Source organism: Nocardiopsis sp. LOL_012, assembly GCF_048060475.1.
GTDB lineage: Bacteria > Actinomycetota > Actinomycetes > Streptosporangiales > Streptosporangiaceae > Nocardiopsis.
The window spans coordinates 55,822-113,492 of the sequence record NZ_JBHMIV010000014.1; the positions used below are offsets into that span (position 1 = coordinate 55,822).

Consider the following 57,671-nt stretch of genomic DNA (forward strand, 5'->3'; position numbering starts at 1 on the left):
GGCACCGGTCCCACCGCACCCTGGCACGTCGCCGAACTCCCCGCGCCCCTGGCCGCACCGGTCACCGCGGATCCGAGGCTGCCCGCCCCCGCGCCGCCGCTGCCGCACGGCCCGCTGCCCGGCGGCGGACGGCACGTGCCCGTGCCCGCCGAGGGACTGGACCGGGCCGCCGCCGACGCCCTCGCCGACGAGGCGGACGCGGTTGGGGCCGACGCCCTCGTCGTCACGCCCTGGCGCGGCGTCGTGGTTCCCGGGGAGGCCCGATGACCGGCCCGACGCGGCCGACCCGGCGCTACGACTACGTCGACGACGGGCCCGCCATCTACACCGACTCCTTCGCCACCATTCGGCGCGAGGCCCGCCTCGCCCACCTGCCCGCCGACGCCGAGCGCCTCGCCGTGCGCATGATCCACGGCACCGGACAGGTGGACCTCGCCGACGACCTGGACATCCACCCCGGCCTGGTGTCCGCCGCGCGCGCCGCCCTCCGCTCCGGTGCGCCCATCCTGTGCGACGCCACGATGGTGGCCTCCGGTGTGACCGCCGCCCGTCTGCCACGGGACAACGAGGTGCTGTGCCTGCTCGGCGACCCGCGGGTGCCCGGCCTCGCCCGGGAGTGGGGCACCACACGCAGCGCCGCCGCGGTCTCCCTGTGGGAGCCGCTGCTGCACGGCGCGGTGGTCGCCGTCGGCAACGCGCCCACCGCCCTCTTCCACCTGTTGGAGATGCTGGCGGACGGCGCGCCGCGCCCGGCCGCGATCGTGGGCTGCCCGGTCGGCTTCATCGGCGCCGCCGAGTCCAAACGGGCGCTCGCCGAGTTCGCCGACCGCCACGGCGCCGACATCCCCTACGTGACCGCCCACGGACGCCGGGGCGGCTCCGCCATGGCCGCCTCGGCCCTGAACGCACTCGCCAAGGAGGAGGAGTGACCGGCCGCTTCCACGGTGTCGGGGTCGGCCCCGGAGACCCCGAGCTCATCACCCTCAAGGCCGCCCGGCTCATCTCCGGAGCCGACGTCGTCGCCTACCACGCGGGTGTCGGCAAGGAGTCCAACGCCCGCCGTGCCGCCGCCGACCTCATCCCGCGTGCGGCGGTGGAGGAGCGGCTCACCTACCCGGTGACCACCGGCACCACCGACCACCCCGGCGGCTACGAGGGCGCCCTCGCCGACTTCTACACCGAGTCCGCCGCGCGGCTGGCCGCCCACCTGGACGCCGGGCGCGACGTCGTCCTGCTCTCGGAGGGCGACCCCCTGTTCTACGGGTCGTACATGTACATGCACGACCGGCTCTCACAGCGCTACGAGACCCGGATCGTGCCCGGTGTCCCGGCGTTCGCCGCCGCCACGGCCGTCGCCGAGTCGCCGCTGGCCCGGCAGACCGACGTGCTCACCGTGCTGCCCGGCACCCTGCCCGAGGCGGAACTGGCCCGCCGCCTGGCCGACACCGACGCCGCCGTCATCATGAAGCTGGGCCGCACCTTCCCCGCCGTGCGCCGCGCCTTGGCCGCCGCAGGGCGGCTGGAGCACGCGGTGTACGTGGAGCGCGCCTCCATGAGCGGGGAGCGGCGGCTCCCGGTCGCCGGGGTCGACCCGGCCACGGTGCCCTACTTCTCCCTGATCCTGGTCACCGGTGACAGCCGCAACGGCACCCGCTCCCGCGAGGCCACCCAGGCCACGCCGCCGCCGGAACCGGCCGGTCCGGCCGCCGAACTGCTGGTGGTCGGCCTGGGGCCGGGGCCTGAGGGCTGGCTCACCCCCGAGGCGTCCGCCGCGCTCGACGAGGTGGACCACGTGGTGGGCTACGGCCGCTACGTCGAACGTGTGCCCCAGCGCCCCGGTCTCACCCGGCACGCCTCCGGCAACACCGTCGAACTCCAGCGCGCCCGCCTCGCCCTCGACCTGGCCAAGAACGGTGAGCGCGTCGCCGTGGTCTCCGGCGGGGACGCCGGGGTGTTCGGCATGGCCACCGCCGTGTTCGAGGCGGCCGAGGACCCCGCCTACCGGGACGTGCCGGTCCGGGTGCTGCCCGGCGTCAGCGCCGTGCAGGCCGTGGCCGCGCGCGCGGGCGCCCCCGTCGGCGGCGACTTCGCGGTGGTGAGCCTGTCGGACCGGCTCAAACCGTGGGAGGTGGTGGAGCGGCGGCTGCGCGCCGTCGCCGAGGCCGACCTCGCCCTGGCCGTCTACAACCCGGCCTCCCGCTCCCGCACTGAGCAGATCCGCGCGGCCCGCAGGATCCTGCTGGAGCACCGCGACCCCGGCACCGTGGTCGTGGTGGGCCGTTCCATCGGCCGCGACGGCGAGTCCCTGGAGGTGACCACGCTGGAGAAGCTCGACCCGGCCGCGATCGACATGCGCTGCCTGCTCATCGTCGGCGCGTCCGGCACCCGCGTCTCCGCGACGGGCCGCGTCTGGACACCGAGGTGGGTGCAGCCGTGACCGTGCACTTCGTGGGGGCGGGCCCCGGCGCCGCCGACCTGCTCACCGTCCGCGCCACGCGGATGCTCGCCGAGGCGGACACCGTGCTCTACCCCGGCACCTACCTGGACTCGCGGGTGCTCACCCACTGCGCGCCCGGCGCCGAACTGGTGGACACCCAGGGCCTGGACCTGGACCGCATCACCGCCCACCTGGTGGAGGCGCACGGCGCGGGCCGGGACACCGTCCGGCTCACCTCGGGCGACCCGTCGCTGTACTCGGCGCTGGCCGAGCAGACCCGGCGCCTGGACGCGGCGGGCGTGCCGTGGGACGTCACTCCGGGGGTGCCCGCCTACGCGGCCGCGTCGGCGCTGGCGGGCCGGGAGCTGACCGTGCCGCTGGTGGCCCAGTCGGTGGTGCTGACCCGTACCCGCGCCCGCTCGACCGCCATGCCCGACACCGAGTCGCTGGCCGCGTTCGCCGCCACCCGGGCCACCCTGGTGCTGCACCTGGCCATCCGGCGGGTGCGCGAACTCATGGCGGAGATCGAGCCGGAGTACGGCGCCGACTGCCCGGTGGTGGTGGTGTACCGGGCCAGCCAGCCGGGCGAGGCGGTGCTGCGCGGCACCGTGGCCACGATCGCCGACGCGGTCGAGGAGGCCGGGCTGCGCCAAGCGGCGGTGATCCTCGTGGGCCGGGCGCTCGACCCCGAGGGGGGAGGGGAGTCCTACCTGTACGACCCCTCCCGCCCGAGGTAGCCGGGACCATCGCGTGATCTTGCTACCAGTGCAGGGTCAGGGCCGTTTTCCTGTTCTGGTGGCAAGATCACGCTGGTTTGGTGAGGGACCACTGGGTGACGGTGCGCGCCGGTGTCCACCCGGTGAAGCCCCCGAGGGGGGCGGCGGTCTCCACGGCGATGCGGGTCAGCTCCCCGCCGTGGGACCGGTGGGCGTCGGCGAGCAGGCGCTCGGTCTCCACCGTCACCCCGTGCACCGCGATCCGGCCACCCCGGCGCAGCGCCCCCAGACAGGCGTCCAGCACGCCCGGCCGGGTCGCCCCGCCGCCCACGAACACCGCGTCGGGCGCGCGCAGCCCGGCCAGCACCGCTGGGGCGCGGCCGGTGACCACGGTCAGGCCGGGCACGCCGAGGCGGCCCGCGTTGCGCACGATCCGCTCGGCCCGCTCGGCGTCGGCCTCCACGGCGGTGGCGGTGCAGGCCGGGTGGGTGCGCATCCACTCGATCCCCACCGAACCCGCGCCCGCCCCCACGTCCCACAGGTGCTGCCCGGGCGCGGGCGCCAGCCGGGCCAGGGCCGAGGCGCGCAGGTCCCGCCGGGTGAGCTGCCCGTCGCTCTCGAAGGCGTCGTCGGGCAGTCCCGGCACCAGGCCGTGGCCGGGCGGGCCGAGGAGTTCCAGGGCCAGGACGTTCAGTGCGGGCACCGTCCCGGGCGGGTCCGACAGCCAGCGGTCGGCGGTGGCCGCCAGCCGTGACTCCGCGTCCGAGCCCAGGTCGCCCAGCACGGTCATGAGGGTGGTCCCGTAGCCCGCCCCGGCCAGCAGGGCGGCGGCCGCCGCCGGGGTGCGGGCGTCGGAGGAGAGCACCAGGACGCGGTGCCCGGGGTCTAGGTGGCGCAGCAGCCGCCGGGGGTCGCGGCCGACCAGGGTCACCACGGTGCATCGTTCGGCGGGCCAGCCCATCCGGGCGCGGGCCAGGGCGACCGAGGACACCGCGGGTTCGATCCGCACGGCGTCCGGCCCCAGCAGGTCGATCAGGGTGGCGCCGATCCCGGACACCAGCGGGTCGCCGGAGGCGAGCGCCACCACGGGGGCGTCGTCGAGGGAGGCGAGCAGGTCCGGCAGCCGCTCGCGCAGGGGGGAGGGCCACACCTCGCGGCGCTGCCCGGGGCGGTCCGGCAGCAGCGCCAAGTGCCGGCGCCCGCCCAGCACCGTCTTCGCGGCCATGACGGCCTCGCGCAGCCGCCCCGGCAGGCCCGGCCAGCCGTCCGCGCCGATGCCGATGACGGTGATCCCGGTTCCGGGAGAAGGGGGCGTCTTGTCCGACATGCCCCTGACGTTATCGTTGCCACAGGCGCGAGGTGCCCCGACAGCCCGGCCATCGGAAACGGTGGGAAGGGCGGGAGGGGAGAATCTGGGAAGACCGGTGAGATTCCGGCACAGGCCCGCTGCGGTGAACCGGGCCCCTTTGAACAGGGGATCCGGCAAGTCCGAAGACCGGCCTCGCGTCCGTCCTTGAACGATGGCGCAACGAGCGGGAGCCTCCACATGCCATTGCGGTCTTCGCACTACCCCTTCTCCGCGATCGTCGGCTGCGACGACGAACCCCTCGACGACCTCGGCCTCTCCCTCGTCCTCACCAGCGTCTCCCCGGAGATCGGCGGCGTGCTGGTGCGCGGAGAGAAGGGCACGGCCAAGTCCACGGCGGTGCGGGGCCTGTCCTCGCTCCTGCCACCCGTGGACGTCTACCGGGGCGACCGGTTCTCCGTGGACCCCGCGGACCCCGGCCAGCGCTCCCCGGACGGCCCCTTCGAACCCGGGACCCCCGTGGAGAGCCGCCCGGTGCGCCTGGTCGAACTGCCCGTGGGCGCCACCGAGGACCGGGTACTGGGCTCCCTGCACCTGGAGCAGGCGCTCACCCACGGCAGGGTCGCCTACGAACCCGGGCTGCTGGCCAGGGCCCACCGCGGCATCCTCTACGTGGACGAGGTCAACCTGCTCCACGACCACCTCGTCGACCTCCTCCTGGACGCCGCCGCCACCGGCCGGGCGACCGTGGAGCGCGACGGCTTCTCCGTGGAGCACGCCGCCCGGTTCCTGCTCATCGGCACGATGAACCCCGAGGAGGGCGAGCTGCGCCCGCAGCTGCTCGACCGGTTCGGGCTCGCCGTGGACGTGGCCGCCCCCGCCGACCCCGCCGTCCGGGTGGAGGTGGTGCGCCGCCGCATGGCCTACGACGCCGACCCCGCCGCCTTCACCGAGCGCTACCGCACGGCGGAGGGGTCCCTCTCCGCGCGCGTGGCCGCCGCCCGCGGCCGGCTCGCCCGGGTGCGGCTGTCGGAGGCCGCGCTGCTGAAGGTCTCCGAGGTGTGCGCGGCCTTCGAGGTGGACGGGCTGCGGGCCGACATCGTCACCGCGCGCACGGCGATGGCGCACGCGGCCTGGGCGGGGCGCGACTCGGTCACCCGGGCCGACATCCGCCGGGCCGCGCTGCTCTCCCTGCCGCACCGGCGCCGACGCAACCCCTTCGACGCCCCCGGCCTCGACGAGGACCTCCTCGACCGGGTGCTGGGCGACGAGGAGCTGCCGCCCGACCCGCCGGAACCGGACGGCACGGACGGCGGCGACCACTCGGGGACCGACGGTCCCACCGGCACCGACGAGACGGGCCCCCGTGATCCCGACGCCGCACCCGGCTCCTCGGGCACGGACGCGCCCGGGGACCCGGAGCCGCCCGTGTCCGAGGAGGCCCCCGAACCCGAGCCCCGGGGCGACCGCTCCGGCGACGACGCCCCGGCACCCGGCCCGGCGGTCGGCGCGCCCGTCGCCAGGGCCGCCGCCCCCTACCGGACCCGGCTGCTGACCGTGCGGGGCTCCGGAGAGGGGGCCGATGGCAGGCGCAGCCGCGCCGTGGGCGTGCGCGGACGCAGGATCGGTGCCGCCCCGCTCGGCCGGGGCCCCGGAGACACCCTGCACATGGTCGAGACCGTGCGGGCCGCCGCGTCCCGGCCCCGCAGTGGCGGCCGCCTGCGCTTCGAACCCGCCGACCTGCGCGTGGCGGTCCGCGAGGGCCAGGAGAGCAACCTCGTCCTGTTCTGCGTGGACGCCTCCGGCTCCATGGCGGCGCGCAAGCGCATGGGCGAGGTGAAGACCGCCATCCTCTCCCTGCTCCTGGACGCCTACCGGCGACGCGACAAGGTCGGCCTGGTCACCTTCCGGGGCGAGGCTGCCGAACTCGCGCTGCCGCCCACCCGGTCGGTGGACATCGCCGCCGCCCGCCTGGACGACCTGCCAGCCGGGGGGCGCACACCGATCGCGGAGGGCCTGCTGGAGGCGGCCCGGGTCCTGCGCCGCGAGCGGCTGCGCGACCCGAGGCTGCGCCCGCTCCTGGTGGTGGTCACCGACGGCCGCGCCACCGGGGGGAAGGGGGCCGTCGGCCGTGCGCTGAAGGCCGCCGACCACGTCGCCGGACTGGGCGTCACCACGGTCGTGGTCGACGGCGAGTCCGGACCGCTGCGCCTGGGACTGGCCGCACGCCTGGCCGCCCACCTAGGCGCTGAGCACATGCCCGTCCGCGACGTCAGCGCCGCCGCGCTGGGCGGCGCCGTACGAGAGAGGGCCGCCTGATGCCCCAGGGACGACCGAACGTGATCCCCGACGACGGGCTCACGACCCGCCAGCGCCGCCACCAGCCGCTGCTGGCCGTGCACACCGGAGACGGCAAGGGCAAGTCGACCGCCGCGTTCGGCCTCGCGCTGCGCGGCTGGAACCAGGGCTGGCGGATCGGGGTGTTCCAGTTCGTCAAGTCGGCGAAGTGGCGCATTGGCGAGCAGACTGTCCTGGAGCGCCTGGGCCGCCTGCACGAGGAGACCGGCGAGGGCGGTCCCGTGGAGTGGCACAAGATGGGTTCGGGCTGGTCGTGGATCCGCAAGGAGGGCAGCGCCGAGGACCACGCCGCCGCTGCCGCCGAGGGCTGGGCGGAGATCAAGCGCCGCTTGGCCGACCAGACGCACGACCTGCTCATCCTCGACGAGTTCACCTACCCCCTGGACTGGGGGTGGATCGACGTCGAGGACGTGGTGTCCGCGCTCGCCGGGCGCCCCGGCCGCCAGCACGTGGTGATCACCGGCCGCCGCGCACACCCGCGCCTGGTGGAGGCCGCCGACCTGGTCACGGAGATGGCCAAGGTCAAGCACCCCATGGACGCAGGACGGAAGGGGCAGCGGGGGATCGAGTGGTGACACCCCTGCCCCGGCTGATGGTCGCCGCACCCATGACCGGGCAGGGCAAGACCACCGTCGCCACCGGGATCATGGCGGCGCTGCGCGATGCCGGGTACGTGGTGAGCGGCCACAAGGTGGGGCCCGACTACATCGACCCCGGCTACCACGCGCTGGCCACCGGGCGGCCCGGCCGCAACCTGGACCCGCACCTGGTGGGGGAGGGCCGGGTGGCGCCGCTGCTGCTGCACGGGGCGCGCGGCGCCGACGTCGCGGTCGTGGAGGGGGTGATGGGCCTGCACGACGGGCGGATCGGCACCGGCGGGTTCGCCTCGTCGGCGCACGTGGCCGCGCTGACCCGCACCCCGGTGGTGCTGGTGGTGGACGTGTCCCGCATGTCGCGGTCGGTGGGCGCGCTGGTGGCGGGTATGGCCGCCTACGACCCGGGGGCCCGGGTGGCGGGCGTGATCCTCAACAAGGCGGGCTCGGAGCGCAACACCGCCGAGATCGTCCGCTCCATACGCCTGCCCGTCCTCGGCGTGGTGGGCCGCGACGAGGGGATCTCCCGTCCGTCCCGGCACCTGGGGCTGGTCCCGGCGGCCGAGCGCTCCGAATCCGTGGAGGTGGTCCGGCGGCTCGGCGAGCGCGTCGCCGAGCAGGTGGACCTGGGCGCGCTGCTCGACCTGGCCCGCTCCGCGCCCGATCTGGACGCCCGGCCCTGGGACCCGGTTCGGGAACTGGGGGCGGCCCCGGGACGGGACCGGCCGGTGGTGGCCGTGGCGGGCGGCCGGGCCTTCACCTTCCGCTACCCCGAGACCGAGGAGCTGCTCACCGCCGCCGGGTGCGAGGTGGCCGGCTTCGACCCGCTCACCGACACGGAACTGCCCGCCGGGACCCGGGGCGTCTACCTGGGCGGCGGCTTCCCGGAGGTGTACGCCGGCCGCCTGTCCGCCAACCGGGGCCTGCTGAACGAACTGGGGGAGGCCGTGGCCGAGGGGGTGCCCACGGTCGCCGAGTGCGCCGGGCTGCTCTACCTGGCGCGCTCCCTCGACGGCGCCCCCATGGCCGGGGCCGTTCCCGCCGACGCCCGGATGACCGAGCGCCTCACGCTGCGCTACCCCGAGGCGGTCGCGCCCCGCGACACCCTGCTCACCCGGGCGGGGGAGCAGGCGACCGGCCACGAGTTCCACCGCACCCGCCTCACCCCCGGCTCCACCGTGGGCGGCCAGGCGTGGGACATCGACGGCGGGCCGGAGGGGTTCGCCTCACCGACCCTGCACGCCTCCTACCTGCACGTCCACTGGGCCGGGCACCCCCGGTTCGCCGGCCGGTTCGCCGACGCGGCCCGGGCGAGCGCGGCCCGTCCCGCCACGGCTCCGCTCCGCGCCGCGAGCCGCCCGCCCGGCACCCTCGCGGACCCCCCGGAGCCGGTCGCCGAACCGTTGCGCCACCACGGCGACACCGAGGCGCGCGGCGGCCTGCTGGACTTCGCCGTCAACGTCTACGCCGGGCCGCGCCCCGCCTGGCTGGATCGGGTTCTGCACGAGAGCCTGGCGGGCATCGACGCCTACCCCGACCCCGCCCCGGCCTGCGACGCGGTCGCCCGCCGCCACGGCCGCGAAAGCGCCGAGGCGCTGCCGACGGCGGGCGCCGCGGAGGCGTTCACCCTGCTCGCGCGGCTGCGGCCCTGGCGCCGGCCGGTCGTGGTGCATCCCCAGTTCACCGAGCCGCACGCCGCACTGGAACAGGCCGGGCACACCGTCACCCCCGTGTTCTGCGCCGCCGGGGACGGGTTCGCGTTCGACCCCGGGGCCGTGCCCGAGGACGCCGACCTGGTGGTGGTCGGCAACCCGACCAACCCCACCGGCGTCCTGCACCCGGCCGAGGCGCTGCGGCGGCTGTGCCGCCCGGGGCGGGTGGTGGCCGTCGACGAGGCGTTCATGGACGCCGTGCCGGGCGAGCCGGAGTCGCTGGCCGGTGAGCGCGCCGAGGGGCTGGTGGTGCTGCGCAGCCTCACCAAGCACTGGTCGATCCCGGGCATCCGCGCCGGGTACGCCGTCGGAGACGCGGCGGTGATCGCCGGGATGGCACGCGCGCAGACGCCGTGGTCGGTGTCGACCCCGGCTCTGGCCGCCACCGTCGCCTGCACGGACGGGCGGGCGGAGGCCGAGGCACTAGAGCGCGCGCGGACCCTGGAGGGCTGGCGCGCCTTCCTCGAATCCGGGCTGCGCGCGGCGGGGCTGCCCTTCACGCCCTCGCGGGCGCCGTTCGTCCTCGTGCGTGCGGGCGAGGGCGCCCACGCCCGCCTGCGCGCCCGGGGCGTCGCGGCGCGGCGGGCCGACACCTTCCCCGGGCTGGACGCCTCCTGGGTGCGCGTGGCCGTGCGCCCCCCGGAGACCGTCCGCCTCCTGCTCGATGCCCTGACCCGGGAGGGACGGCCGTGCGCCGACCGCGTCTGAACGCCCGCGGTGCCCGCGCCGCGGGCCTCCTGCTGGGGTACGGGACCGACCGGCTGCTGGGCGACCCCCGCCGGTTTCACCCGGTGGCCGGGTTCGGCGCCGTAGCGGCGGCGGTGGAACGGCGCCTGTACGCCGACGCGCATGGGCGCGGCGCCGCCCACACCGCCCTCCTGGTGGGCGCCGCCGCCGGGTTGGGCGCCGCCCTGGAGCGGGTGGGCGCCCGCCACCCGGCCGCGCGGGTGGCGGTCACCGCCCTGGCGACCTGGACCGTGCTCGGCGGGCGATCGCTGGAGCGGGAGGCCGAGGCGGTGCACACCCTGCTCGCCGCCGGCGACCTGCCCGCCGCGCGCGGGCGGCTGCGCTCCCTGGTGGGGCGCGACACGAGTGCGCTGGACTCTGCGCAGGTGGCGCGGGCCGTCGTGGAGTCGGTGGCCGAGAACACCTCCGACGCGGTGGTCGCTCCGCTGGTCTGGGGGGCGCTCGCCGGAGCACCCGGGCTGCTGGCCTACCGTGCCGCCAACACCCTCGACGCCATGGTCGGGCACCGCAGTGCCCGCTACGCCCGTTTCGGTTGGGCGTCCGCGCGCATGGACGACGTGCTCAACGTGCCGGGTGCGCGCCTGGCGGGCGCGTGGGCGGCGTTGGCCGCACCGGGGCGGGCGCGCGCCGCCCTGCGGGCGTGGCGCCGCGACGCCGGTGCCCACCCCAGCCCCAACGCCGGGGTGGTGGAGGCGGCCTTCGCGGGCGCCCTGGGCCTCCGCCTGGGCGGTACCAACCGGTACGGCGCGCGGATCGAGCACCGCCCGGTCATGGGTGAGGGGCGCCAGGCCGCGCCCGCCGACATCGGGCGCGTCACCGCGCTGGCCCGCCGGGTGGGGCTGGGCGCCGCGCTCACGGCGGCGGCCGTCGCCGCCCTGGCCGATCGCCGCCGGGCCTGACGGGTGCGGCGCGGCCCCGGCGCCCTTCTCCGGCGCTGATCAGACCTGGGTGCCGGGTTGCCCACTAGCTCTAGTGGGCAACCCAACGGGCAACCTTCGGCTGAGCACCGGTTTCGCCCCCCTGGCCCGCTGTTCGCGGTGGGCCACGGGGGTTTCTCACGGAAGAACTTGCTTCTATTCGTGAGGTGGGCCTAGAGTGCATCACGGATAAACAATCTTCTATCCGTGAGGTATGTGCTCATGTCCGCGACCGGCACCACCACCGCGCAGTTCCCCGTCCGCGTCTTCGGCGGGCCGACCGCCCTCTTCGACTACGGCGGCCTGCGCTTCCTGACCGACCCGACCTTCGACTCCCCCGGCGACCAGAACGCCGCCGCCGGGCCGACCCTGACCAAGACCGCCCCCGCCGCGGGCGCCCCCGCCGACCTCGGCCGAGTCGACGCCGTGCTGCTCTCCCACGACGAGCACCCCGACAACCTCGACACCTCCGGCCGCGCACTGCTCGCCGACGTCCCCCTCACCCTGACCACGACCGGCGGTGGCAAGCGCCTCGGCGGCACGGCCCGGGGCCTGGCCGACTGGGAGAGCACCGAACTGGACCGCCCCGGGGGAGGGACCGTCACCGTGACCGCCGTCCCCGCCATCCACGGCCCCGGCCCCCGCGAGGAGGTCGAACCGTTCACCGGCCAGGTCGTCGGCTTCGTCCTGACCGGCGAGGGCCTGCCCACCGTCTACGTCAGTGGTGACAACGCCAGTGTCGACGCGGTCGAGCGGATCGCCGAACGCTTCGCCCCCGTGGACACCGCCCTGCTGTTCGCCGGCGCACCGCGCTTCCCCGAGATCTTCGGCGGCAGCACCCTCGTCCTCGACAGCGCCCAGGCGGCCGAGGCGGCACGTGTCCTCGGCGCCCGGCGCGTGGTCCCCGTCCACTACGAGGGCTGGGCCCACTTCACCGAGGGCCGGGACGACCTGGTCGCGGCCTTCACCGCCGCGGGCCTGGCCGACCTCCTCGACTGGGGACAGCGCGGCTGAACCGGATTTGGCCGCGCCGAGGCCCAGCGCCCCGGCGCGGCCCCGGTTCACCGGCGCAGGGCGCGCACCCAGTCGAAGGCCGACGCCACGTCGTGGACGGTGGGAACCCCGGCCGGGCCCGGCGGGCGGCGCACCACAACCACCGGCACGCCCAGCAGCCGTGCCGCCGCCATCTTCGGCCAGGTGTAGGTACCGCCCGCGTCCTTGGTCACCAGTACGTCCGTGCCGTGCCCGGCCATCAGCTCCCGCTCACCGCCCAGCCCGTAGGGGCCCCGGCTCGCCACCAGTCGCCAGGCGGCGGGCAGGTCCAGGTCGGGCACGTCCACCACCCGGGCCAGCACCGCCAGCGGCCCCAGCGCCGGGACGAACCGGGCCAGCTCCTGGCGGCCCACCGTGAGGAAGGGCCGCTCCCCGAGTTCGGCGGCCCGCGCGGCGGCCTCCCCGTGGTCGTCGACGTAGTACCAGGCCGGATCGGGCTCCCACCCGGGCCGCTCCAACCGCAGCAGCGGAAGATCGGTGCAGGCCGCCGCGGCGTTGGCGCTCATGCCCAGCGCGAAGGGGTGGGTGGCGTCCACCACCGCGTCGTAGTCCGCGAGCGCCGCGCGCAGCCCCGGCACCCCTCCGAACCCGCCGACGCGCACCCGGCCCACCGGCAGGCGCGGCCGGGTCACCCGTCCGGCCAGCGACGTGGTCACGTCCACGCCCGCCTCCACCAGGAGACCGGCGAGCTCGCGGGCCTCGGACGTACCGCCCAACAGCAGGAGTCTCACGCGGCACCGCTTCCACCGGGGGCCAGCACCGGCAGCCCCTCCGGCGCGCCCTCGCGCGCCAGGTCGAGCAGCGCGCCGGTGTCCACATGCTCCTCCAACAGGTCGGCGAGCAGGTCGATACGCCGCTCCCGGGCGTTGGCGAAGCACACCCCGGAGGGCTCCAGGCCGAGCGCCTCGGCCAGGAAGGCGGAGCGGAAGGCGTCGCCCTCCAGACAGCCGTGCCACAGGGTGCCGAACACCTTGCCCGCACGCGCCCCGCCCGGGAACGCCTCCGCGCCGCCGCCCACCGCGACCCGGCCGTGGTGGATCTCGTAGCCGTGCACGGGCACGCCCCACGCCTTTCCGGACGGCAGGCCCAGGGTCTTCTCCCCGGTGAAATCGGTGCGCACGTCGAGCAGCCCCAGGCCCTCCGCCGACGCGCCCGGTGCGGCCTCCACCCCCTCGGGGTCGGCGACGGCCCGGCCGAGCATCTGGAACCCGCCGCAGACGCCGAGCAGCGGACGCCCGCGCCGCACGTGTTCGGTGACGGCCCGGTCAAGCCCGCGCGCACGCAGCCACGCCAGGTCGGCGAGGGTGGCCCGGGTGCCGGGCAGCACCACCAGGTCCGCGTCGGCCAGGTCGCGCGGGCCGGAGGCGAACACCACGTCCAGGCCGGGCTCCAGCCCCAGGGCGTCCACGTCGGTGAAGTTGCTGATCCGGGGCAGCCGCACCACCGCCACCTTGCGGGCGGCGGTTCCCGGCGAACGGCGGCCCTCCAGGTCCAGGGCGTCCTCGGAGTCCAGCCACAGCCTCCGGTCCCACGGCAGGGTGCCGTACACCCGCCGCCCGGTCATCCGCTCCAGGTCGGCCAGGCCGGGCCGCAGCAGCGCGGGATCCCCCCGGAACTTGTTGACCACGAACCCCGCCATCAGCGCCTGGTCCGCCGCCTCCAGCAGCCCCACCGTGCCGTACATCGCGGCGAACACCCCGCCCCGGTCGATGTCGCCGACCACCACCGCCGGCAGGTCCGCGTGCCGGGCCAGCCCCATGTTCACGTAGTCCCCCGAGCGCAGGTTGATCTCGGCGGGGCTGCCCGCGCCCTCGGCGACGACCACGTCGTAGCGCGCGGCCAGGTCGTCGAAGGCGGCGTGCGCGGCCCGCGCCAGGTGGCGGCGGCCCGCCTCCCAGTCGCAGGAGGACACCTCGCCCGCCGGGTGGCCGAGCAGGACGGCGTGGCTGCGCCGGTCGCCGCCCGGTTTGAGCAGCACCGGGTTCATGGCGGGCTCCGGCACGGCTCGGGCGGCCACCGCCTGCACCCACTGGGCGCGCCCGATCTCCGCCGGGCGGCCGTCCGGGCCGTGGCAGACCATCGAGTTGTTGGACATGTTCTGCGCCTTGTAGGGCGCCACCCGCACCCCGCGCCGCACGAAGGCCCGGCACAGCCCGGTGGCCACGGCGCTCTTGCCCGCGTCGGAGGTGGTCCCGGCCACCAGCAGCCCGGCACGCCTCACCCCGGCGGCACTCATTCCGGCCTCCTCAACAGGGCGATGTCCATGACCCACCCGGCCCGCTCCCTCGCCCTGGACCGTGCCGCACCGATCGCGGGCAGCACGTCGCCGACCCGCCCGGCGACCAGCTCCTCGCTGTCGGTGCCCAGGTTGGCACCCCACCACACCGACCACCCCTCCAGCCCCTCGAACACCGGCTGCTCCCCGCCGAGCATGACGACGATCCCGTCCAGCCCGGCGGCCACCGCCCCGCCCAGTCCGCGCGCCGGGACGACGTGCACCGGGCGGCCCACCCCGTGCAGCACGATCCGGTGCCGCGCGGCCAGCAGTTGCGGGGCACCGACCCCCGGCAGCACGTCGAACTCCACCGGGACCGCCCCCCGTTCGGCGATCCGGCGCACGATCCGCAGGGTGGAGTCGTACAGCGACGGGTCGCCCCACACCAGGAACGCCGCCGTCCCGCCGCGCTCGCCGAGCACCCGCTCGTAGGCGGCCACGCGCGCCTCGTGCCACGCGGCGACCGCGGCCCGGTAGTCCGCCGGGTCGCGGTCGCGTTCGGGGTCGGGCACGGCCACCAGGGGCACACCGTAGGCGTCGCAGACCTGTCGGCGCACGGCCAGCAGGGCGTCGCCGTCACGCTTGCGGGCCGCCACCGCGTAGTCGCAGCCCCGCAGTGCGTCGGCGACCTCGCCCGTGACGTGCTGAGGCCCCATCCCGATACCGAGGATCCGTACCCTCACTCCGCCCGGTCCTCCAAGTCGCCCTCCACCTCCAGGTAGACCTCGGTCAGCGCCTCCAGCGTCGCCGGGGCCGGCTCGGCCCACAGCCCGCGCCGCGCCGCCTCGTGCAGCCGCTCCACGATCCCGTGCAGCGCCCACGGGTTCGAGCGGCGCAGGAACTCCTGCGTCGCCTCGTCCAGCACGTACTCCGCCGCGAGCCTCTCGTACATCCAGTCGTGCACGACCCCGGCCGTGGCGTCGAACCCGAACAGGTAGTCCACCGTCGCCGCCAGCTCGAAGGCGCCCTTGTAGCCGTGGCGGCGCATCGCGGAGATCCAGCGCGGGTTCACCACCCGGGCCCGGAACACGCGCGCCGTCTCCTCGCCCAGGGTGCGGGTGCGCACCGCGTCGGGCGAGGTGGAGTCGCCCACGTAGGCCTTGGGGTCGGAGCCGGTCAGGGCGCGCACCGTGGCCACCATGCCACCGTGGTACTGGAAGTAGTCGTCGGAGTCGGCGATGTCGTGCTCGGCGCTGTCGATGTTCTTCGCCGCGACCTTGATCCGGCGGTAGTTGGTGCGCATGTCGTCGGCGGCCGGGGCGCCGTCCAGACCGCGCCCGTAGGCGAACCCGCCCCAGGCCGTGTACACCTCCGCCAGGTCGCGGTCGTCGCGCCAGGTGCCCGACTCCACCACCTGAAGGATGCCCGCGCCGTAGGAGCCGGGCGCGGACCCGAAGATGCGGGTGGTGGCGCGCCTCCGGTCGCCGTGCTCGGCCAGGTCGGCGCGGGCGTGGGCGCGCACGAAGTTCTGTTCGTCCGGCTCCTCCAGGTCGGCGACCAGGGTCACGGCGTCGTCCAGCAGGGCCACCACGTGCGGGAACGCGTCGCGGAAGAAGCCGGAGATGCGCACGGTGACGTCCACGCGCGGACGTCCCAGCTCCTCCAGCGGCACCACGTCCAGGCGGGAGACCCGCCGCGAGGCCTCGTCCCACTCCGGGCGCACGCCCAGCAGCGCCAGGACCTCGGCGATGTCGTCGCCGGAGGTGCGCATCGCGGAAGTGCCCCACACCGACAGCCCCACCGACTCCGGATAGGTGCCGGTCTCCTCCAGGTGGCGGCGCAGCAGCGATTCGGCCATCGCCTGCCCGGTCTGCCAGGCCAGCCGGGAGGGCACGGCGCGCGGGTCGACGGTGTAGAAGTTGCGGCCCGTGGGCAGCACGTTGACCAGGCCGCGCAGCGGTGACCCGGACGGGCCCGCCGGGACGTACCCGCCCGCCAGGGCGTGGACGGTGTGGTCGAGTTCGTCGGTGGTACGCGCCAGGCGCGGCACCACCTGGGCGGCCGCGAACTCCAGGACGCGGCGTACCTCGGGTTCGTCGTGCAGGCCGGCCGCGGCGGCCGGGTCCCAGCCGGCGGCCTCCATCCGCTCGACGAGGTCGCGGGCGCGCGCCTCCACCTCGTCGACCTCGGCGGTGGGCGCGCCCTCCTTCAGTCCGAGGGCGGACCGCAGTCCGGGCAGCGCCGCCCGCTCGCCGCTCCAGACCTGCGCGGCCCGCAGCACGGCCAGCACGAGGTTCACCCGCGTCCCGCCCGCCGGCGCCTCGCCGAGCACGTGCAGGCCGTCGCGGATCTGCACGTCCTTGATCTCGCACAGCCAGCCGTCGACGTGCAGCAGGAAGTCGTCGAACTCCTCGTCACCGGGCCGCTCCTCCAGGCCCAGGTCGCGGTGCATCTCCGCCGCGCGCATCAGCGACCAGATCTCGCCGCGGATCGCGGGCAGCTTCGCCGGGTCCATGGCCGCGATGTTGGCGTACTCGTCCAGCAACTGCTCCAGCCGTGTGATGTCGCCGTAGGTCTCCGCGCGCGCCATCGGCGGGATGAGGTGGTCGACGACCGTGGCGTGGGCGCGGCGCTTGGCCTGCGCCCCCTCGCCCGGGTCGTTGACCAGGAACGGGTACACCAGCGGCAGGTCCCCGAGCACCGCGTCCGTGGCGCACCCGGCCGACAGCGCGGCGTTCTTGCCCGGCAGCCACTCCAGGGAGCCGTGCTTGCCCAGGTGGACGATGGCATGCGCGCCGAACCCGTGCTCCAGCCACCGGTAGGCGGCCAGGTAGTGGTGGCTCGGCGGCAGGTCCGGGTCGTGGTAGATCGCCACCGGGTTCTCCCCGAACCCGCGCGGCGGCTGGACCAGGACGACGACGTTCCCGGCGCGCATCGCCGCCAGGACCAGCTCACCGGAGCCGTTGACGTACAGGCGGCCGGGCGCGGGACCCCAGTGCTCGGCCATCGCCTCCTTCAGCGGCGCGGGCAGGTGCCCGGTCCAGGCGGCGTACTCCTCAGGCGTGATCCGCACCTGGGCGTCGGTCATCTGCCCGGAGGTCAGCCAGTCCTCGTCCTGGCCGCCCGCCGCGATCAGGGCGTGCACCAGGGCGTCCCCGGCCTCGGTGTCGTCGGCCAGGTCCAGGCCGGGCAGGGCACCGGGTTCGCCCAGGTCGTAGCCCTCGGCGCGCAGGCGGCACAGCAGTCGCACCAGCGACCGCGGGGTGTCCAGGCCGACCGCGTTGCCGATCCGCGAGTGCTTGGTGGGGTAGGCCGACAGCACCACCGCGATCCGCTTCTCGGCGGGCGGCACGTGCCGCAGCCGGGCGTGGGCGGCCGCCGTTCCGGCCAGGCGGGCGCAGCGCTCGGCGTCGGCACGGTAGCGGGGCAGCCCGTCGCTGTCGAACTCCTTGAAGGAGAACGGCACCGTGATGATCCGCCCGTCGAACTCCGGGATGGCGATCTGGCTCGCCGAGTCCAGCGGGGTGACCCCGTCGTCGGAGGCCTCCCAGTCGGTGCGCGAACTGGTCAGGCACAGCCCCTGGAGTACCGGCACGTCCAGCGCGGCGATCCGCTCCACGTCCCACGCCTCGTCGTGGCCGCCCGCCCCCGCCGACGCGGGCACACTGCCGCCCGCCGCCAGCACGGTGACCACCAGGGCGTCGAACTCCGCCAGCGCCTCGAACAGGTCGTCGGGAGCCGAGCGCAGCGACCCCGCGAACACGGGCACGCCCACGGCCGCCCCGGTGGCGTCGACCGCGTCGGCCAGCGCGTGCGCGAACGCGGTGTTGCCGCTTGCCTCGTGCGCCCGGTAGTAGAGGATGCCCACCCGGGGCAGCCCCGGGGCGTCGGGCAGGTCGCGTTCGCCGCGGCCCCACGCCGGGACGGGCTCGGGCGGCTCGAACCCCTCCCCGGTCAGCAGCACGGTGTCCGACAGGAAGGCGTGCAGGCGCCCCAGGTTGGCCGGCCCGCCCTCCGCGAGGTAGCGGTGGGCGTCGGCCGCCAGCCCGATGGGGACGGTGGAGTGCTCCATCAGTTCGGCGCTGGGCTGCTGCTCGCCGCCGAGGACGACCAGCGGTGTGCCGCGCCCCCGGACGTCGGCCAGGCCCGGCCACAGGTCGTGCGGGGAGCCCAGCAGCCGCACCACCACCACGTCGGCGCCCCCGACGGTGTCGGTGAGCACGGCCTCGGAGGCGCGTGAGGGGTTGGCCCACGTGTAGTCGGCTCCGCTGGCCCGTGCGGAGAGCAGGTCGGTGTCGGAGGTGGACAGCAGGGCGATCCGCGTCAAGGTCGGATTCCTTCCTCGGTGCTGACGGTGGTCGTGGTCGTGCCGTGTGCGTTCGCGTGTACCGCCCCCTGTCCGCCGCTTCCGTCGCCGCGCCGCAGGAACCGGATCACCGGATACCCCGGCCCGGAGCCGACCTCGGCCCGGACCCCGTAGACGTCCGCGATGAGCGACGGGGTCAGGACCTGGGCGGGCGGGCCCTCCGCGACGGCGCGGCCGCCGCGCAGGACGAGCAGGCGGTCGCAGTACATCGCGGCCAGGTTGAGGTCGTGCAGGGCGATCACGGTGGTGACGGGCAGGCCCGTGATCAGCTCCATCAGGTCGATCTGGTGCTGGATGTCGAGGTGGTTGGTGGGCTCGTCGAGCAGCAGCTCGTTCGGCTCCTGGGCGAGGGCGCGTGCGATCTGGGCACGCTGGCGCTCGCCGCCGGACAGGGTGTGCCAGGACTGGTCCGCCCGGCCGGTGAGCCCGGCCCGCTCCAGGGCCGCGTCCACGGCCCGGCGGTCCGCACCGGAGGCCGCCGACCAGGGGCGGCGGTGCGGGATGCGCCCCAGGGACACCACGTCCCGCACGGTCAGCTCGGTCTGGGCCTGGGAGCTCTGCTGGACGGCGGCGATACGGCGCGCGGCGGCGCGGCGGCCGTACCGGTGCAGCGGACGGCCGTCCAGGGTGACCGTCCCCGCGGTGGGTTCGAGGACGCCGCCGAGGATCCTGAGCAGGGTGGACTTGCCCGAACCGTTGGGCCCCAGCAGGCCGACGGTCTCGCCGGGCCGCGGGGCGAGTGTGACGCCGTCCAGGACCAGCCGCCGTCCGGTCCGGCGCCCCACGGCGTCGGCGCGCAGCCCGCCGGAGGGCGCCGCGCCGGGTTCGAGGTCTCTCACGTGTGCCTCCTGGCGCGATAGAGCACGGCGACGAAGGCGGGCACCCCGATGAGGGAGGTCACCACCCCCACCGGGATCTCCTGCGGGTCGAGCACGGTGCGGGCGACCGTGTCCACCCACACCAGGAAGACGGCGCCGATCAGCGCCGTGACGGGCAGCAGCCGCGCGTGCCCGGGGCCGGTGAGCGCACGGGTGGCGTGCGGCAGCACCAGCCCCACGAAACCGATCGCCCCCGCCGAGCTGACGAGCGCCGCCGTGAGCAGCGCGGTTGCGCACAGCAGCACCAGACGTACCCGGGGCACCCGGATGCCCAGGCTCGCCGCCGCTTCCTCACCGAAGGCGAACCCGTCCAGGGTGGTGCTGTGCGCGAGGCAGACGGCGAGCACCAGGCCCAGCACGCCCGCGCACAGTGCCACGTCGGACCACCGCGAACCGCTGAGCGAGCCCAGCAGCCAGAACAGCACGCCCCGGGTGGTCTCCGCCGACGCCGACGTCAGCACGATCACTGAGGTCAGCGCCGAGAACAACTGCATGGCCGCGACCCCGGACAGCACCACCCGGTCCAGGCTGCCGCCGAGAGTGTGCGCCAGCAGCATCACCAGGCCGAAGGAGGCCAGCGCACCCACGAAGGCGCCCGCCGACAGGGACACCGCGCCGGCGCCCCAGCCCAGCACCAGCACCGCGACCGCGCCGGTCGAGGCGCCTGAGGACACCCCGAGCACGAACGGGTCGGCGAGCGGGTTGCGCAGCAGGGACTGCATGACCGCCCCGCACAGGGCCAGCCCCGCCCCGCACACCGCGGCGAGCAGGGTGCGCGGCATGCGCAGGTCCCACACGATGCCCTCGCGCAGCGCGCTCAGCGGGGACTCGCCCCACCCCAGGCGGGCGCAGACGGACCGCCACACGTCGAGGGTGGAGATGTCGGCGGGGCCGATGGTCACCGAGACCGCGATCGACGCGGCCAGCGCCACCAGCCCGCCGACGACCAGCAGGACGAGCTGGAGGGCCCTCACTGGGCGAGCCCGAGATCCCGCAGCCCGGCGGCGACGATCTCGATGCCCTCAACCGTGCGGATGGTCGGGTTCATGGCCTGCCCGCTGAGCAGGACGTAGCGCCCCTCGCGCACGGCGGTGAGTTCGGCGGTGGCGGGGTTGTCCTCCAGGAAGCCGGTCTTGGCCTGCGCGGTCTCCGCCGTCTGCGAGTCGCGGGTCAGGTCGCCGAGCACGATGACGTCCGGGTCGCGGTCGGCGACGGTCTCCCAGTTGATCTGGGGCCACTCGTCGTGGGTGTCGTCGAAGGCGTTCTCCGCGCCCACCGCGCGGGTGATGATGCCGGGGGCGCCGCAGCAGCCCGCGAGGTAGGGCGACTCGGAGTTGGCGAACCAGTACATGACCGTCACGTCCGTGGCGTCCAGCCCGTCTGTGGCCGCCTCCACCCGCTGTTCCAGCTCCGCGACGAGCTCCTCGCCGCGCTCGGCCACCCCGAAGATCCGGGCCAGGTCGCGCACCTCCCCGTAGACGGTGTCCAGGGTGAGCGCCTCACTGCGCGAGCCGTCGCCGCCGCTGTCGTTGTCCTTGCCCGCCGCGCAGTCGGAGGGGGACACGTAGGTGCCCACGCCCAGCTCCTCGAACTGCTCCCGGGTGGCGACGCCGCCCGTGCCGAGCGTGGACTCGAAGGAGGCGGTCACGAAGTCCGGCTCGGCCTCCAGGACCGCCTCGAAGGACGGATTGTTGTCGGCCAGGCGCGGGATGCCGGAGTTCGCCTCCTCCAGCCCCGCCATGATCGGGTCGGTCCAGGTGGCGGTGCCGACCACGCGGTCCTCAAGGCCGAGGGAGAGCAGGATCTCGGTGGTGCCCTGGTTGAGGGAGACGACCCGCTCCGGGGGCGAGCCCAAGGGGATCTCGTACCCGCAGTTGTCGATGGCGGGGGTGCTTGCGGCGGCCTCGGAGCCGTCGCCCACCTCCCCGGGGGCCGCGCCGCAGGCGGTGGCCAGGAGGGAGAGGGCGAGCAGGGCAGGGGCGGGGGACGGCGCTGTACGCAGCATGGAGGTATGCCTTTGTGTCGGGGCTCGAACGCGGAGCCTGGCCGTGGACGCCGCGCGCGGTCGGCGCGCGGGTGCCAGCAGGTCTTCGGACTCTGGTTCACCCGGACGGGGTGCCTTCCCAGGCCGGTGCCGCTCCGACGCTCGGTCGCCGCGGCCCCGCCCAGTGGCGCGATACCCCGCCCGTCCCCATCACCGCTGCGCGTCAGTCCCGGATTCGCACCGGATTCCCTGACCACGAAAGTGGTACGACTGGCCCTGGAAGGGTACCAAGCCGCCCTTTGCCGTAGGGAGGGCGAAGCCGACTGGTCCGCGTCACCCCACCCACAGGGTGTAGGACAGGCGGGCGGAGTGGTCGGACGCGTCGAGCACCTCCACCAGCGCGACCCCGCCGTTCGTGGTACGCACGCAGAAGCGCTCTCCCTCCTGTGACGTGACCCCCGTCGCCCAGGAGCCGAGCAGGCCCCCGGTGTCGGACAGTGCCTCGTAGCACCCCCGGTAGTCCGCCGACCGCTCGCCCAGTGAGGCCGCGGAGAACCCGCCGCTGTTGTGGAAGGCACCGATGAACTCGCTGTGCGTGAACGGCATCCCCGACATACGGCTCAGCCAGGACAGGTCGGCCTCTTTGGACTCCTCCTCCTGGTCCTGGGCCAAGGGGATCGCCGAGCCTGGCGGATCCAGGTCGACCCAGGAGTAGGACCTGCACAGGAACCCCTCACAGGGTTCACCGCCGATGGCCAGTTCGTGGTCGGTGAGCAGGGCGGGGTGGAATTCGGGGTCGAGGTCGCGTTCGGGCTGGATCTCGCGCAGGTGGATCTGTGCGGTGCCCTGTTCACGGACGTCGACGAGGACGCGCCGATTGAGGACGGTGACCACCGATTGGCCGTCGAGTTCCACGACGGCTTCGACTTCGGCGTCGATGGTGTAGACGCTGTCGAGGTCCTCGCCGTCCTGTTCGTGGCGGACGAAGAGGGCGAGTTGGTCCTCGGGGGGTTCGTAGCTGCTCCAGTGCTCCTGTTCGACGGAGAAGGTGCCCACGGGTGTGGTGATCTGTGCTCCAGCGGTGACGGCGACCTCGCCGTCGGAGCCCACTTCGAGGGTGACGGGGACGAACGGCGGCTGGTAGCCCGCGGTCATGCCCTCGCAGGCGGTGAGCAGGAGGACGGGGGAGAGGAACAGGGGGAGGAAACGGCGCACGCGATCTCATCTCGGGCAGACGGCCGGGGGTCCGCTCCGCGCGGGCGTCGACCCCGGGGCCTCTCCGCCGCTCCCTGGGGGCACATGGGAATTGGTCGACGCCGCACCGGTGCTGGAACCCGATGATATCCACCGCCCGTGTACCGGGACAGATCCCGGCCGCTACCGGGCCATGTCCTGTGTGCCGAGCACCGACAGTAGCGCGAGGCGGTCGGCGCTGTCGGTACCGACGGCCGGGGTGAACCACAGCAGCCGCTGGCGCCCGTCCTCGCTGAACAGGTTCAGACAGTCGACCTCCAGGGTCCCCAACTCCGGGTGCCGGATCCGCTTGCGGTCCTGGCGCCGGAACGCCACATCGTGCTCGGCCCACACCCGCGCGAACTCCGTTGACTCGCCGAGCAGCGCCGTGACCAGGGACGCGGCCTCGGCGTCCGACGACTCCCGCCGCCCCGCCGCCGCCCTGAGGTCGGCGGCGAAGGCGCGCGTCTGGCCGTCGTGGTCCTCCTCGGGGTAGAGGTCGCGGGCGGCGGGGTCGGTGAACCACCGGTAGACGAAGCTCGCCCGCCTGCCGTGGAACCCCGACTGGTCGCCGAGCAGCGCGACCGCCAGCCGGTTCTGGACGAGTGTGACGTGCAGGTCGGTGATCACCTGGGCCGGTGTGGTGTCCAGCCGGTCGAGCAGGTCCAGCATGCCCGGGTGGACGTGCGAGGCGCCGCCGCCGTCGACGGGCACCGGGCGGTGCGCCAGACGGTAGAGGTGGTCGCGCTCGTCGCGGGTGAGCCGCAGCGCCCGCGCCAGCGCGCTCAGCATCTGCTCCGAGGGCTGGGAGCCGCGGCCGCGCTCCAGTTCGGTGTAGTACTCCACCGAGGCCCCCGCCAACTGGGCGACCTCGTCGCGCCGCAGCCCCGGCACGCGGCGGCGCGGCCCGTGCGGCAGGCCCACGTCGCAGGGGCGCACGCGGTCGCGGCGCGAGCGCAGGAAGGCACCGAGTTCGGCGTACTTGGCGGTACTCATCGCCTCCAGTGTGCGCCCTGTCCGGCGGCGGGAGACAGGGGACGGCGTCCCCCCTGTCCGGAGCCTCTGCCACTTCTTTCTGAAGCCGCCCAGTATGGGGGCATGACCACACGGAACAGCACGAACATCGCGGAGCCCCGCGTCGCGGTCGTCACCGGAGGATCACGGGGGATCGGCCGCGCCGTCGCCCTCACCCTCGCCGGTCAGGGCATGGCGGTCGTCGTCGGCTACGCCGCGAACAAGGGTGAGGCCGACGCCGTGGTGGGCGAGATCGAGGCGGGCGGCGGTCGGGCGCTGGCGTCGGCCGCCGACGTCGCCGACCCGGACGCGGTCGCGGAGACCTTCGACACCGCCGAGCGGGCCTTCGGCGGGGTGGACGCGGTGGTCCACTCCGCCGGGCGGATCGCGCTCGCACCGATCGCCGACCTCGACCTGGCGGAGTTCGACGCCCTGCACCGCACCAACGTCCGCGGCGCCTTCGTGGTCGCCCAACAGGCGGCCCGGCGGGTCCGTCCCGGCGGCGTGATCGTGACGCTGTCCTCCTCGGTCGTCGGCCTGCGCTTCCCCTCCTACGGTGCCTACGCGGCGAGCAAGGGGGCCGTAGAGGCGATGACCCAGGTCCTTGCACAGGAGCTGCGGGGCCGCGACGTGAGCGTCAACGCCGTCGCCCCCGGCCCCACGGCCACCGAGCTCTTCTTCGAGGGCAAGGACGAGGAGACCGTGGCCGCGCTCGCCCGGCGGGCCCCACTGGAGCGGCTGGGCACCCCCGAGGACATGGCCGCGACCGTGGCCTTCCTGGCCTCGTCCGCCGGGCACTGGGTCAACGGCCAGATCGTGCGCGCCAACGGCGGGATCGTTTAGCGCCCCCGGCCGCACCACCGAACTTCCGCTCCGGCGGAGGAACACCCGCCCTCCCCACTTCCGATCCGAGGAGAGAACCATGCCCTTCGCCAACTTCAAGATCCCTGCCGACACCCTCAACGACGAGCAGAAGAAGGAGATCGTCGAGCGCACCACCGACCTGTACGCCGACCTCTACGGTGAGCGCGCCAGGGCCACCACGGTCGTGCTGGTCGACGAGGTCGTCGACGGCGGCTGGGGTGTGGCCGGAAACGTCCTCACCGCGGCCATGCTCAACGGCGGCTCCTGACGGACCCGGGCGGGGCGGCCCGGTGGTGGGGGCCGCCGGCCGCCCCGCCCCGCCCTGGGGCGGGGCGGGGACGCGCCCCTTCCGCGCGAGACGAGGGGACCATTAGGGTGGGAGCGCTCCCAATCAGGAAGGTCCCAGCATGAGCGACCCAGTCCTCCCCCCTGAACTGCTCTTCGGCACCGCCACCGCCGCCTACCAGGTGGAGGGCGCGGCCCACGAGGGCGGACGGGGCCCCTCGATCTGGGACACCTACTGCCGCACCCCCGGCCGCGTCGCCCGGGGCGAGAGCGGCGACACCGCCTGCGACCACTACCACCGCTACCCCGAGGACGTCGCGCTCATGGCCGGCCTCGGGGTGGACCTGTACCGCTTCTCCGTGGCCTGGCCCCGGATCCAGCCCACCGGCCGCGGCCCCGCCAACCCCGAGGGCCTGGCCTTCTACGACCGCCTCGTGGACACGGTCCTGGAGGCCGGGATCGAACCCGCACTCACCCTCTACCACTGGGACCTGCCACAGGCACTGGAGGACGGCGGCGGCTGGCGCGACCGGGACACCGCGCACCGCTTCGCCGAGTACGCCGGACTGGTCGCCGACCGCCTCGGCGACCGGGTCCGCCGCTGGATCACCCTCAACGAACCCTTCTGCTCGGCCTTCGTCGGCCACGCCGTGGGCCGCCACGCACCCGGAACCAGGGAGGGCCGCCCCGCACTGGCCGCCGCCCACCACCTCCTGCTCGCCCACGGCCTGGCCGTCGGGGAGTTGCGCGACGCCGGTGCCGAACAGGTGGGGATCACCCTCAACCCCGACCACCTGCTGCCCGCCACCGACAGCGCGGCCGACCGGGCTGCGGTGGAGCGGGCGCGCACCCTGCACAACCGCACCTGGCTCGACCCGATCCTCACCGGTGCCTACCCCGACAACGAGACCGAGACCTGGGGCGCCCTGGCCGACGGCGCCCACCGCCGCGAGGGCGACCTGGAGGTGATCGCCCAGTCGCTGGACTTCCTGGGGATCAACTACTACCGGCCGATCATGCTGCGCGACGCCCCGCACACCGAACCCGACCCGGAGCTGCGCACCGCCGTGGACATCGGCACCGAACAGGTGCCCTTCGAGGGCGTGCGGCACACCACCATGGGGTGGCCGGTCGTCCCCGACACCTTCGCCGACCTGCTCGTGGACCTGAACCGCCGCTACCCCGGCCTGCCGCCCGTGTTCATCACCGAGAACGGCTCGGCCGAGGACGACCGGCCCGACACGCGGGGCCGGGTCCGAGACACCGGGCGGGTGGACTACCTGCGCGACCACCTGGCGTCCCTGGCCAGGGCGATCGAGGCGGGCGTGGACGTGCGCGGCTACTTCGTGTGGTCGCTGCTTGACAACTTCGAGTGGGCCTTCGGTTACGAGCGGCGGTTCGGGCTGGTGCGGGTCGACTACGACACCCTGGAGCGCCACCCCAAGGACAGCTACCACTGGTACCGGGACTTCCTGCGGGAGCACCGCGCACGCCGGACCGCGCCCTAGCGGAAACGACCCGGGCGGGGCCGTGGCCTGCGGTGACGGTCTCCTGTACGAGGGCCGTCCGCCGCCGTAGGCTGGAGGGAAGCCGTTTGCGCCCGGGGCGTACGGACTCCCGGGCCGGTTCCCGCACCGGAGGGGGCAGTATGCCCGCACGTACGCGCGACTGGTTCCGAGCCGCCACCATGTTCACCGCACCAGTGGCCCTGTTCGCCATGATCCTGTACCACCCCTTTCTCGCGTACACCACGGTCACTGTGGAGGGCCTGGCGGAGGTGATCGAGACCGATCCGACCCGGTGGTCTCTGACGCACATGTTGGCGGTCGGGGCGCTGGCCCTGCTCGTCCTGGCCTTCCAGGGGCTGCACGACATGCTTCGGGAGGCGGGCGAGGAGCGCTGGAGCTCCTTCGGGCTGCCCCTGGTCACCGTGGCCCTGGTGTTCCTCGCCGCGTTGGCGGGGAAGGAGCCGACCGTCGCGGCGGTGAGTCAGACCGGAACCGACGTCCTCGCCTTGGTACAGGCCACGAGTCCGTCGACCGTGGTGCTGTTCGTGGCCAGCGCGGTCACCTTCCTGTTCGGTGCGCTGGCGTTCGCGATGGGGGCCATGCGCGCCGTGATCATGGGCCGGACGATGACGGCCCTGGTGGTGGTCGCCCTGGTCGTCCTGGGCGTGGCGATGCTGACGCCGCTGTTCACCATCGGCTACGTGATCGGAGCCGCCGCGATCGTGGCGTTCTGGCCCCCGGCCTGGGCGGCAGCGCGAGGCGGACCGGTGGCGGAGTCCGGTTCGGGGGAGCGAGCCACACCGGATGAGGGGGAACGGTCCACCGCGCCGCCTCCCCGTGCCGCCGATCGCAGGGGGGTGTTCCGGCACAGCGGACGGTACGGATCACACACCGGGCACTGACAGCAGCGGCCCCGCCGGTGCCCGCGCGGTATCCGGCGGGCCAGGGGAGTGGTGACGATGGAGTCCGGGATCGATGTCTGGGTGATCGAGACGTCCTCGCTGGGGGACCGCAGCTATCTGGCCACCGACGGCGAGGTGGCCCTGGTGGTCGACCCCCAGCGCGACGTCGACCGGATCATCGCCCTTGCGGGCCGCCTCGGGGCGCGTATCACCCACGTGGTGGAGACCCATATCCACAACGACTACGTCTCCGGTGGTCTGGAACTGTGTCGGCTGACCGGCGCGACCTACGCGATGGCCGCCGCCGACCACGTCGCCTTCCAGCGCACGCCGCTCTCCGACGGCGACCTCCTGGGGGTCTCCCCGCGCATGCGGGTGCGCGCCGTCGCCACCCCCGGACACACCTTCCACCACCTCGCCTACGTGCTGGAAGGCCCCGACGGGGCCGAGGGTGTGTTCACCGGCGGCTCACTGCTGTTCGGCACCACCGGCCGCACCGACCTGCTGGGCCGCGAGCACGCCGAGACCCTCGCCCGGCACCAGCACGCCTCCGCGCACCGGCTCGTCGACCTGCTCCCCGAGGGGTCGCGGGTGTGGCCCACGCACGGCTTCGGCAGCTTCTGCTCGGCGGCCCCGGCCGAGGGGGACGCCTCCACCGTGGGGCGGGAGAAGCGGCGCAACCCGGCGCTGCGGCTGGCCGCCGACGAGTTCGTCACCCACACCCTGGCGAGTCTGGACGCCTACCCCGCCTACTACGCCCACATGGGTGTGACCAACCTCTCCGGACCCGAACCGGTGGACCTGCGCGCGCCCGCCGTCGCGGACCCGCCCCAACTGCGCCGACGCCTGGCGGCGGGCGAGTGGGTGGTGGACCTGCGCAACCGCAAGGCCTACGTCCGCGCCCACCTGGCCGGAACCGTCAGCCTGGCCCTGGACGGGCCGATGGCCACCTGGCTGGGCTGGCTTATCGACTGGGGGGCGCCGCTCACCCTCCTCGGGCAGAGCGCCGACGAGGTCGCGCGGGCCCAGCGCGAACTGGTGCGGATCGGTATCGACCGTATCGCCGCCGCGGCCACCGGAACCCCCGAGCGGATGGCTGCGGAGCCCGGCCAGGTCCGTTCCATGGACACCGCCGACTTCGCCGACCTGGCCGCCGCGCTGGAGGGGAGGGTCCCCGACGGCCTGCCCGACCCCGGGGCGGTGCTGGACGTGCGGCTCGGCCGCGAGTGGGACGACTCCCATGTCACCGGTGCCGTGCACATCCCGCTGCCAGAGTTGGCCCGGCGCGTCGACGAGGTTCCGGAGGGGGCGGTGTGGGTGCACTGCGGCAGCGGTTACCGCGCCACCGTCGCCGCCTCCCTGCTGGCCCGCGCCGGCCGCCGCGTGGTGGTCGTGGACGACGACTTCGCCGCGGCAGCCAAGCAGGGCGTCCCCGTGACCATCGCCGGGTAGCCCTCCGGTCGGCGCGCGGGTCCGGCAGCACGCTCCGTCGGTCGGCGTACCTCCAGGCCTGGTCTACCTGTGTGAGGTTCGCCGTGGGGCGAACCTCGGCGCCCGATCCGGCGGTGAAGCGAACCCCGGCGACACCGGGCGTCGCCCGTGTCCGGGCCGGGCCCCCTTTCGCGTCAGTACCGGGGCGTGCGGATCCCCGTCCGGCGCGCACGCCCTCCGGGCACTGAGACGGCGTGTCGGAGCCTGTCCACATTATGAGATTTTATCGGTGACTGTGGCGCACGGAAAGGGCCTGGTCACCTGTGGTGGCGGGATCCACGGCTCCCGGCCCTGCCGCGTTTCGGTGCGTGCATTCCTGGGGGCTATCTCCAGGTCAAATGTGTTCTGCGGCCCGGAGGGCGGGGTGTTGATCACCAGTGTGAGTCGTGTTTCACGCGTTAAACTTATTGACTTATGCGAGGTATGTCGCATTGGACTGGTGGTTTGCGTGTCGGATAGAAAAGCACTGGAGTCGACGGCTGAGAAGATGTCCGGCGGACATCCGGGCGTGAGAATTTCGCGACTCCCCACAGTTCACAGCTCTTTCCTGGCCTGGGGATGACCCGATGGATTCCCTGGTCCGGTGCGGAGCCAGCCACGTCACTAGCATCCCCTGCGGGTAGAACGAGAGCCGAGTCGATCTGATTTTTCAAGGACTGGCGTCCGCCGGTTGGCGCCCCCTGTTCTCTGCATTTCACTCATGGGGGGCTTCGTCGTGAAGAACTAGCGTGTCGAGAATTTTCTTTATCTCCTTCGATGCAATGGTGGCTGTTACGCGGAAGGTGTTATGCGGACCGAAGAAGCGCGAGACCCGATTCTCGTGAAATTCTGGGAAGAGACCAAACTTCGCTATAACCAGGATCCGCCCGAGTCCCGTGCCAGCGGCCTCCGAACAGGCGAGTCCGCGTTCAGGGCACTGCTGCTCCATGTCCTGGACGCTGGTTACGGGGAACGCATGGACACGGTCTACACCAAGGGGCGGACCCTGATGCGAGCGCGCACGACGCCGTCCGCGGGCGCCCTCTACCCGCTGGAGGTACTGGTCGCCTGCAAAGGCCGCTCCAGCGGGGAGCACAACGTGTTCCTCTACGACATCTCCGAACGTCGGCTCGACTTCGTCCGCACGGTGAACACCCAGGTGCTCGCACAGTTGCGCCCCGGCGAGGGGGAGGTGCCCCACGCCATAGTGATCGTGCTCGGCCGACCGTGGAAGTCGATGCTCAAGTACGGCAACCGCGGATATCTCTACACCCGCCTCGACGGGGCCCACGCCACCTCCAACATCGCGCTGTCCGCGATGGAGGCCGGTCTCCGGCCCGCCGTCCACCTGCGCTTCGACAGGGCACTGTTCGCCGAGGCGCTGGGACTGGACGGGCTGTGCAGAGAACCCCAGGCGCTCGTCACCCTCATGGAGCCGGAGACGGTACCGGACGCGGCCCTCCCACCCCTGCCCGAGCCCAAGGACACGATGCTCGAACGGCCGGGGGTGAACGAGCGCAGGGCCTGGTACCAGGTGAGCGATGTCAGCACCTGCGACACCGACCCCTCCTTACCACCCAGGCTCGGGCCCGTGGTCTCGATCGCCGAACCGGCCGCCGAGGGCGACCCGGTCTTCCCCGTCCCCGACTCCGCCACCCCCTCCATCACCGACTTCAGGACGACGGCCGTACTGCGCGCCTCGGCGAAGGGCTTTCTGCCGGTGGCCCTGGACGCCGACGCGGTGGCCCGTCTGCTGGTCCGCGCAGGAAGCAGCATCCCCGTGGACTGCGCCGACGGTGAGGCCATCAGCATGCGTGCGCTGGTCCGGAACGTCACGGGGAGTCCCGCCGGCGTCCACGTCTACTCGCCGGAGCGGCGGGCCGCCTACCGGGTCGGCGACGGCACCGTCGAGGGCGACGCCGTCGTCTCCGCCTGTATGGGGCAGGAGGTGGTGCGCGACTGCGCCCTCCTCATTGCCCTGTACGCGCCGGGAGCCGCCCTGCTGGGAGAGGAGGGACGGCAGCGGCTCGCCGAGTACTTCTTCCACGCGGGGAGCGTCGCGCAGCGCTTGTGCCTGGCCGCAGCCGATCTCGGACTCGGTATCACCTGCCTCGGCGGCTTCGACGACTCCCAGGTGGCCGAGCTGGTCCGGTTGGACCCGGGAGAAGAGGTGCTGTACGTCCTCGCGGTCGGCACACCCGACGGGGCGGCCGTCAAGTGGGACAGGGCTCCCGTCGCCCACAGCCACCAAGGTGTGCCCCCCGGCACTTGACGGTGACCGGACCGGCCCTCAACCCATTCCAGGACCGAACAGGAACGGTGCGCGTCCCCATGTTCAACAACAGTACGATCGCCGCACAACTGACCACCGCTCACCTTGAGTTGCGTGATCGCGCGGCCGACCACTTCACACCGGAATGGCTCAAGAGCTGGAGGAGCGAACCGGGAGGACCGGTCCGCCCGGGCGTGTGGCAGGAACTCGCCGCCAACGGATTCATGGGACTGTCCGTACCGGTCGAACTCGGAGGACGCGGGCTCGGTCTTCTCGGTGCCCTCATCCTCGCTGAGGCCCTGTCGCGGACCGGCGACACGGGAATCGCCCTGGGCACCCACGTCCAGAACGAGATCGCCTGTGACTGGCTGGCGAGCGCCGACGACGCCGGCCTGCGCGAGCGCCTCCTTCCCGCTGTCCTGAGCGGTGAGCGGATCGCGTGCCAGTGCGACACCGACGCCTCGGCCGAGGAACCGACCACGGCGGTGACTGACGGCGACAGCCTGGTCATCAACGGCCGCAAACTCTTCGTCGTCAACGGCGACAGCGCCGACCTGTGCTTCGTGAGCGTCGTCCTCGACGGTCGACCCGCCATCGTGGCGGTGGAGAAGGAACGCCGGGGGGTAGGCGTGGGCCACGTCTACGACAAGTTCGGCACCCGCAGCATCGACTCGGCGCGCGTGGAGTTCGACTCCGTCCGGGTGCCCGCCACACACGTCGTCTCACGCCGGGGGCCGGGCCGGCTCCTGCACTGGAACCGGGTCATGTCCAGGATGCGGCTGCTCATCGCCGCCGACGCCTACTTCCTTCACCGCCGACTGCTGACGCACGTGATCGGCCACACCACCCGACGGACCCTGGGAGGTCGGCGCCTCGCCGACTGGCCGGTCAACCTGCACGCCCTCGCGAGGGCCAGGACCGATCTGGAGCTCATGGAGGCCGGCCTCGTGGACGCCCTTCGGCGACTGGCGGACAAGTCCAGCTCGATCCCCGAGATCGCCCAGCTCAAGTGGTTCTGTGTCGAGCGGGCCACCGAGCTCGCCACCCTCTGCACCGATCTCGAAGGCGGGGCGGGCTACATGTGGGACAGCGTCGCCCTCCAAGCCCACGCCCAGGTCCGCGGACTGCGGATGTCCGGAGGAAGCCAGACGACCATGCTCACCATCGCCAACCACAGCCTGGCGTGCAGAGCCGAACTGGCGGAGCCCGGAACCGCGTCCGGCATCGGGGAGGAGACCCGTGTCTGAACAGGAAACGCTCGGAGCGGTCTTCCTCGACGCCTGCCGGAGGCACGCGGGACGCCGGGCGGTCGTGGACGGGGAGACCTCCCTCACCTACACGGACTTCGCGGAGCGTGTCCTGGACCGGGTATCCGTGCTGGACGGCCTGCTCGATCCTTCGGTCCGCAGTGTCGCCCTGTACGCCGCCAACAGTGTCGAGTATCTGGTGTCCTACTACGCCCTGGTGGTCTCGGGGCGGGTCCCGTTCCTGGTCGACCCCCAGTTCGGCGCGGCCGAGCTGACGGGGATCCGGGAGGGCTGCGGTGTGGAGGCCTTCGTGGTGGGCTCCGGGAACGGATTCCCCCTCGACGCGGACACGCACCCCCTGGGTGAGAGCGGGCAGACCCTGGCCCTGCCCGCGCGCGGGTCCGAGCCCCGGCACGAACGGGTGGAGCCGGGACGTACCACCGCCACGTGCAGGTTCACCTCCGGCACCACCGGCGCGCCCAAATGCCTGGAGTTCTCCCACACAGCGGTGGTGACGGCCGCCCGGAACTGGGTGAAGGGCACGGCTCTCGGTGCCGACGACAGGGTGCTCTGCCTTGCGGCCTTCAGCAACGGGCTGGCCTTCAACACGTCGCTCCTACCGGTGTTCCTCACCGGTGCGGAGCTGCACGTCCACCGCGGGATGCCCACCTCCGGGACGGTGGTCCGGGCCGTCAGGCGTTCGGGCGCCACCAGGCTGGTGGCGTTCCCCTTCGTGTACGGCCTGCTCGCGGACGCGCGGGTGGACGAGGCACTGAGCGCTCTCACCATGGCGGTTTCGGCCGCCGCGGTCCTGGACCCCCGGGTCCGCGGCGAGTTCGAGTCCCGCCACGGGGTGCGCATCGCCGACTACTACGGCATCGCCGAGGTGGGTCCCTGCACCTTCGAACGGGATCCCGCCTTCCCCTCGGGGCTGGGCACCCCCCTTCCGGGCGTCTCCTTGCGCCTCAGCGAGGTCGGCGGCGGGGGGACGGAGATCCGCGTCCGCACGGCCTCCATGGCCTCCGGATACCTGAACGCCCCCGGTGAGCTGGAGGCCCGCACGGACGGGGACGGCTACTACCGAACAGGGGATCTCGGACATGTGACCGACGGCCGCCTGTACGTCACCGGACGACTCGCGGGTCCGATCAACGCGGCCGGGCGCAAGATCGACCCGGCGGAGATCGAGCGGGTCGCGCTCACACTCGACGGCGCCCACGACGCGGCCGCCTTCGCCGACACCGACGCGAACGGCAACACGATCGTGCACCTCGTCCTGGCGGCCCCCGACCACGTGGGCCGCGCCGCCGTGACGGAGGTGTGCCGCCGGAACCTCGCTCCCTACAAGGTGCCGAGCCGCGTCTCGGTCCTGCCGGCCATCCCGAGGTCGTCGTCGGGGAAGCCGCGGTTCGCCGAACTCAAGCAGCAAGTGAGCAAGCAGGAGGGGACCGAATGAACGAAACCGAAGCCGCGCTGCGCCAGCAGGTCGGAAAGCTCATCGAAGTGGCCACCGGCCGGGTCGTCACGGTGAGTCACCTGGAGCAGGCGGGGGGGTCGCTGGAGGACGCCGGTGTGAACTCCATCGGCTACATCAACCTCATGGAGGCCCTGGAGCGCAAGTTCGGCGTCGTGGTCGACCAGGAGGCGGACCCGGAGCACCTGACCTCGGTCGACTCGATCGTGGCGTTCATCCGCCGCCAGGCGGGGGAGTCATCGGTCCCCGCATAGCCACCCAGCAGAGAGACGCGGAAGGAATGGACATGGGCGTTGCGCATGACGTACGGGCAGGGGACGCGGACACACCCCCTGCCCGGCTGCTCCGATCGGTCTCCGGAGCGGGCACAGGGCCGGGGGCGCTGGCGGAGGTCTGGGAGCGGCACGGGTTTCCGGCCGCCACTGCGGTCACCGAGCACCTCCATGGCGTGGTGCCGTTGCTGGACCTGTTCGGGGACGGTCCCAGTGGCCTGTCCTCGGACATCCGTCTGGGACGCCGCCTCGCGGCACTCGGCCTGTTCACCCCCAACTCCCTGTTCTCCATGCCGGCGTCGGCGGTGCACGGCCGGGCCGAGGGCGACCGGATCGTCCTCGCCGGGCGCTTCCGCTACGCCGCGGGACACGCGGAGGTCAGCGTGGTCCAGGTCGACACCGGCGACGACGTGCGGCTCGCCCTTCTCCCGCACACCCTCGACGGCCTCACGCCCCGGACGGCGAACGGGCCCGGAACCGAGGGGTGGGCCGACCTGGACGGCGCGGTCCTGGCCCGGGAGGAGCTCTCACGTCCTGTCACCTGGGAGGACTCCGATCCGTTGGTGGCAGCGGTGGACGCCTACGCGTGGACGTTCGTCCGGTACGCGTACCCGTGGAGCCTGAGGCTCATCTCCGACCTGCGCCGCCTCCTCGCCGAGACGGAGTCGGGGGCCGGAGCCGATGTCCTCAGCACGTCGCAGTACATCGCGCACGAGCTCACCAGAGCCGAGATCGAGGCCGTGCTCTCCGGCGCCGCCGCGGCCGCGGGCCCCGGGGCCAAGGACGAGGGGCCGGGCGGCCAGAGCACCATGGCCGTCCTGCTGAGCTGTCTCGACCTGCTCCAGCGCGCGAGCGGGCTCTCGGAGCGCATGGCAGAGGAGTTCGGCCTGCCCCGGGGCAGCGCGGTGACGTCCGCCCGCGCACTCTTCGGCGGACGCCGCATGGTGGAGGGCGAACTGGCCCGGCGGATGGGACTGGGACGGCATACGTGATGACCATTCCCGTCGTGGTCTGCGGGAGTTCGGGGCGGATGTCCGATCTCATCGCCGCGGCCCTCAACGACACCCCCGACCTGCGCGCGGCCGCCCGGCTCTCGCTCCGCCCCACCGAGGCGTCCGCCGCGGACAGCGGCGCCGTCCGTGAACTCGGCCGGGTCTGCGTCCCGGAACCGGTGGTCGTCGACTTCACCGCGCCCCAAGCGACCAGGCGCCTGCTGCACCAGGCCCGTACCGTGCCCTGCTCCCTGGTGATCGGTACGAGCGGGTTGACCGACGGCGACCGCTCCCTGATGCGGGAGGTGGGGCGGGAACGGACGATCGTCACCGCCGCCAACTTCAGTGTCGTGCTGCTCGCGATGGCCCGGTTCGTCCGCGAACTCGGCTCCTTGGTCGACCACACCTGGGACGCGGGGGTCGTCGACGTTCACTTCGCGGGCAAGAAGGACCGGCCCAGCGCGACCGCGCGGTATCTCGCCGAGCAGTGGCCCGGACCGCCCGGACGCGAGGCGGCGCCACCGGAGGTGGCCGCTTTCAGGATGGGCGACGGGGTCAGCGAGCACCGGGTGCTCGCGTCCGGCACCGGCGAGCACGTCGAGGTTCTCCACCGGGTCGCCGACCGCACGGCCCTCCTGCCGGGAATCCTGCGTTCCGTGCGGTTCGCCGCGCACGCGGGGCCGGGGGTCCACACGCTGGAGGACGTGGTGGACGCCGGCCCCGACCGCTCCGGCGACGTCCCCCGCCGGCCCGTACCTGAAGCCGCTCCCCGTTCCTCGGGGACCGCACGAGAGGGGTTCGAGCATTGACCACCACCGACCCGGGAGAGCGGGCGACCGGCACGGAGGATCCGTCTGCCGACGCCACCCTGCACGGTTTGCTCCGAAGCCGGGCCGATCACCGTCCCGGCGCTGTGGCCCTGCGCGCCCCCGGGCGCGCGGACCTCACCTACGCCGCCCTCCTGAGGAGGGTCGAGGAGATCGGCTCGGCCCTGAACACGGCCGGGCTGGGCCGTGGACACAGGATCGCCTTCGTGCTGCCCAACGGACCCGAAATGGCGGTCGCCTACCTCGGTATCGCGGCGTACGCGCAGAGCGCACCGCTCAACCCCTCGTACACCCCCTCTGAACTCGACTTCTACCTCTCCGACATGCGGGCCGACGCCCTGGTCCTCCTGGAGGGGTCGAGCGCCCCCGCCCGGGACGTCGCGCGTGCACACGGCATCACCGTCATCGACCTGATCGCGGACCCCAGCGGTCCCGCGGGCGGCTTCACGCTGCGGTGCGAGCCACGGACGGACCCGTCCCCACCGGTGTCGGGCCCCGCACTCCCCGACGAGACGGCCCTGCTCCTGCACACGTCCGGTACCACGTCGCGGCCCAAACTGGTGCCGTTGACGCACCGAAACCTGTGTGTCGCCGCAGGCCACACCCGTGACGCGTTCCGGCTCGGCGAGCGGGACCTGTGCCTGAACTTCATGCCCCTGTTCCACGCCCACGGCCTGACCAGCACCCTGCTGGCCGCTCTGTCCGGAGGCGGGGGCGTGGTCTGCACTCCCGGTTTCTCGGACACGGACGTCTTCGGCTGGCTGGCCGAGTTCCGCCCGACCTGGTTCACGGGGGTGCCCACCATGCACCAGGCGCTCCTCGCCGGAGCGGGGGAGCACGGTGACGTGCTCGCCGCCGCCGACCTGCGGTTCATCCGATCCGCGTCGGCCCCCCTCCCCGCACAGGTCCTGAACGCGCTGGAGGAGGCCTTCGCGACCCCGGTGATCGAGGCCTACGGTATGACCGAGGCGGGGTCGCTGGTGACGAGCAACCCGCTGCCGCCGGGTGCCCGCAAGACCCGGTCTGTGGGTGTCCCGGTCGGTGGCGCGGTGGCGATTCTCGACGGGAGCGGCCGACGGCTCGGCTCCGGTGAATCCGGGGAGATCGCCATCCGCGGAGCCAACGTCACGGCCGGCTACGAGAGGAACCCCGAAGCCAACCGGGCGTCCTTCACCGACGGCTGGTTCCGCACGGGCGACGAGGGCTACGTCGACGGGGACGGCTACCTGTTCATCGTCGGGCGGACCAAGGAGATCATCAACAGGGGCGGGTCGAAGGTCTCTCCCTCGGAGGTCGACGAGGTCCTGTCCGGGCATCCGGACATCGCATCCGTGGCCGCCTACGGGGTCGAGCACCCCACCCTCGGCGAGGACGTGGCAGCGGCGGTGGTCCTCCGTTCCGGTACCTCTCCCACCGAGACGGAGATCCGAGCCTTCGCGGCCGAACGGTTGGCCGACTACAAGGTGCCGAACCGCGTCCACTTCGTGAATGAGGTACCCAAGGGGCCCACCGGAAAGATCCAGCGGCTCCGCCTTGCCGAGCTCATGGCGGAGCGGGCCGCCGCCTCGTCGGGACCCAAGCCCGCCGGCCCGGAGCAGGAGAGGGTCGCCCGGCTGTGGGCGCAGGTCCTGGGCGACGACGGTTTCGGCATCGACGACAACTTCTTCGACCTCGGCGGCAACTCCCTGATGCTGGCCAGGGTCGCCGCCGGGCTGAGCGAGCAGACCGGCGCGGAGATCTCCACCGTCACGCTGACGATGTACCCCACCCTTCGGTCCTTGGCCTCCTACCTGGCCGGGACCGGCCAGTCCTCGGCGGCCCCCTCCGAAGCCGAACGGGCCCGCCACCTCGACCAGGGCAAGAACCGGCTCCTCCGTCAGCGCCGGCTCACGACACGCCAGGAGAGCGACAGGAAGGGAACGCGTTGACTCACGACCTGACCAGGGCCGGGTACACCGGTCTGGAAATCGCGGTCATCGGCATGGCCTGTCGTTTCCCCGGGGCCGCCGGGCCAGCCGAGTTCTGGCTCAACCTGAGTAGCGGCACCGAGTCCATCACCCGCTACTCGGACAAGGAGCTCTCCGCGGCCGGCGTCGGCAGGCGGCTCCTCCAGGACCCGGGGTACGTGCCCGCCGGAGGGCACCTGGAGGGGAGCGACCGGTTCGACGCGGCCTTCTTCGGCATCAACCCCAAGGAAGCCGACAGGATGGACCCCCAGCACCGGATCCTCCTTGAGTGTTCCTGGGAGGCGCTGGAGGATTCCGGACACGACCCCACCGCGCTCGCCGGTCCGGTCGCCGTCTACGCGGGGTCCTACTACAACACCTACGTCGACAACCTCGTGAGCGCTGACGACGATGATCCGGCGGCGCTCTTCGCGCGCAACATCGCCAACGAGAAGGACTACCTGGCCACCCGGATCGCCTACAAGCTGGATCTGACGGGCCCGGCGGTGACCGTGCAGACGGCCTGCTCAACCTCCCTCGTCGCGGTCCACCTCGCCTGTCAGTCGCTGCTCAGCGGCGCCTGCGAGGTCGCTCTGGCCGGGGGCGCGACAGTCCGCGCCCAACAGGGCGGATACCTGTTCCAGCCGGACGGCATCTTCTCCTCCGACGGCCACTGCCGCTCCTTCGACGCGCGGGCGGAGGGCACCGTGCCGGGCAACGGCGCGGGCATGGTCGTGCTCAAGCGCCTTGAGGACGCGCTGAGCGACGGTGACCACGTTCGCGCCGTGATCAGGGGTTCCGCCGTCGGCAACGACGGAGCGGACCGGGTCGGGTTCACCGCACCCGGAGTCGCGGGCCAGGCCAGGGTGGTCAGCGAGGCTCTGACCATGGCCGAGGTCGATCCCGCCACCCTCGGCTACATCGAGGCCCACGGCAGCGCCACACCGCTCGGTGACCCGATCGAGGTGGAGGCGCTCACCCGCGTCTTCCACGCGGCGGGAGCGCACGACACGCGGTGCGCGCTCGGTTCGGTGAAGAGCAACATCGGCCACACCCACGCTGCGGCCGGGGTGGCCGGGCTCATCAAGACGGTCCTCGCCCTGCAACACGGCCGGATCCCGCCGAGCCTGCACTTCGACCAGCCCAACCCCCGGATCGACTTCGACGCCACCCCGTTCCATGTGAACTCGCGCCTGACCGCTTGGCCTGACGGAGCCACACCGCGCCGCGCCGGGGTCAGCTCCTTCGGGATGGGCGGTACCGGAGCCCATGTCGTCCTGGAGGAGGCCCCGAGGCCCGCCGCCGCGCGCGAGCGCGGGCGAGCGTGGCGGGTGTGCCCTGTCTCGGCGCGCACTCCGGAGGCACTGGAGGCCGCCACCGACCGTCTCGCCGACCACCTGGCGGCCCACCCGGACCTGCCTTTGGCGGACGTGGCCCGCACCCTCCAGACCGGACGCGCCGACTTCCCGCACCGGCGGTTCGTCCTGGCACAGGACACCTCCTCGGCCGCCGAGGCGCTGAAGGGACGCGACCACACCCGTGTGTGGACCGGTTCGGAGGCCGGAAGGTCCGTCGCCTTCGTCTTTCCCGGCCTGGGCGAGCAGCGCCCGGGCATGGGCGCGGAGCTGTACCGGACCGAGCCGGTGTTCCGCGCCGAGGTCGACCGCTGCGCGGAGGCCCTCCGCCCGCAGCTCGGCGTCGATCTGCGCGTCCTCATGTACGACCGGGACGGGTCCGCTCCGGAACCCTCCGGACGGCCGAACCTGCGCGCCATGCTCGGTCGGGGCACGGCCCCGTCCGCCTCCTCGGAACTCGACCGCACACTGTACGCCCAGACCGCGACCTTCGTCACCGAGTTGGCGCTCGCACGGCTCTGGGAGTCCAAGGGGATCCGGCCGGGCGCGCTGATCGGATACAGCATCGGAGAGTACGTCGCCGCCTGTCTGGCCGGTGTGCTCAGCCGTGAGGACGCGCTGTTCCTCGTCGCCGACCGCGCACGGCTGATCGACTCCCTGCCGGGCGGGGCGATGCTGGCCGTACCCCTCTCCGAGGAGCGGGTGCGCTCCCTCATCCCCGCGAGTCTCTCGGTGGCCGCGGTGAACGGCCCCTCGCTCAGTGTGGTGGCCGGCCCGGGGGAGGCGGTCTCCGGCTTCGCCGCGTATCTGGAGGGTGAGGGTGTGGCGGCGCGTTCCCTGCGCACGACCCACGCCTTTCACTCCCACATGATGGACCCGATCGCGGACGAGTTCGCCGAGCTCGTCAAGGGTGTGACGTTGAACAGGCCGGAGGTCCCCTACGTCTCCAACGTCACTGGCGACTGGGTGACCGGCGACGAGGTGACCGACCCCGCCTACTGGGGGCGTCACATGAGACAGCCCGTACGGTTCGCCGACGGGGTCAGCCGACTGTGGGAGGACAGCGGGCGCCTGCTGCTGGAGATCGGCCCCGGACAGGCCCTCACCAGTGTCGCGCTCCAGACACGCCCGCGCGACGGGCGCCCCGAACCGGGTGCCCTCGCCAGTCTGCCGGGAGAGTACGAACGCCAGTCCGAGCAGCGCTTCATGAGCACCACCATCGGGAAGCTCTGGCTCGCGGGGGTCGAACTGGACTGGCCCCGAGCGCAGCCGGAGCCGGAGGCCTCCCGCGTACCCCTCCCCCCGTACCCGTTCGAGAGGCGGCGCCACTGGGTCGACCCCGCTCCCGCCGCCTCCGGGCGAACCGTCCCGGACCAGGCCTCCCCGGCCAGAAAGTCCGACATCGCGGACTGGTTCGACGTTCCGGTCTGGGAGCCGCTTCCGCCGCACCCCGCGGTCGCGGAGGAGGGGGAACGCGATCCCCGGACCTGGATCGTCCTCACCGATGGCACCGGGTTGGGAAAGCGCATCATGGACCGGATCGCGGACAGCGGGCGCCGTGTCGTGTCCGTCCGCCCGGGCGGGGCGTGGCGGCGGCTGTCGCCGGACGCCTACGAGATCCCCCCCACGGACGCCGAGGGTTACCGGCGGTTGCTGCGGGAGGCGGCCGACGGTACGGACGGCCTCTCACCGCGCATCGTCCACATGTGGACGGTCGGCTCCGGCCGCACCGTCGAGGAGGTCCTGGAACTCGGGTTCCACAGCCTGGTCGCCCTGGGCCGGGCACTCGCCGAGGCGGGCGGCGCGTCCGCGGACATCGCCGTCGTCACCGACGGGGCCCACTCCGTGGTCGGTGACGAGGCCGTCGCACCGGAGAAGGCCACCGTCGCCGGTCCATGCCTGGTCCTGCCGTTGGAGCAGCCGGGCACCGCCTGCCGGAGCATCGACGTCGGACCCGCACACGAGGGCCGGTGGAACGGGGCCGGGACGGCCGCTCTGTTCGCGGAGCTGACCACCGGCTCGGACAGGCCCTTCACGGCCTTGCGGGGAAGCCGGCGGTGGTACCGGTCCCACCTCGGGGTGCGCGTCGTACCCGCACGGGGTCGCGGGGGCGGCTTGCGGGACCGGGGCGTCTACCTCATCACCGGTGGCCTCGGCGCGATGGGCCTGACCCTCGCCCGCCATCTGGTGGACACGGTCAGGGCCCGGATCGTACTGGTCGGCCGCACCCCCCTGCCGCCGCGCGGAACGTGGCGGCGGTGGCTCGACGAGCACCCCGCCGACGACACGACCGGATCGCGTATCCGCGCCGTCCTGGACCTGGAGGAGGCCGGGGGGGAGGTGCTCGTGGCCACCGCCGACATCACCGACGAGCGGTCGGTGCGCGACTGCGCGGACCTGGCCGTCGAACGCTTCGGGGCGGTGCACGGTGTCATCCACGCCGCCGGTGTCCCCGGAGGCGGGCTGATCCAGCTCAAGAACGCACGGGCAGCCGAGGACGTGCTGGCGCCGAAGGTCCGGGGAAGTCTGCTGATGGACGCCCTCGCCCGGGACCTGGACGTCGACTTCCTGGCGCTGTGTTCCTCCACGCTGGCGCTGACGGGAGCCGTCGGGCAGGTCGACTACACGAGCGCCAACGCCTTCGAGGACGCGCTCGCGCAACGCAACGAAGCCCTGGGAGGGCCGAGGACGGTCTCCATCAACTGGGACGGCTGGCAGGGAGGGGGCATGGCGGTCAGGGCCATGGGCGGGCCCGGCCCCGAAGCCTCCGGGACCGGATCCGTCGACCATCCCCTCCTGCACCGGTGCCTGGTCGCCACCGAGCACCGAGCCGTCTACGAGGCCGCGCTCGATGTGGCGACCTCCTGGCTCATCGACGAGCACCGCATGGCCGGCAACGCGGTCGTACCGGGTACCGGACACCTGGAGATGGCCAGGGCGGCCTACGAGCACCAGTTCGGCCAGGGACGGACCGTTCTGCGCGACGTCACCTTCTTCGCTCCGGTGGTCGTCGATGAGCACGACGGGCGTGAGCTGCGGATCGTCCTGGAGAAGGACCGGACCCCGGTACGGTTCGTCGTCATCAGCCGCCGTGCGGGAGGGCCGGAGGGCGAGAACCCCTGGGTGACACACTCCAGCGGGCTGCTGGAACCGCTCGGGCCGGTCGAACCGCGCAGGCACGATGTGGCGGCCCTGATCCGCGACGCGGGCATGAGCGACCTGGGCCGTCTCGAACACACCGGCCCCATGGGCTTCGGCGGGCGCTCGCGCTGTCTGGAGCGGGTGCACCTCGGCGAGACGGAGGCCCTCGCCGAACTCGAACTCCCGGACCGGTTCGCCTCCGACCTCGAACACATGGACCTCCACCCCTCGCTGCTCGACCTCGCGGCCGGGTTCTTCGGCATGAACCTGGCACAGGAGTTCCGCATCCCGATCTCCTACGGACGGCTGGAACTGCTCGCGCCCCTGCCGGCGCGGCTCTTCAGCCACCACCGGTTCAGGGAGGCCGACCGGCCCGGCAAGGAGATCTTCACCTCGGACGTCGTCCTGATGGACACGGACGGACGGGAGGTCGCCCTGATCGAGGGCTTCGTGCTCAAAAAGGCCTCCGATCTCGAAGGGCGGCTCCGAGCGCTGCGCGAGGACACCTTCGACGAGGTCGAGCACTACGCCTATGAACGGGTGGCCGAGACGTCGGACACCCCGGTAGGGCCGGGAGGGGTGCCGCTCGAACACCTCGCGTACGGCATCCGGCCGGAGGAGGGGGCGGAGGCCTTCCACCGCTTGCTCGACTCCGGACTGGGGCCCCAGGTGGTGGTGGCGGCCAAGGACCTCGGCGCCGTGATGGCCGACATCGCGGCCAGAGGGGTCGGCTCGGATCCCGCCCCCCGGGCGGTGCCCGAGATCCACCACCGCCCCACGTCGCTCACCGGGTACGAGGCCCCCCGAGACGAGACCGAGGCCGCGCTGGCCCGCATCTGGCAGGACCTGCTGGGCATCGACCGTGTCGGCGTGCACGACGGTTTCTTCGAGCTCGGGGGCCACTCGCTCCTCGGCCTCCAGTTCGTCAACCGCGTCCGGCGAGAGCTCGGCGCGGAGGTCTCACTGAGCACGCTCTTCGATGCGCTGACCGTCGCGGAACTGGCCAAGGCCCTGGTGGCACAGGGTGAACAGTCATCGACAACCCAAGGAGTGGAGTGAACATGCGACCCCTGAAGACGATCGGTGTCGTGGGTGCGGGAGTGATGGGGACCGGCGTCGCCCAGACCCTGGCACAGACAGGCCACACGGTTCTCCTCGTCGACCGTGACGACACGATTCTCGGTGAGGCGGAGCGCGCCATCCGTCAGGCACTGCGCTTCAGCGGGCTCCTCGGGGGGCGGCGGCCCCTGGAGGACCGTGACACCGTGCTCAAGCGGATCTCCTTCACCCCCGAGTACGAGGGCTTCGAGACCGCCGACTTCGTCATCGAGAACGTCACCGAGGACGAGTCGGTCAAGAAGGGGGTCTACGGGCGCCTCGACGCCGTGACCCGGTCCGGCTGCGTCTTCGCCGCCAACACGTCGGTCATCCCGATCACGCGCATCGCCTCCTGGACCTCAAGGCCGGCGGACGTCCTGGGCATGCACTTCATGAACCCGGTGCCGCTCAAACCGTCCGTCGAGGTGATCCGCGGCCACCACACCTCCGAGGAGACCCTGGAGACCGCTCACACGCTCCTGGGCCAGATGGAGAAGAAGGGGGTCGTCGTGAAGGACTCCCCGGGGTTCGTCAGCAACCGCGTGCTCATGCTCACCGTCAACGAGGCGGTCTTCCTCCTCCAGGAGGACGTCGCGCGTGCCGCCGACGTCGACAAGATCTTCAAGGAGTGCTTCGGACACACGATGGGACCGCTGGAGACGGCGGATCTCATCGGACTGGACACCATTCTCCAGTCCATCGAGGGGCTCCACACCGCCTTCGGCGACAGCAAGTACCGCCCCTGCCCGCTCCTGGGCCGCATGGTCGACGCGGGGCTGTTGGGGCGCAAGAGCGGCCAGGGGTTCTACAGCTACGCCACCACCGCCTGAACCACGACCGCGACCAGTGGAGGACGCATGACCGACCACAAGCCCGAGATCAGGAAGTTCTTCTCCCAGTTCTTCGAGGAAGCCCGGCTCGGCGACGACGAGGACATCTTCGCCGCCGGATTCGTCAACTCGCTCTTCATCACGCAACTCGTGGTCTTCGTCGAGACCCACTTCGGTGTGACCGTGGAGGACGAGGACCTGGAGATCGAGAACTTCAACACCCTCGGGGCCATCGATGCGCTGATCGGGAGAAAGCAGGCTGCTCACGCGGCTTCGCAGTGACCGGACCCGTCCGAGTAGGGGGAAGATGTTCATCACGGTAGGCCTCGCTCCCGATCTGGAAGAGGAGCGGGCGGAGCTCGCGACGTTCGTACACGACCGGATCAGTCCGTTCGCCGACGCATGGGACCGTGCGGAGCGGGTGCCCAGGGAGTTCGTCTCGGAGCTCGCCGAACGCGGCTACCTGGGTGCGGCGGTACCCGGGGAGTACGGGGGCGGCTCATTGGACGCGGCCTCGTTCGGCCTGCTGAACGAGGAGCTCGGCAGGGGCTGCTCGTCGGTGCGCAGTCTGTTGACCGTGCACAGTATGGTCGCCCAGGCGGTCTCCCGATGGGGACGCCCCGAGCAGAAGGAGTACTGGCTGCCCCGCTTCGCGAGCGGGGAGTCGATAGGAGCGTTCGCGCTCACCGAGCCCGGGGCGGGAAGCGACGTTCAGGGGATCGCCGCACAGGCGCGGCGCACCGGCACCGGCTTCGTGCTCGACGGTGTCAAGAGATGGATCACCTTCGGCCAGATCGCCGATGTCTTCCTCCTCTTCGCCGAGGTGGAGGAGGCCAAGGCGGCCTTCCTGGTTCCCGCCGACACCCCCGGCCTCACGGTGCGTCCGATCTCCGGGGTGCTCGGGACGAGGGCCTCCATGCTGGCCGAACTTCACCTGGACGGCTGTGCGCTTCCCGCCGACGCGATGGTGGGCCGCCCCGGGTTCGGGCTGTCGGCGGTGGCCGCGACCGCTCTGGAACTGGGCAGGTACAGCGTCGCGTGGGGGTGCGTCGGTCTGGCCCAGGCCTGCCTCGACGCCTCGCTCGCCTACGCGGACGAGCGTGAGCAGTTCGGCCGCAGGCTCCGCGACCACCAACTGGTCCAGCGGTTGATCACGGATATGGCCACCGGTACGAGCGCGGCGCGGCTGCTGTGCCAGCAGGCGGGGGCGCTGCGCGACGCGCGGGACGTTCGGAGCGTGCACGCGACCTGGATGGCCAAGTACTTCTCCTCCACGTCCGCGTTCCGCGCCGCCTCGGACGCGGTCCAGATCCTGGGTGCCAGCGGTTGCGGCGGCGAGCATCCCGTGCAGCGCTACCTCAGGGACGCCAAGGTCATGGAGATCATCGAGGGCACCACCCAGCTTCAGCAGACGGTCATCGCCGAGTCCGTCTACCACCACAGGACCCCGGTCCGGCGCGAAGAACAGCAGACGAAGACCATGACGGGAGCGCGACGATGACCCAGAACGCTGTGGGACCAGAGGACGGGCGGGCCGCACCGAAGACCGTCAAGTGCGTCGTCTGGGACCTGGACAACACCGTGTGGGACGGCGTCCTCCTGGAGGACGGGCCGGTTCCGCTGCGTCCCGGCGTCCGCGAGACGATCGAGGAGCTGGACCGGCGCGGCATCCTGCACTCCGTGGCCAGCCGCAACGACAGGGAGGCGGCGACCGAGGCACTGCGCGGGCACGGACTCCTCGACTACTTCCTCGTGCCGCAGATCGGTTGGGGGAGGAAGTCCGCGTCGGTTCGCGCGATCGCCGAGTCGCTCAACCTCGGGCTGGACGCCTTCGCCTTCGTCGATGACGACGGGTTCGAACGCGAGGAGGTCGCCTTCGAGCTACCGCAGGTCCTCTGTGTCGATGCGTTGGAAGCCGCCGATCTGCCCGCCAGGGCGGCGTTCAACCCGCGGTTCATCACCGAGGACTCCGCGAACAGAAGGCTGATGTACCGGGCCGACCAGGTGCGTCAGAACGTCGAGGACGAATTCGCCGGCCCCCAGGAGGCCTTCCTGGCCACACTGGACATGCGCCTCAGCATCTCTCATGCCAAGGAGGAGGACCTCAAACGCGGTGAGGAGCTCACCGTCCGGACCAACCAGCTCAACACCACCGGCTACACCTATTCCTACGAGGAACTCGACGCGTTTCGCAGGTCGCCGGACCACGAGTTGCTCGTCGCGCGGCTGGAGGACCGCTACGGACCCTACGGCACGATCGGCCTGATCCTGCTCAGCCTCGACGGGGACGTGTGGACGATCAAGCTCCTGCTGATGTCGTGCCGGGTGATGTCCCGGGGCGTGGGTTCCATCGTGATCACCTACCTGCGGCGGCGCGCGCGGGAGGCGAACGCGCGACTCCAAGCGGAGTACCTGCCCAACGGACGCAACCGGATGATGTTCGTGACCTACAAGTTCTCCCGCTTCAAGGAGATCGGCCGCGAGGGGGACCTGGTCCGCCTTGAGGCCGACCTCGATTCCCTCCAGCCCTACCCCGACTACGTGCGGCTGGACCTGCCGGAGGGGGAGTGATGACCGCGTCGGCGACCGGCCGGTGGGTGGTACGGCCCCGAACCGTCGAGGGAGCCGGACTCAGGGTTCTGTGCATCGCCTACGCGGGTGGGGGAAGCGCCGTCTTCAACTCCTGGCCGGACGGTCTTCCCGCGGACGTGGAGATCTGCGCCGTCCAGCTCCCCGGACGCGGGTCCCGGATGCTCCAGCGCCCCTTCACCAGGACCACCGATCTGATCCCGGTCCTGGGGGAGAAGGCGGCCCCCTACCTCGACGGGCCGTTCGTCCTTTTCGGGCACAGTATGGGGGCGCTGATCTCCTTCGAGCTGGCCCGCTGGCTGCGTGCGAACGGCCTGAACCAGCCGCTGCACCTGTTCGTCTCGGCCAGGCGGGCTCCGCAGCTCCCGCACGACCACCCGACCGTGCACGAGCTGTCCGACGCGCGACTCGTGGAAGAGCTGCGCCGGCTCGGTGGAACGCCGGAGGAACTGCTCGCCGACGAGCGTGCGCTGCGGTTGCTCCTACCTGGGATCCGGGCCGATTTCGAACTCAACGACTGCTATGGATACCGGCCCGAACCGGCTCTGGAGTGCCCGATCACCGCCTATGGGGGCAGGGGGGACGACCGTGTGGACATCGAGGGCCTGTCCGCGTGGAGGGAGCAGACGTCGGGCCCCTTCGACCTCCGATTGTTCGACGGGGGGCATTTCTTCATACACTCCGCTCAGGGGCCCTTGCTCTCCGCGTTCCGAGAGGACTTGAGGCGGGTGATGGCGCCCGTGAGGACACAGACCCCCCAGGGATCCCCCTCCCCGTGCCCGGCAGCCCCCCGACCACCGCAGAGAGCCCTTGATGCCTGATCTCGACGCCCTCCTCCTCTTCGCCCTGGCCGCGCTGGTCCTGCTCGTCACACCCGGGCCGTCCGTTCTCTACGTCACCTCCCGCACCATCGACCAGGGCAGGTCCGCGGGCTTCGCGTCCACGCTCGGGCTGGCGGTCGGCGATCTGATCCAGGTGTCCGCCGTGGTCCTGGGGATCTCGGCGCTGGTGGCGTCCTCGCCGACCGCCTTCGAGGTCGTCAAGTACGCCGGTGTCGCCTATCTGGTCTGGCTCGGGCTGCGCAGGCTGTTCACGCCCGACCAGGACGCCGGGGACGAGTCGGTGTCGCAGGGGCGGGTCCCGTACGGGAGGCTGTTCAGGGACGGTGTCATGGTCAACGCGCTCAACCCCAAGAGCACACTGTTCTTCCTCGCGCTCTTCCCCTCATTCGTGGACTCCTCCCGGGGGAGCACGTGGCTGCAGACGTTGACTCTGGGTCTCGTCTTCGTGTCGATCGGTGTGCTCACCAACGGCGGCTGGGCGCTGTTCAGTTCTTTTCTGAGGGACCTGTTGAAGAGGAGCACGGTTTTTCGCCGGAGCCAGCGATACGTGGTGGCGGGAACGTTCTTCCTCTTGGCGGGGGTGGCCCTGACGGCGGGTTTCGGGGGGTAGCGCCCGCTGGGGTGCGGATGCCCCCTGACACCCGCACCCGGTACCGCCCTTCACCGGGGCGCAGCCGCCGCCGGGGGTGTCCCCGCTACCCGACGAACCCGCCGAGGGAGTCGAGTACTTCCGCCCATCCGTCGTGGAAGCTCCCGTCGCCCTCGAACCCTTCGACACCGCGCAGGTCGAACGTCATGCGCGTGCCCTCGGAAACCGGTTCGAGGGTGACGGTGACGACGGGGGTGTCGTCCGGGTCGCCGTCCGGGTGGCCCCAGGTGAAGGCCAGGCGCTCGAACGGCACGAGTTCGCGGTACACGCCGCCGGTGACCACCTTCTCGCCGGTGGCGTCGTTGACCATCGTGTACGTGTAGCGGCCGCCCACCCGCGTGTCCATCTCCACGGTCTCCCGGGGCGTGCTGGTGCCGCGCGGGTGCCACCACTGCGCCGCGGAGCCGGGGTCGGTCCAGGCCTTCCAGACCTCCTCGGGGGTGGCGTCGAACGTGCGGACGAGTATGAGGCCCTTGGACGTGTCGATCATCGCTGCTCTCCTTCTCCGTCGTCGGTTGCGCGGCCGCGTTCGCGGCGGTTGCTGAGGTGTTCGTCGAGCCGGTCGAACCGCTCGGTCCAGTCGGCGCGCTGCCGCTCGATCCATGCCGCCGCCTCGTCCAGGCAGAGGGGGGCGAGCGAGCAATCGGTCCACTGCCCTCTGCGGTCCCGTGTCACGAGCCCCGCCCTCTCCAGCACCGTCAGGTGCTGGGAGACGGCGGCCCTACTCACCGGGTAGTGCTCCGCCAGGTCGCTCACCGTGAGGGAACCGCCGCGGAGCCGCGTCAAGATGTCGCGGCGCGTCGGGTCCGCCAACGCGGCGAACTCCATGCTGAGTCGGTCCCGGGCTGTCATGTAAGTACCTTCTTACCGTAAGCAAGTACTTACACGTTAGTTTGAGGGATGGGGCCGGTCAAGGGGCGTCGTCCTCCGGGCGCGTCGTGCACCGACGGCGAACCGACCTCGTGGCGTAGCGTCATCGACGTGGACCTGGTCGGGGTGATCGGTGGCCTGAGCAAGCCCATCGCCACCACCGAGAACATCTGCTGCCAGTACTGAGGCACTTTGAAGGGGGTCGGGCGTGGCTGGGGACACGATGTTGGCGGCACTGCACGGAGAACTGGCGGTGCACCCCCGGTACACACCGGGCGCCGCCCGCTCCGACGCCTACAGCCTGTTCCTCGCCCGGTCCTCGGCCATGGCCTGGCTCACCGAGGCCGCGTCCGGTACCCCGGGCGGCCTCTGGGGCATGAACGACGCCGGACAGGACGCCGGTACCGGTGCTGCGCACACGATGACGCGCAGACTGTGGTTCCCGGTATCGCTGACCACCTGTGGAACGGTCCCGGCCACCACCGGGTGAGTATCGACGGAACGGTCGCCGAGTGGTCTTTGGACGCCCTGGGGTGGCTGGTCGCGTTCGTGGTCGAGGCCGGTGCGCAGCACGGACTCCGGACCCCGCTGGTCATCACGGTCCGGGCTCTGTGACGTATGCGTGGAGCCGACCAGGCATGGTTCTGGGATCCCGGGTGGTGGCACGGTGGGCGGGAGGCCGACGGGCAGGTCGCCGTAGGCGGGACCGAGGGGTTCGGGACGGTCTCGTGCCAGGGTCGTGCCAGTCTGGGCCCGAACATGAAGAGACCTGGGGCTTCTCTCGCTTTCGCGATGCGAGAAGCCCCAGGTCGGAGCGCGGAGGATCGGGGATTTGAACCCCGGAGAGCGTTGCCGCTCAAGCGCATTAGCAGCCCGATAATTGAATATCTTATGGTGTCGCACCATACTGCGACGTGCCGTTTCTTCCGGTCGAATGGCATTCCACATGTCGCCTCGTGATGCCACGTACCAGCTGGTTTGTGTTTCGAGTGTGCCAGGGTGCACCGAAATTGGTCTAGTGTCCGCCGGTCGCGTGCATGTGGTCAGCATTTCACTGACGCTCAGTAGTCAACATTGCTGAGGGGTTGGGGGTCTGGTAGTGAAAGGCTGCCCACTTGGGGTCGAGGTCGAAGATCGAGGATGGCAGCAGTGAGCAGGCTGGCCGCTCACCCCTCGGGGTCTGCGAGCGAACTCGCTCCGAGCTGCTTGTACGGCTGTCGAGAGCATCTGACTACGGATCAGACGCTCTTTCTCCGAAGTACTGCTGGGGGCCGGGGGAGCAAACAGGGTGGTACGTCTCTTGCGCCCTTTCCAGGAAATGGAAAGGGGGAACGTTTAAATGCGGTGCGGACTCGGCCGTCGAAAGTTCTTCGAGTGAGGATTTCTGGCGTCTCTCATGGCGTGGGCCGCTTTGGTCCGCCGTGGTCTACGCGACTGAGTGGCTGGTTCCGGGTGTGGTCAGGCTCGTACGGTCTTGTACGCGCGAAACGCGCGGGGAGAGGACTTGGACCATTCTGGTACGCCCCGGTCCAGACATGGTTCACACGTGCACGGCTGATCTTGACAGGGGTCGAGCCCACCAGACCACCGCCGCGCTGGTCGTGGTGCTTCACGGGGAGGAACGACCTGGTGAACCGTCCCCAACTGTTCGCACGCCAGGTACCGCCCCAGTCGTGCTGCTCGTTGACGTAGTGCCTTCTGAGTAGGCCGTCCTTGCGTGGTCCGAGCCTGCAGCCGCCCTGTTCAGAGTCGTACGGCCGTGCTGAGGGATCGTTGCTCGCCAACGAAGCGATGTGAAATTTTCTTGCGCGAAACTGAAGTGAAAGGTGTAGGGTTTCGGTAGTCACTGAAGTCCTGTGAGAGGAGCGTGGAGGCGTGGGCATCCCCCCTTACTCGTGGAGCACCGACCGGTTCGGTGAGTACGCGCCGCAGCTACAAGGTGCCATCGGTCGCTCCCTGGCCGAGACCCAGGACGCCGCTCACGAAGCTCACTCCGTAGGACGGTCCACGCATGGCTTCACCGCAGGTGCCGCACGTATGACCAACCAGTTCGACCGGCTCTTGGACCACGTGATGGAGCTTGGGATCCCGGACACCTTCACCGTCCAGCCCAAGGGAGCCTTCTATCGGCTGGTCGTTGTCCAGGGAGCTCTGCTGTTCCCCTACCATGACGGCTCGACCCACCGAGCAGAGCCCTCGAGCACGTGGCCCAAGCCGACCGTGTCCCAGGTGGTTAAGGAGCTGTTCTCATTCGCGGGCGCTTCCTCATGGATACAGGAGAGCCTTGAGGGGCTGGATGTGCGAACCGAGGACGAGGTGACGTTGCGCCCGGGGCTGGCGGATCTGCCTGACGACACACGCTTGGTCCTGATCCCCTACACCATGAATCTGTCCGGTCTACTGCAGGCGTGGTGGGGTGAGGCGGTCCTGGTGGATGACCAGGGAAGCCTGGAGTGGAAGAGTGGCCCCGAGGAGCTGCCGCTGCTGACGGCGGATGAGCGCACGGGGACGCGTCCTTTCGAGTCCGTCGATCAGCCTCGTGCGCAGGAGCGCTTCGACAGTGGCGACCTGCCCGAGGTCCTGCTGTCCGCGCGCTCGGTTAGCGATCGTCAGCTCGGTATCGCACCCATGACCGAACGCCAGACGAACGAACCGAAGTCCCAGGACAATGACGAGGACTGACCAACCCAGACTTCCGGGCACTGAGCCCGGAAACACCACTCCCCAAGCGGTGTCGGACGCCTTCGACTCCGCGCGGCTCACCCAGGCACGCCAGCTCAAAGCCATGACCAAGAAGGAGGTCGCCGAGCTCATCGGTGTCAGCCCTGCCGCCGTGGGCCAGTACGAAACAGGGACCACGCGCCCGCGGCCGGACCTGATCCCCAGGCTCGCCAGGGCCTTGGACGTGCCCCAGACTTTCTTCCTGGTCGGCCGCCCCCACGGCAAACTCGACGCGTCCATGGCGCACTTCCGCAGTCTGCGCAAGACATCCAGCTTCAAGCGCGACCAGGCCGTCAGTTACGTCAGTCAGATCTGGGAACTCACCCATGCGCTGGAAAAGCGCGTCCAGTTGCCCCTGGTCGACCTGCCGGGCTTCAGCGGGGGGGAGATCCATCCGGGTACCGAACTACCGGGAGAGCCGGCCGCCGCGGCCGCTGAGCTGCGCCGCCGCTGGGGACTGGGTACTGGGCCGGTGAAGCACCTGGTGCGGTTGATGGAGTCCCGAGGCATCGTCGTCGTCAGCCCTCCGGGAACGGATGCTGAGAACGCGACCGTGGACGCTTTCTCCACTTGTCGACTGCCGCGGCCTCTGGTGGTCCTGACCTCGAACCGGTCCGATGACGTGTACCGGCATCGATTCACCGCGGCCCATGAGCTGGGGCATCTGGTGCTGCATGCCGACGTGACCCCCGGTGACCGGAAGCAGGAGAGGGAGGCGGACGCCTTCGCCGCCGAGTTCCTCACACCCAAACACAGCATCCAGCCCCTCTTGCCGAACCGAGTGGACTTCGCGCGGCTCACCGATGTGCAACGCACGTGGGGTGTTTCGGTCTCCTCGTTGATCTACAGGTGCCGTGAACTGGGGCTACTCTCCGACGCCACGGTCAGCCGTGCCTATAAGCGACTGAACCAGTTGAAGGACCAGCCAGGATTCACCTCAGAGCCGGTCAGTGGCTATCCGGGGGAACAACCGGTCCTGTTGAGCCAGGCATTCGATCTGGCTGTGTCCTCGGCCGGGCTGAGTATGCACGAGCTCGCCACAGAGCTCGCCTGGAAGCCCGCGCGCGTGCGTGAGCTGCTGGGCGTACCGGACTATCGGCCGGTCCTCAGGCTCGTACCGTCCCAAGAGGAGTCGAACGCCGCGCAAGCGCACGGGTGACCCGCGTACCAGCGGTATTCGTCGGCTCACCGCCCGTCGGCACTGTTTCATCCCGGTTCTTTCGAGGATCCGGGATGTATCTCTCAATGGAAATGCGTATCTTGGCATTGGTGCCGGTCTTTTCGCTGGGTCATGTGACGAAGGGGGAAGATTCGGGTCACCTGAGGGGTGCGCGTTTTTGAGTGTGCGACATTACTGGTTGTGGCTGCTCCGAATGACGCAAGGCGTGCTGGGTCTGGGGGAGTGATGGACTACGACGAGTTGAACCGCCTACGGGAGCGTGATCCGGGGTGGCGATTACTGCGCGCGGACTCCGCGCCGATGGTGATCACTTTCCTCCACAGGGTCTTCGTGGAACAGAACATCCGGACCATCGAATCAGGGCGCCTCGTCGAGTTGCTCGACGACGAGCTCTACGCGCTCAACGAGAGACTGGGCGAACGGAGGTACCCGAAGGCTTCCAAGGCCTACGTGGACGACTGGACACACCCCGATCGGGGATGGCTGAGGAAGTTCTATCCGGAGCAAGGCGATCTTCCGCACGTCGAACTGGTTCCGTCCGTGGAACGCGCGCTGCGGTGGGTCGACTCCCTCCGGGACAACGGAGGGTTCATCGGGACCGCTTCCCGGTTGAGTTCGATCTTCACCTTGCTCCGCGAGCTCGTTCATGGCACCGAGGAAGACCCTGAGGTGCACTTGGAGCGCCTGCAGCGGGAAAGGATCGCTCTCGAGCAGCGGATCGAGCGCGCCCGACGTGGCCAGGTCGAAGTCTTGGATGACCTTGCTGTTCGGGAGCGGTACCAGCAGTTGTCCGACACAGCGCGGCAGCTGCTCTCGGACTTTCGTGCGGTGAAACAGAACTTTCGCAACCTGGACCGTGAGCTGCGCGAACGCATCGCGCGATGGGACAGTGCCAAGGGCGATCTCGTCGCCCAGTTGGTCGGTGACCGCGACGCGATCGCCGACTCCGACCAGGGCCGCAGCTTCCAGGCGTTCTACGACCTTCTGATGTCCCCAAACAGGCAACACGAGCTGACCGAGTTGCTGGGGCGGGTCCAGGAACTGGAGGCGGTGTCGGACCCGGACCCACGCCTACGGCGAATCAACCACGACTGGCTTGACGCCGCTGAGGACACTCAGGCAACGGTCCGCAGTCTGTCCTCCCAGCTGAGACGGTTCCTCGACGACCAGGCATGGGCGGAGAACCGGCGTGTCGTGGAGCTGTCCAAACGGATCGAACAACACGCGATCTCCCTACGTGGGGACATCGGCAACGCCCCGGGGATGGAGATCGCCTCACCTGCCCCGACCCTGGTGCTTCCCTTCGAGCGTCCGATGTACAAGCGGCGCCACAAAGCCCCTATCGAGTCTGACTCCGTCCAACTGGCCGACGACGACATCGACATGAGTGCCCTGTTCGCACGATCCCGAGTCGATCGGCGGCAGCTGGCTGGCAATGTCTGGTCGCTGCTGCGATCGGCTCAACAGGTGAGTCTCACGACGGTGGTGGACCGCTTCGGTCTGGAGATGGGCCTGGCAGAGCTGGTCGGATACCTCTCGTTGCTCGACCCCCGGTTCGAGGTGGTGTTCGACCCCCAGCGCCGTGCCACGGTCACCTGGGTTGAGAACCACGACCGTGAACGTACCGCCGACCTCCCGGTCGTGGTCTTCACCCGTGCCCGCACGTTCGTCTCTTTGGCCGAGGAGTAGCCCTGTGCCAGACGAAGACACTTTGGAACTCTCCCACGCCGTGGTTCCCCTGTTGAAGGGCGTGGTCTACCGAGACCAGCACGAACAGGCGTGGCAGCGGGTCGTGCGGCGTCAGGCGGCCGTCGCCGACTATGTCAAGGTCATGGGTCTTGGCCTGTTGGTCGACGAGAACGAGGGATATGCGTTCCTGCGGTCGCTGTCCGACTCCGACTTTCCCGAAGGCATCGATCCGCCACCTCGGCTGGTGGTCCGCCACAGTCTGTCGCTCCCGGTCAGCCTGCTCTTGGCGCTGCTTCGGCGTCGTTTGGCCGAGGCGGACACCGACGGTTCACAGCCACGACTGATCCTCACCCGGGCCCAGATCGTCGACATGGTCCGACACTTTCTTCCCGACACATCCGATGACACTCGTCTGGTCGGCAGGATCGACCAGTACATCGCCAAAGCGGAGGAACTGGGCTTCCTGCGGAAGGTCAAGAGCCAGAGCGAGACCTGGGAGGTGCGCCGGGTCCTCAAGGCGTTCGTCGACGCCCAGACCCTCTCCGACTTCGAGGCCCGGCTCGACGAGTACTTGCAGGTGGTCAAGGACGGGGAACAGGGATGAAGGGCACACGCGAAGGGTTCCGGCTGGAACGACTGGAGATCCTCAACTGGGGCACGTTCCACAACAAGGTGTGGGCTCTCATCCCAGGGTGTCAGGACGCCCTCCTGACAGGGGACATCGGATCGGGCAAGTCCACTCTGGTCGACGCAGTGTGCACCCTGCTGCTGCCGCCGCACAAAGTCGCCTACAACAAAGCTGCTGGCGCCGATCGGCGCGAACGCGACCTGCGCAGCTACGTACTCGGCCATCACCGCCGCCAGACCATCGAAGCCACAGGCGTAACCAAGCCCGTCGCGTTGCGTCGCCCCGGCGCCTACTCGGTGATCCTGGGGGTGTTCGCCAACTCTAGCTTGGGCACCCAGGTATCCCTGGCGACGGTGTTCTGGTTCTCCGGAGAGCAGGAGGGACAGCCCGACCGCTTCTACGCCGTCTCTGACAGGAAGCTGACCGTCACTGAGGACTTCAGCGGCTTCGGCACCGACATGAAAGCTCTGAAGAAGAGGCTGCGCCAGGACAGCGGCTGCGAGCTCTTCACCAGCTACCCATCCTACGGGACGAAGCTGCGCCGCAAACTCGGTATCACTTCTGAACAGGCACTGGAGCTGTTCCATCAGACGGTGTCCATGAAATCGGTGGGCAGCCTCGACGAGTTCGTTCGCGAACACATGCTGGAACCGTTCGACACATCTGATGCCATCAGCAACATCATCAACCATTTCGACGACCTTGACCGAGCTCACAAGGCCGTCGTCCGCGCCGAGGAACAGATCGATGCCCTGAAGCCGTTGCTGGTGCAGTTCGACCACTATGACCGGCACACGAGGAACATCGCGAGCGTCGAGAGGCAGCGTGAGGCGCTGCGCCCCTATCTGGCGTCCTTGCGGACTGTGTTGCTGGAACAGTGGTTGAGGGAACAGCGTGCGGACAGGAAGAGCCGTGAAACGCGGTTGGAGCAGGAACGTGGACGGCTGAAGCGGTTGAGGGACGAGCGGAACGAGACCGAGCGTCGGCGCAACCAGTCCGGCGGACAGCAGCTCAGTGCCCTCGAGGATGACCTCCACAAGCTCGGCGCTGAGATGGAGGAAAGGTCGAGGCGACACCAGGAGTTCACCAGGAGGCTGAAGGCGGCTGGTCTCGGCCCTGTGGAGGACCCCGCTCAGTTCGTCGAGCGTCTGACTGAGATCGAGACTGCGTGGGAAGCGGTCCGCGCCTCCCACGCCGATATCGACAACCGCTTCGCCGATCTCTACCCGCAGCGGCAGACCCTCAAGGACACCGCTGAGTCGATCAACAGGGAACTGCTCAGTCTCCGGGACCGGGACACCAACATCCCGTCCCGGCTTCAGAAGATCCGGGCGGCACTCGCCGAAGAGTGTGGCGTCGAGGAGGGTGTACTCCCGTTCGCGGGGGAGCTCATTCAGGTCGGGGAAACTCACACCGAGTGGCGTCCGGCTGCCGAACGGCTGCTGGGTGCCTTCGCCACGTCGATCTTGGTACCTGACGAACTGTATCGGGAAGCATCCGCCTGGATTGAACGGAACCATCTGCGCGCGCGGCTGACCTACTATCACGTCACCAACGCTCCACCTCGTCGCCGGGAAGCCGTTCGGCGGAACCTGCCGCTCATGGTCGACAAGCTGGAGCTGAAGCCCTCGGACTTCTCCGAGTGGCTGGAGGCTGAGCTCCAGCACCGTGCCGGACACGAGTGCTGTGAGCACCTTGACGACTTTCGGCGTTCGTCCAAGGCCGTTACATGCAACGGTCAGATCAAGGAGCCCGGCGGACGTCACACCAAGGACGACTCCCGACCCATCGACGATCGCACCAGGTGGGTGCTCGGTTGGGACGCCAAGGACAAGATCGACGCGCTCCTCGAGGACGCCGAGTCGACGCAGCAGGCCCTTGGACAGCTCAAGACTGTCGAGGATCAGCTCAAGCGGGACAGGGGAAAGCTCTCCTCCAGAGAGAACACGCTGGCACAGCTCCAGGTGACCGAGGACTTCGCCAGCCTCGACCACTGGTCCTGTGCGCTTGAGATCGAGCGTCTCCAGGAGCGCCTCGCGAGGCTGCGGACTCGCTCCGGCCCCTTGGAGGAGCTGACCCGGCGTCTGGAAGAGCTGGACAAGGAGATCGGATCCGTCAGTGAACTGGAGCGGGAACACGACCGGAAACTGGCCGTCCTCGAATCCAGGATCGAGGGGACAGAGAAGGAACTGGCTGACGAGCGTGTGGAGGCGGAAGGGCTGGCCACAGCAGACGGAGAGACCGTCACCGCCGTCGAGCGCCTGCTGTCCGAGAAGGTGTCGAACATCGACGTCAGCACTTCTCGGGGCCGTATGAGAGCGGGTGAGCACGCCGACAAGATCCTGACCCATGCCATCGAGAAGGCGAACAGGGGGAAGAATTCGGCTATCGCCAACGCAGCGGGCATGATGCGGGAGTTCCTCACGCTCTGGCGAGAGTTCCGGGACGAGATGGACGACAAGATCGAGGCCAGGGGTGAGTTCCGGAAGCT

The 57,671-nt window shown here is 71.5% G+C and carries 49 protein-coding genes and 2 riboswitches (2 of these 51 only partly in view); of the genes, 36 read left to right on the plus strand and 13 right to left on the minus strand.

Translation table 11 applies throughout. The features are described 5' to 3' along the window. The 4 genes in view from ACFHWE_RS11365 to ACFHWE_RS11380 are tightly spaced (each overlapping or abutting the next) and all read left to right on the plus strand, a layout consistent with a single transcriptional unit that may run on beyond the window. Positions 1-267, plus strand: partial view of a nitrite reductase gene (locus ACFHWE_RS11365; RefSeq protein WP_416600942.1) — the final stretch only. It extends 618 nt beyond the left edge of the window; only the last 267 of its 885 coding nucleotides appear in the window; its start codon lies beyond the left edge, outside the window; it ends in the stop codon at positions 265-267. Next, positions 264-929, plus strand: coding sequence for a precorrin-8X methylmutase (locus ACFHWE_RS11370; protein WP_416600944.1), 666 nt, complete (start codon positions 264-266; stop codon positions 927-929). Before ACFHWE_RS11365 ends, ACFHWE_RS11370 begins: the two co-directional genes overlap by 4 nt. Continuing rightward, the gene (locus ACFHWE_RS11375) at positions 926-2,437 is read left to right on the plus strand and encodes a precorrin-2 C(20)-methyltransferase (RefSeq protein WP_416600946.1); all 1,512 of its coding nucleotides are present in this window, start codon (positions 926-928) and stop codon (positions 2,435-2,437) included. The genes ACFHWE_RS11370 and ACFHWE_RS11375 overlap by 4 nt, the downstream gene beginning before the upstream one ends. Continuing rightward, on the plus strand, positions 2,422-3,174 hold the full coding sequence (locus ACFHWE_RS11380) for a cobalt-precorrin-4/precorrin-4 C(11)-methyltransferase (RefSeq protein WP_416600948.1): 753 nt from the start codon (positions 2,422-2,424) through the stop codon (positions 3,172-3,174). Before ACFHWE_RS11375 ends, ACFHWE_RS11380 begins: the two co-directional genes overlap by 16 nt. Before the next feature lie 67 nt (positions 3,175-3,241). On the opposite strand, the gene cbiE is transcribed toward ACFHWE_RS11380, so the two are convergent. Further along, entirely contained in the window at positions 3,242-4,480 is a 1,239-nt protein-coding gene (gene cbiE, locus ACFHWE_RS11385; RefSeq protein ID WP_416600950.1) for a precorrin-6y C5,15-methyltransferase (decarboxylating) subunit CbiE, read from the minus strand. A gap of 16 nt (positions 4,481-4,496) precedes the next feature. Further along, positions 4,497-4,672, plus strand: a riboswitch (cobalamin riboswitch). 27 nt (positions 4,673-4,699) lie between these two features. Here cbiE and ACFHWE_RS11390 point away from each other — a divergent pair. From ACFHWE_RS11390 to ACFHWE_RS11410, 5 genes are all read left to right on the plus strand, one after another. Further along, positions 4,700-6,778 carry a VWA domain-containing protein gene (locus tag ACFHWE_RS11390; protein ID WP_416600952.1) on the plus strand — a complete coding sequence of 693 codons (2,079 nt, stop codon included), beginning with the start codon at positions 4,700-4,702 and terminating at the stop codon, positions 6,776-6,778. Further along, positions 6,778-7,392, plus strand: a complete 615-nt coding sequence (gene cobO, locus ACFHWE_RS11395) for a cob(I)yrinic acid a,c-diamide adenosyltransferase (protein ID WP_416600954.1) — start codon at positions 6,778-6,780, stop codon at positions 7,390-7,392. Before ACFHWE_RS11390 ends, cobO begins: the two co-directional genes overlap by 1 nt. 17 nt (positions 7,393-7,409) lie before the next feature. Beyond that, a complete protein-coding gene (locus ACFHWE_RS11400; RefSeq protein ID WP_416601037.1) occupies positions 7,410-9,830 on the plus strand; it encodes a cobyrinate a,c-diamide synthase in 2,421 nt (806 codons plus the stop codon). After that, positions 9,812-10,768, plus strand: a complete 957-nt coding sequence (locus tag ACFHWE_RS11405; protein WP_416600955.1) for a cobalamin biosynthesis protein — start codon at positions 9,812-9,814, stop codon at positions 10,766-10,768. The genes ACFHWE_RS11400 and ACFHWE_RS11405 overlap by 19 nt, the downstream gene beginning before the upstream one ends. A gap of 240 nt (positions 10,769-11,008) precedes the next feature. Beyond that, positions 11,009-11,800 (plus strand): MBL fold metallo-hydrolase, encoded by a 792-nt coding sequence (locus tag ACFHWE_RS11410; RefSeq protein WP_416600957.1) that lies wholly within the window; start codon positions 11,009-11,011, stop codon positions 11,798-11,800. A 47-nt stretch (positions 11,801-11,847) separates the two neighbouring features. On the opposite strand, the gene ACFHWE_RS11415 is transcribed toward ACFHWE_RS11410, so the two are convergent. The 9 genes from ACFHWE_RS11415 to ACFHWE_RS11455 form a co-directional block, all read right to left on the minus strand. Continuing rightward, entirely contained in the window at positions 11,848-12,570 is a 723-nt protein-coding gene (locus ACFHWE_RS11415; protein WP_416600959.1) for a cobalt-precorrin-6A reductase, read from the minus strand. Continuing rightward, complete coding sequence (locus tag ACFHWE_RS11420; protein ID WP_416600961.1) at positions 12,567-14,075, minus strand: cobyric acid synthase; 1,509 nt, start codon at positions 14,073-14,075, stop codon at positions 12,567-12,569. The genes ACFHWE_RS11415 and ACFHWE_RS11420 overlap by 4 nt, the downstream gene beginning before the upstream one ends. Further along, positions 14,072-14,797, minus strand: a complete 726-nt coding sequence (gene cobF / locus ACFHWE_RS11425) for a precorrin-6A synthase (deacetylating) (RefSeq protein ID WP_416600963.1) — start codon at positions 14,795-14,797, stop codon at positions 14,072-14,074. Before cobF ends, ACFHWE_RS11420 begins: the two co-directional genes overlap by 4 nt. Next, positions 14,794-18,381 (minus strand): cobaltochelatase subunit CobN, encoded by a 3,588-nt coding sequence (gene cobN / locus ACFHWE_RS11430; protein ID WP_416600965.1) that lies wholly within the window; start codon positions 18,379-18,381, stop codon positions 14,794-14,796. The genes cobF and cobN overlap by 4 nt, the downstream gene beginning before the upstream one ends. Next, positions 18,378-19,259, minus strand: coding sequence for an ABC transporter ATP-binding protein (locus ACFHWE_RS11435; protein WP_416600967.1), 882 nt, complete (start codon positions 19,257-19,259; stop codon positions 18,378-18,380). Before ACFHWE_RS11435 ends, cobN begins: the two co-directional genes overlap by 4 nt. Next, complete coding sequence (locus ACFHWE_RS11440; RefSeq protein ID WP_416600969.1) at positions 19,256-20,272, minus strand: FecCD family ABC transporter permease; 1,017 nt, start codon at positions 20,270-20,272, stop codon at positions 19,256-19,258. Before ACFHWE_RS11440 ends, ACFHWE_RS11435 begins: the two co-directional genes overlap by 4 nt. Then, complete coding sequence (locus ACFHWE_RS11445; RefSeq protein WP_416600971.1) at positions 20,269-21,303, minus strand: ABC transporter substrate-binding protein; 1,035 nt, start codon at positions 21,301-21,303, stop codon at positions 20,269-20,271. Before ACFHWE_RS11445 ends, ACFHWE_RS11440 begins: the two co-directional genes overlap by 4 nt. A 58-nt stretch (positions 21,304-21,361) precedes the next feature. Beyond that, positions 21,362-21,572, minus strand: a riboswitch (cobalamin riboswitch). A gap of 43 nt (positions 21,573-21,615) precedes the next feature. Continuing rightward, positions 21,616-22,497, minus strand: coding sequence for a hypothetical protein (locus ACFHWE_RS11450; RefSeq protein WP_416600973.1), 882 nt, complete (start codon positions 22,495-22,497; stop codon positions 21,616-21,618). A 162-nt stretch (positions 22,498-22,659) separates the two neighbouring features. Then, positions 22,660-23,511: a helix-turn-helix transcriptional regulator gene (locus tag ACFHWE_RS11455; protein WP_416600975.1), complete on the minus strand. Its 852-nt coding sequence runs from the start codon at positions 23,509-23,511 to the stop codon at positions 22,660-22,662. A gap of 102 nt (positions 23,512-23,613) precedes the next feature. Here ACFHWE_RS11455 and ACFHWE_RS11460 point away from each other — a divergent pair, with 102 nt between their 5' ends. The 5 genes from ACFHWE_RS11460 to ACFHWE_RS11480 all read left to right on the plus strand — a co-directional run bounded on the left by ACFHWE_RS11460 (position 23,614) and on the right by ACFHWE_RS11480 (position 28,540). Then, positions 23,614-24,372 carry an SDR family oxidoreductase gene (locus tag ACFHWE_RS11460; protein ID WP_416600977.1) on the plus strand — a complete coding sequence of 253 codons (759 nt, stop codon included), beginning with the start codon at positions 23,614-23,616 and terminating at the stop codon, positions 24,370-24,372. Positions 24,373-24,451: 79 nt separating this feature from the next. Continuing rightward, positions 24,452-24,661, plus strand: a complete 210-nt coding sequence (locus tag ACFHWE_RS11465) for a tautomerase family protein (protein ID WP_416600978.1) — start codon at positions 24,452-24,454, stop codon at positions 24,659-24,661. Between the two features lie 139 nt (positions 24,662-24,800). Further along, the gene (locus ACFHWE_RS11470; protein WP_416600979.1) at positions 24,801-26,186 is read left to right on the plus strand and encodes a GH1 family beta-glucosidase; all 1,386 of its coding nucleotides are present in this window, start codon (positions 24,801-24,803) and stop codon (positions 26,184-26,186) included. 140 nt (positions 26,187-26,326) lie between these two features. Further along, positions 26,327-27,088 (plus strand): hypothetical protein, encoded by a 762-nt coding sequence (locus ACFHWE_RS11475; protein WP_416600980.1) that lies wholly within the window; start codon positions 26,327-26,329, stop codon positions 27,086-27,088. Positions 27,089-27,145: 57 nt separating this feature from the next. Beyond that, positions 27,146-28,540 (plus strand): MBL fold metallo-hydrolase, encoded by a 1,395-nt coding sequence (locus ACFHWE_RS11480; protein ID WP_416600981.1) that lies wholly within the window; start codon positions 27,146-27,148, stop codon positions 28,538-28,540. A gap of 733 nt (positions 28,541-29,273) precedes the next feature. Here the strand turns inward: ACFHWE_RS11480 and ACFHWE_RS11485 are convergent. Continuing rightward, positions 29,274-29,507 (minus strand): hypothetical protein, encoded by a 234-nt coding sequence (locus ACFHWE_RS11485; protein WP_416600983.1) that lies wholly within the window; start codon positions 29,505-29,507, stop codon positions 29,274-29,276. A 27-nt stretch (positions 29,508-29,534) separates the two neighbouring features. Here ACFHWE_RS11485 and ACFHWE_RS11490 point away from each other — a divergent pair, with 27 nt between their 5' ends. The 14 genes from ACFHWE_RS11490 (at position 29,535) to ACFHWE_RS11555 (ending at position 48,053) form a co-directional block, all read left to right on the plus strand. Continuing rightward, a complete protein-coding gene (locus ACFHWE_RS11490; RefSeq protein WP_416600985.1) occupies positions 29,535-30,830 on the plus strand; it encodes a nitroreductase family protein in 1,296 nt (431 codons plus the stop codon). Positions 30,831-30,889: 59 nt separating this feature from the next. Continuing rightward, positions 30,890-32,077 (plus strand): acyl-CoA dehydrogenase family protein, encoded by a 1,188-nt coding sequence (locus ACFHWE_RS11495; RefSeq protein WP_416600986.1) that lies wholly within the window; start codon positions 30,890-30,892, stop codon positions 32,075-32,077. Next, entirely contained in the window at positions 32,070-33,533 is a 1,464-nt protein-coding gene (locus tag ACFHWE_RS11500) for a class I adenylate-forming enzyme family protein (protein WP_416600988.1), read from the plus strand. The genes ACFHWE_RS11495 and ACFHWE_RS11500 overlap by 8 nt, the downstream gene beginning before the upstream one ends. Beyond that, positions 33,530-33,805, plus strand: a complete 276-nt coding sequence (locus ACFHWE_RS11505; protein WP_416600990.1) for an acyl carrier protein — start codon at positions 33,530-33,532, stop codon at positions 33,803-33,805. The genes ACFHWE_RS11500 and ACFHWE_RS11505 overlap by 4 nt, the downstream gene beginning before the upstream one ends. Positions 33,806-33,837: 32 nt before the next feature. Continuing rightward, positions 33,838-34,815 carry a hypothetical protein gene (locus tag ACFHWE_RS11510; RefSeq protein ID WP_416600991.1) on the plus strand — a complete coding sequence of 326 codons (978 nt, stop codon included), beginning with the start codon at positions 33,838-33,840 and terminating at the stop codon, positions 34,813-34,815. Next, a complete protein-coding gene (locus ACFHWE_RS11515; protein WP_416600994.1) occupies positions 34,815-35,624 on the plus strand; it encodes a 4-hydroxy-tetrahydrodipicolinate reductase in 810 nt (269 codons plus the stop codon). The genes ACFHWE_RS11510 and ACFHWE_RS11515 overlap by 1 nt, the downstream gene beginning before the upstream one ends. A 68-nt stretch (positions 35,625-35,692) precedes the next feature. Then, on the plus strand, positions 35,693-37,570 hold the full coding sequence (locus ACFHWE_RS11520) for a non-ribosomal peptide synthetase (RefSeq protein WP_416600996.1): 1,878 nt from the start codon (positions 35,693-35,695) through the stop codon (positions 37,568-37,570). Further along, complete coding sequence (locus ACFHWE_RS11525; protein WP_416600999.1) at positions 37,567-43,143, plus strand: beta-ketoacyl synthase N-terminal-like domain-containing protein; 5,577 nt, start codon at positions 37,567-37,569, stop codon at positions 43,141-43,143. Before ACFHWE_RS11520 ends, ACFHWE_RS11525 begins: the two co-directional genes overlap by 4 nt. Positions 43,144-43,145: 2 nt before the next feature. Next, on the plus strand, positions 43,146-44,012 hold the full coding sequence (locus ACFHWE_RS11530) for a 3-hydroxyacyl-CoA dehydrogenase family protein (RefSeq protein ID WP_416601001.1): 867 nt from the start codon (positions 43,146-43,148) through the stop codon (positions 44,010-44,012). Positions 44,013-44,039: 27 nt separating this feature from the next. Continuing rightward, entirely contained in the window at positions 44,040-44,294 is a 255-nt protein-coding gene (locus tag ACFHWE_RS11535; protein ID WP_416601004.1) for an acyl carrier protein, read from the plus strand. Between the two features lie 25 nt (positions 44,295-44,319). Then, a complete protein-coding gene (locus tag ACFHWE_RS11540) occupies positions 44,320-45,513 on the plus strand; it encodes an acyl-CoA dehydrogenase family protein (RefSeq protein ID WP_416601006.1) in 1,194 nt (397 codons plus the stop codon). Beyond that, a complete protein-coding gene (locus ACFHWE_RS11545) occupies positions 45,510-46,583 on the plus strand; it encodes an HAD-IIIC family phosphatase (protein WP_416601008.1) in 1,074 nt (357 codons plus the stop codon). Before ACFHWE_RS11540 ends, ACFHWE_RS11545 begins: the two co-directional genes overlap by 4 nt. Continuing rightward, a complete protein-coding gene (locus ACFHWE_RS11550; RefSeq protein WP_416601010.1) occupies positions 46,583-47,422 on the plus strand; it encodes a thioesterase II family protein in 840 nt (279 codons plus the stop codon). Before ACFHWE_RS11545 ends, ACFHWE_RS11550 begins: the two co-directional genes overlap by 1 nt. Continuing rightward, complete coding sequence (locus ACFHWE_RS11555) at positions 47,415-48,053, plus strand: LysE family translocator (RefSeq protein ID WP_416601011.1); 639 nt, start codon at positions 47,415-47,417, stop codon at positions 48,051-48,053. The genes ACFHWE_RS11550 and ACFHWE_RS11555 overlap by 8 nt, the downstream gene beginning before the upstream one ends. An 85-nt stretch (positions 48,054-48,138) precedes the next feature. Here ACFHWE_RS11555 and ACFHWE_RS11560 read toward each other — a convergent pair whose 3' ends face one another. Next, entirely contained in the window at positions 48,139-48,582 is a 444-nt protein-coding gene (locus ACFHWE_RS11560) for an SRPBCC family protein (RefSeq protein WP_416601012.1), read from the minus strand. Next, positions 48,579-48,944, minus strand: a complete 366-nt coding sequence (locus ACFHWE_RS11565; protein ID WP_416601013.1) for an ArsR/SmtB family transcription factor — start codon at positions 48,942-48,944, stop codon at positions 48,579-48,581. Before ACFHWE_RS11565 ends, ACFHWE_RS11560 begins: the two co-directional genes overlap by 4 nt. A gap of 48 nt (positions 48,945-48,992) precedes the next feature. On the opposite strand from ACFHWE_RS11565, the gene ACFHWE_RS11570 reads away from it, so the two are divergent. The 8 genes from ACFHWE_RS11570 to ACFHWE_RS11605 all read left to right on the plus strand — a co-directional run. After that, positions 48,993-49,148, plus strand: a complete 156-nt coding sequence (locus tag ACFHWE_RS11570; protein WP_416601015.1) for a hypothetical protein — start codon at positions 48,993-48,995, stop codon at positions 49,146-49,148. A 22-nt stretch (positions 49,149-49,170) separates the two neighbouring features. Then, positions 49,171-49,452, plus strand: coding sequence for a hypothetical protein (locus ACFHWE_RS11575; protein WP_416601016.1), 282 nt, complete (start codon positions 49,171-49,173; stop codon positions 49,450-49,452). Next, positions 49,449-49,577: a hypothetical protein gene (locus ACFHWE_RS11580; protein WP_416601017.1), complete on the plus strand. Its 129-nt coding sequence runs from the start codon at positions 49,449-49,451 to the stop codon at positions 49,575-49,577. Before ACFHWE_RS11575 ends, ACFHWE_RS11580 begins: the two co-directional genes overlap by 4 nt. A gap of 1,422 nt (positions 49,578-50,999) precedes the next feature. Further along, positions 51,000-51,644, plus strand: a complete 645-nt coding sequence (locus tag ACFHWE_RS11585; protein ID WP_416601018.1) for a hypothetical protein — start codon at positions 51,000-51,002, stop codon at positions 51,642-51,644. 49 nt (positions 51,645-51,693) lie between these two features. After that, positions 51,694-52,842 (plus strand): helix-turn-helix domain-containing protein, encoded by a 1,149-nt coding sequence (locus tag ACFHWE_RS11590; RefSeq protein ID WP_416601019.1) that lies wholly within the window; start codon positions 51,694-51,696, stop codon positions 52,840-52,842. 246 nt (positions 52,843-53,088) lie between these two features. Then, positions 53,089-54,552 (plus strand): DUF3375 domain-containing protein, encoded by a 1,464-nt coding sequence (locus ACFHWE_RS11595; protein WP_416601021.1) that lies wholly within the window; start codon positions 53,089-53,091, stop codon positions 54,550-54,552. A 4-nt stretch (positions 54,553-54,556) separates the two neighbouring features. Further along, the gene (locus tag ACFHWE_RS11600) at positions 54,557-55,156 is read left to right on the plus strand and encodes a DUF4194 domain-containing protein (protein WP_416601023.1); all 600 of its coding nucleotides are present in this window, start codon (positions 54,557-54,559) and stop codon (positions 55,154-55,156) included. Then, on the plus strand, positions 55,153-57,671 hold the 5' portion of the coding sequence (locus tag ACFHWE_RS11605; RefSeq protein WP_416601024.1) for an ATP-binding protein. The gene runs 838 nt beyond the window's last position; only the first 2,519 of its 3,357 coding nucleotides appear in the window; the start codon lies at positions 55,153-55,155; its stop codon lies off the right edge, out of view. Before ACFHWE_RS11600 ends, ACFHWE_RS11605 begins: the two co-directional genes overlap by 4 nt.

Coding starts and splice junctions, on each gene's coding strand:
- ACFHWE_RS11370 (WP_416600944.1), top strand. CDS start 264: ATGACCGGCCCGACGCGGCCGACCCGGCGCTACGACTACGTCGACGAC.
- cbiE (WP_416600950.1), bottom strand. CDS start 4,480: ATGTCGGACAAGACGCCCCCTTCTCCCGGAACCGGGATCACCGTCATC.
- ACFHWE_RS11390 (WP_416600952.1), top strand. CDS start 4,700: ATGCCATTGCGGTCTTCGCACTACCCCTTCTCCGCGATCGTCGGCTGC.
- cobO (WP_416600954.1), top strand. CDS start 6,778: ATGCCCCAGGGACGACCGAACGTGATCCCCGACGACGGGCTCACGACC.
- ACFHWE_RS11400 (WP_416601037.1), top strand. CDS start 7,410: ATGGTCGCCGCACCCATGACCGGGCAGGGCAAGACCACCGTCGCCACC.
- ACFHWE_RS11410 (WP_416600957.1), top strand. CDS start 11,009: ATGTCCGCGACCGGCACCACCACCGCGCAGTTCCCCGTCCGCGTCTTC.
- ACFHWE_RS11420 (WP_416600961.1), bottom strand. CDS start 14,075: ATGAGTGCCGCCGGGGTGAGGCGTGCCGGGCTGCTGGTGGCCGGGACC.
- ACFHWE_RS11445 (WP_416600971.1), bottom strand. CDS start 21,303: ATGCTGCGTACAGCGCCGTCCCCCGCCCCTGCCCTGCTCGCCCTCTCC.
- ACFHWE_RS11455 (WP_416600975.1), bottom strand. CDS start 23,511: ATGAGTACCGCCAAGTACGCCGAACTCGGTGCCTTCCTGCGCTCGCGC.
- ACFHWE_RS11460 (WP_416600977.1), top strand. CDS start 23,614: ATGACCACACGGAACAGCACGAACATCGCGGAGCCCCGCGTCGCGGTC.
- ACFHWE_RS11465 (WP_416600978.1), top strand. CDS start 24,452: ATGCCCTTCGCCAACTTCAAGATCCCTGCCGACACCCTCAACGACGAG.
- ACFHWE_RS11470 (WP_416600979.1), top strand. CDS start 24,801: ATGAGCGACCCAGTCCTCCCCCCTGAACTGCTCTTCGGCACCGCCACC.
- ACFHWE_RS11475 (WP_416600980.1), top strand. CDS start 26,327: ATGCCCGCACGTACGCGCGACTGGTTCCGAGCCGCCACCATGTTCACC.
- ACFHWE_RS11480 (WP_416600981.1), top strand. CDS start 27,146: ATGGAGTCCGGGATCGATGTCTGGGTGATCGAGACGTCCTCGCTGGGG.
- ACFHWE_RS11485 (WP_416600983.1), bottom strand. CDS start 29,507: ATGGAGCAGCAGTGCCCTGAACGCGGACTCGCCTGTTCGGAGGCCGCT.
- ACFHWE_RS11490 (WP_416600985.1), top strand. CDS start 29,535: ATGGACACGGTCTACACCAAGGGGCGGACCCTGATGCGAGCGCGCACG.
- ACFHWE_RS11495 (WP_416600986.1), top strand. CDS start 30,890: ATGTTCAACAACAGTACGATCGCCGCACAACTGACCACCGCTCACCTT.
- ACFHWE_RS11505 (WP_416600990.1), top strand. CDS start 33,530: ATGAACGAAACCGAAGCCGCGCTGCGCCAGCAGGTCGGAAAGCTCATC.
- ACFHWE_RS11510 (WP_416600991.1), top strand. CDS start 33,838: ATGGGCGTTGCGCATGACGTACGGGCAGGGGACGCGGACACACCCCCT.
- ACFHWE_RS11515 (WP_416600994.1), top strand. CDS start 34,815: ATGACCATTCCCGTCGTGGTCTGCGGGAGTTCGGGGCGGATGTCCGAT.
- ACFHWE_RS11530 (WP_416601001.1), top strand. CDS start 43,146: ATGCGACCCCTGAAGACGATCGGTGTCGTGGGTGCGGGAGTGATGGGG.
- ACFHWE_RS11535 (WP_416601004.1), top strand. CDS start 44,040: ATGACCGACCACAAGCCCGAGATCAGGAAGTTCTTCTCCCAGTTCTTC.
- ACFHWE_RS11540 (WP_416601006.1), top strand. CDS start 44,320: ATGTTCATCACGGTAGGCCTCGCTCCCGATCTGGAAGAGGAGCGGGCG.
- ACFHWE_RS11545 (WP_416601008.1), top strand. CDS start 45,510: ATGACCCAGAACGCTGTGGGACCAGAGGACGGGCGGGCCGCACCGAAG.
- ACFHWE_RS11550 (WP_416601010.1), top strand. CDS start 46,583: ATGACCGCGTCGGCGACCGGCCGGTGGGTGGTACGGCCCCGAACCGTC.
- ACFHWE_RS11555 (WP_416601011.1), top strand. CDS start 47,415: ATGCCTGATCTCGACGCCCTCCTCCTCTTCGCCCTGGCCGCGCTGGTC.
- ACFHWE_RS11560 (WP_416601012.1), bottom strand. CDS start 48,582: ATGATCGACACGTCCAAGGGCCTCATACTCGTCCGCACGTTCGACGCC.
- ACFHWE_RS11565 (WP_416601013.1), bottom strand. CDS start 48,944: ATGACAGCCCGGGACCGACTCAGCATGGAGTTCGCCGCGTTGGCGGAC.
- ACFHWE_RS11570 (WP_416601015.1), top strand. CDS start 48,993: ATGGGGCCGGTCAAGGGGCGTCGTCCTCCGGGCGCGTCGTGCACCGAC.
- ACFHWE_RS11585 (WP_416601018.1), top strand. CDS start 51,000: ATGACCAACCAGTTCGACCGGCTCTTGGACCACGTGATGGAGCTTGGG.
- ACFHWE_RS11595 (WP_416601021.1), top strand. CDS start 53,089: ATGGACTACGACGAGTTGAACCGCCTACGGGAGCGTGATCCGGGGTGG.